The sequence below is a fragment of the Microbacterium gorillae genome (assembly GCF_000826185.2).
In the GTDB taxonomy this organism is placed as follows: domain Bacteria; phylum Actinomycetota; class Actinomycetes; order Actinomycetales; family Microbacteriaceae; genus Microbacterium; species Microbacterium gorillae.
In genome coordinates, this window is the sequence record NZ_LN648875.1 from 56,196 (window position 1) to 111,892 (window position 55,697).

The window sequence follows — 55,697 nt, forward strand, 5'->3', positions numbered from 1 at the left end:
CCCGGGTCACCCCGACGATCGCCGGAGCAGGTGCCGTCACCGCGATGGTGCTGGAGAGGGCGAGGGCGACGTCCCCGGTGTTGCTGACCTGGAACGCGACGCGCTTCGGTGTGGCCGGAGCCGGCGCGACCGCGGCGAGCGTGGCACCGGACGCGGTCCCGTTGATCGTCAACGCCGCCGTGCCCGCGGTGATCGCCGATTGTCCACCGATATCGGCGGTGGCGGTGAGCATGGCGTACGTGCCACCGGCGGCGCCGAGGCCGAGGACGGTGGTTCCGAGTACGCCGAGGATCGCGATGACCAGGCCACGGCGCTGCCGCCGGTGCCGGTCACGCCGTCCGCCCGCACGCAGGGCGCGTCGGGTGGGCGTCGCGTCGCGATCGCTCATGTCGTTCATATCTCCGGGTCACCCCAGCTCGGCCGGGACCCACACGGCCCGGCCGAGCCGTGAGGTCAGGCGCCGTTGGCCGTCTGGCGGACGGTGACGCTGAACTGGCTCAGGTTCACCTGACCGGTCTTGGCGGCGTTCTCCGCACCGGCGACGGTGTCGCTGTAGGGGAAGACCAGGGTGTAGGTGACGGACACCGGGATGGTCCGGACAGCGTCGCTGCCCGACGCCGGGATGGCGACCGGGGCACCCGTGATGTCGACCGGGGTGGCCGTGCCGACCGTGATCGTGCCCGTCTTGTTCGCATCGAGGTATGCCGCCAGGGCGACGTCCGCTACGTCACTTGCGGTGGCTGCGGCGATCGAGCCGGGCGTGACGCCGGCCTCCATCGACAGGTTCCGACCCTCGGCGACGATGTCGAAGGTGGTGGTGAAGGTCAGCTTGTCACCCGGGACGATGCGCAGGGTGGCCGGGTCGACCGTCACCGGCGCGGCGCTGCCGCGCGTGAGGGTCCATGCGCTGCTCGCACCCGGCTTCACCTCGAGGTTTCCGGCGGTGATGGTGGTGTTGGCGCCGAGCGGTGCGGTGGTGTTCCAGTACGCGAGCGTGCCGCCGGTGCCGAGGAGGAGGGCCACGCCGGCCGCAGCGGCGATCGTGGCTTTGGTGAGCTTTTTCATCGGGGAGTTCCTGTGTGGTGTTGTGGGATGGCGTCCGCACCCACGCACGACGAATCTTCCCCCGACGTGGACGCGATTCCGGACCGCCCATTTCGGGCCGGTGACGCGTAGCGGAGAACACAGTAGCACCGCCCTGCCTGGCCCAAACCTGTGTATGGAAAATTGGCCACTGTCCAGGGATAATCCGACACCCGTCGGCTGTCGCACCAAGCAGCAGCTCGGGGTGCTGCGCAGGCACTTCATCGCCTCCGTCCGGCATCACCTCGACCACGCAGGGGGCGCGGTCGAGGTCGGGATCCGGGTCCGCCGCACGCCGCCCCCTCGCCCTCCGCACGAGGGACAACCACAGGCGTCTCCCGGCCGCCCTCGCCGGCGAGGATCAGAACCCGCGAAGCCAGGTGGCGATCCGCTCGATCGCGTGTGCACCCGCCGCAGACGCCGGCTCGTTGAGGATGCCGTGGTACTCCCCCACCGACATCTCGCTCTCCACCCGCGCCCCGGAAGCAGCGACGGCCGCGGCGTACGCCTCACCGGAGGGCCGGAGCGAGTCGTGTTCACACGTGAGGACGAGCAGCGGCGGGTGGCCGGCGAGATCGCCGTTCGGCGGGAACGCACAGGGATCCTGCAACGCCGCCGTCGTGCCGGCGTAATTCCACGCCATCTCGCCGAGGTCCTGCGAACTGAACAGCAGGCCGCGGGGGTCGACCTCGGCAGCAGCACGTTGCATGGGGTCCCACGCGACGGCATGGCTGTGCAGGAGCGGATAGGCCAGGACGACGGACGCCGGCAATCGGTCGCCGCCGCTGTCGCGCAGGCGCATGGCCGCCGCCGCCGCGAGGTTGCCACCCGCCGATGCGCCGCCGATGTGCACAGCGGAGGGAGCGCCGTCGGCGATCGTCCGCACCACCCATCGCCATCCCGCGACGACATCATCGAGAGGGACGGGATAGTGCACGCCCCGCACGGCTTTGCGGTAGTCCAGGGCGATGACGGTGACTCCCCGATCGGCCAGCTCGAGCGCAACCCAGTGCGACTCGGGCATGTCGAGGTCGCCGGAGATGAACGCTCCCCCGTGGACCCAGACGAACACGGCACCGACGGGATCGCGAGGGTGGTAGACACGTCCGGCGACGGCACCGCGCGGCCCCGGGATCGTGACGTCTTCGACGGCGACACTCGCCAGCAGAGGATGCATCTCGATGACGCGCGCCGGACTCACCCCGGGAATGCCGCCCGAACACTCGACGAGAAGCTTGAGGTCGGGGAAGGTCGTCGCCGCCGCCGTCGATCCCGATCCGGCGAGGATCTTCTCCAGCCGCACGGGCGAGAACCGTTTCAGCACGTTGACACCGAGACCCATGAGCGCGTACTGCCACCGCCCACGCCGGAGGTCCGACTCCCCGCCCACCGCGGTGCTCTCAGCCACGGCGTCCTCCTTCCCCGGGCGGTCCATCCGTTCCGCAAGAATCATCGTCTTGCCGACGATATCTGGTATATGATTCCGAATCAATCGTTCTGACGACGATACTCACGGAGCCGATGAAAGCTCGATCACCCTTCGAAGGAGAAGCAGTGAGCACGGAGAAGCGGCCCCTCGGGCAGCGCCCCTGGTGGGTGGCGAGCGTCGCAGGCATGGCGTCCTACATCGACGCGGCAGCGATCACCTCCTTCAGCGTGGCGATCATCAGCCTGCAGTCCTCGCTCGGACTGACCGATCTCCAAGTCGGCGGCGCAGCGGGCGGACTCGCAGCCTCGATCGCGGTGGGCGCGCTGATCGGTGGGCGGCTCGGCGATCGATTCGGCCGCCGGCCCGTGTTCACCGTCACGATGGTTGCGATCATCGTCGGGATGCTGGCGCTGGCCTTCGCTCCGACCTACCCCCTCATCCTCGGCGCCGTGATCCTCGTGGGGCTCGCGACCGGCGCCGACCTGCCGGTGTCCCTGGCCACGATCTCGGAGGCCGCAGATGACCACAACCGCGGCCGGCTCATCGGATTCACGAACCTGCTGTGGCTGGCGGGCATCGTCGTCAACGGCATCCTCGCCGCCGTCTTCGGCGACCTGGGCCGGCCCGGCGCGCAGGTCCTCTTCCTTCACGTCGCGGCGGTCGCCGTCGTCGTCCTGCTCGCGCGCCTCTCGATTCCGGAATCGGGTCGGTGGCTGGCCGCCCGAGCGGAGCGCGCCCAGGGCGTGCACACGGTGCGCGCCGACCGGGCCGGGTTCCGCGACCTGCTGCGGGCCCCCTTCCTCGTGCCGTTCGTCGCTCTGATCGTGTTCTCCGCGCTCACGAACCTGCAGGGCAACACCAACGGCCAGTACCTCACCTACATCATGGTGACGATGGGTGGCCTGTCCGTCACGACCGCCACCCTGATCGCGCTGCCCTCGATTCCGCTGACGATCCTGGGCTTCGTGTGGTTCATGAAGATCGCCGACGGCCCCCACCGCATGAGGTACTTCGCCGTCGGCGCGGTCGCGCTGCTCGCCAGCGCGCTCACCCTGGCCGTGTTCGGCGTCTCCGTGCCGTCGATCATCGCATCGACCGTGTTCAACGCCGTCGGCGCCTCGTTCGCCTTCGAGGGCATCCAGCGCGTGTGGTCGCAGGAGCAGTTCCCCACCCTGCTGCGCACCACTGCGCAGGGCGGCATCATCTCGATCGCGCGCATCGCCGCCGCCATCCTCGCCGTCTTCACCCCCACCCTGTTGCACACCATCGGCGTGCAGGGCGTGTACGCCGGACTCGCCGTGCTGTCGACGATCGGCCTGGTGTGGGCGTGGGTCGTCTTCCGCAGACGAGACGCGCAAGACGAATTCGACCTCGAAGACGCCACCGACACCGCTGCAGGCAGCGCAGACCTGGAGACCGCACGATGAGCATCCCCACCTCGACCACCCCACGCTCCGCAGCGGACGACGCACGGGCCGCCGCGCCCATCGCACTGCGGACAGACGGTCGGTACGAACCGGTCGGCCTCGATGGCGACCGACCCGTGCTGTCGTGGACGGCGTCTCACTCCGCCGCGTCCGCCGAGGTCCAGGTCGGCCGCCGCGATGGCTTCGCCCCCGCCGACCTCGTCTGGGCCCCGGGCCGACGCGCAGGCGATGCGGCGTTCGGCGCAACGTACGCGGGCCCCGCTCTCCTGTCCCGCACGACCTACGCGTGGCGGGTGCGCACCTGGGACGACGACGACCGGGTGTCGGAGTGGAGCGACGTCGCGACGTTCGAGACCGGCATCCTGCACGAGCACGAGTGGACCGCGTCCTGGATCGGCGCGCCGGCGCCGGCGGGCAAGCGCAAGAAGGATGCTCGGGCGCTCTACTTCCGCGGCCGGGCCGCTCTCTCGGCGCCGGTCGTGCGTGCCCGCGCGTACGTGACGGCGCTCGGCTGGTACCGCCTGTTCGTGAACGGGACCGATGTCACCGGTCACGCCCTGGTCCCGCGGTGGACCCCATTCTCCGAGTACGTCGAGTACCAGGTGTACGACGTCACCGAACAGTTCCGCGAAGGCCTCAACGCCATCGGCATCGCCGTCGCCGACGGTCGGTACCGAGGCACCCTCGGCGTGCTGCATCGGCGTGCGAACTACGGCGACCGGCTCGGCGTCCTCGCCCAGTTCGAGGTTGACCTCGCGGACGGCACGCACGTCACGATCGGCTCGGACGGCTCATGGCGAGTCGGCGACGGACGCATCCGAACCGCCGATCCGAAGACCGGCGAGCGCGTTGACCTGCGCATCTCGGAGACCGATTGGCTGCATGTCGACGGACTCACAATGAATGAGACGCTCGTAACGGCCATCGACGACGTCCCGCCACGGCTCATCGCCGAGCAGACCGACCGGGCACAGATCGTGCAGTCCCTCCCCGGCATCGTGTCGCGCACGCCGTCCGGTGTGCAGCTGATCGACTTCGGCCAGAACTTCGCCGGCGTCGCGCGCGTGCGCTTGTCCGGTCCCGCAGGCCGCACGGTGAAGCTTGAGTACAGCGAGGTGCTCACCCCCGCGGGCGAGCTCGACACGAAATACCTGCTCGATCTCGGGGCCGGGGGCGAATGGTTCCAACGCGACGAGGCCATCCTCGCCGGCGTTCCGGTCGACTACACCCCCTGGTTCACGATCCACGGGTTCCGCTACGTCGCCGTCCACGGCGTCGATCGCGATCTGACGCCCGACGACGTCGAGGGTCTCGTGCTGTCGAGTCGCATGGACACGATCGCCGAGTTCCATGCGTCCGACCCGCGCCTGGAACAGCTCTGGCACAACGCGTTCTGGTCGATGCGCTCGAACTTCGTCGACACTCCCAGCGATTGCCCGACGCGAGAACGCTCGGGCTGGACCGGCGACATCCAGATCTTCAGCCCCACCGCGCTGCAACTCGCCGACTCCGCCCCCTTCCTGCGCCGCTACCTGCGCAACGTCGCCACCGAACAGGCACCGAACGGACGCATCCCGGCGATCATCCCGGCCGAGGAGTCACCCGGCCACTCCACGAACATCCTGCTGGCCCGGCTCGCGAGCACATCGGTCGGCTGGGGTGATGTGGCGGTCATGCTGCCCTGGAACCTGTACTGGTACCGCGGCGACACCGACACCCTCACCCGCCAGTACGACAGCGCGAAGGCCTGGGGCGACCAGATGCGCCGCCGCGCCGCCGGAAAGCGCCGCCCTGCGCGCCGGCTGCGGCGGGGGGCCCGAGGGCTCCGGAACCCCCCGGCGGGCCGGGCTCGCGGACACGTGGGGGGGGGGGGGTGTGGGGGCGGCGCGCCGCCGGGGCCCCTGTAGGGGCCCCGCGGCGACCCCCGCCGCCCCCCCCGCCAGTACGACAGCGCGAAGGCCTGGGTCGACCAGATGCGCCGCCGCGCCGCCGGAAAGCGCCGCCTTGCGCGCCGGCTGCGGCGGGGCACCGGAGATCTCGAGCAGTACATCCTCGACACCGGATACCACTGGGGCGAGTGGCTGCGGCCGGGCACCGCCATGCTTCCCGACATCGCCCGCAACCTCACGCTTCATCCGAACAACGCGATCTCGACGGCGTACTTCGCCAACTCCGCCCGATTGCTCTCGCAGATCGCCGCCGTGCTCGGCGACGAGCAGGATGCCACGACGTACGGCGACCTCGCGGTGAACGTGCGCCGCGCCTGGCGCGCGGCCTTCGTCCGAGACGGCGGTGCCCGCATCGGCGAGGACAAGCAGGACGACTACGTGCGCGCCCTCGCCTTCGGCCTCCTCGAGGACGAGGCCGCTCGCCGTCGGGCGCTCGGACGCCTGGTGGAACTCATCGACGCGGCGGACGGCCACCTGGGCACCGGGTTTCTCAGCACGCCGATGCTGCTGTCAACCCTCGTCGACGAAGGCCGCCCCGATGTCGCCCTGCGCGTGCTGATGCAGACGAGCAGTCCCTCGTGGCTCGGCCAGGTCGAGCGGGGCGCCACCACCACCTGGGAGACGTGGGAGGGGTACGACGAGAAGGGAAACGCGAGCGAGTCGCACAACCACTACGCGTTCGGCGCGGTCGTCCAATTCCTGCAGGAGCGGATCGCGGGTCTCGCACCGCTCGAGGCCGGCTACCGTCGCATCCGCGTCGCACCCGTGATCGGGGGCGGGCTCACCTCGGCATCCGTCCGCATCGAGACACCGTTCGGTCCGGCCGCGTCGGCGTGGACGCTCAGCGGTGAGAGCGTCCGGCTCACGGTCACGGTCCCGGCGGGCACCGAGGCGGATGTCGACCTCGAAGGCGAGACGCACACCTTCGGTCCCGGCGTTCACGAGGTGACCGCACCGCTGCGCGCTCGGTGACCCCGCGTGGCGCCCGGACGGACGGGCGCCACGGGCGGTCGCTCACGATCGTCGTCGCCCGGACGATTACGATTCGGGGTGGAGGACATTCATGCCACGCAACAAGGACATCGCCACGCGACCGCCGCTCAGCAGCGAGGATCGTGCCTCGCTCGTCGCCCCCGACGGATTCGAGGCGAGCGTCGAGTCCCTCGTGGTCTGGGCGAACTCGGCCTCGCTGCGGCAGAAGCTGATGGCGGCGATCGAGTTCCCGCTCCCCGATGACCTGCTCGCCTTCCTGCTGCTGAACCAGCTCGTCTACCGCGGTGCGGGGCGCGCCACCGACATGGCCGAGGCGATCCAGACCAGCACGTCCAACGTCACCAAGGTCGTGCGCCGGCTCGAGGATGCGGGTCTCGTGACGCGAGGCCCCAACCCTGAGGACGACCGGGCCATCGTCATCGCGCTTACCGAACAGGGTCGCCTCGCCGGGCACAAGATCATCACGCAGATGGATGCCCTTTATGGGGCGTCTTTCGCCGACTGGGACGCCGCCGATCGTGCGGACTTCCAGCGCCTGGCGATCAAGTTCGCCCGCAGCCTGGACACCGCCTCCGAGCGAGCCGTCTCCTCGGTCTCGGGCGTCCCCCTCGCCGGCTCCTAGGTCATCCGCGGAGCCGACGATTCGTCGCTGGGGCGGCGACGTCCCTCACTCGCTGTGACTCCGCAGGAACGCGATCGTCTTCCGGAAGGCCGTCTCGCCTTCGGGGGTGGCCAGGTCCACCTCGTAGCCGTGCGGGACCGGACTCGGGTGATCCATCCACAGCAGCGTCACGTGGTCGTGGTGGGCAGCGGTGAGCAGGTGATCGAAGCGGATCGCCTGCTCGGAGAAGGACGCGATGTTGCCATCCGTCAGGAACACCGGCGGGTAGGCGTCCGTGACGTTCGCCAGGATGGAGGCGAGAGCGGCGGTCTCGCTCGTCTCATAGTCGATTCCCCACTCGGCGCGGCCCCCGATGTTCCACAGCCAATCGATCGTGGGCGACCCGGACTCATCAAAGCGCTGCGGCTCGAGCAGCGATGACCCCAGAACGACACCGCGCAGAGAAGCGGCCGGCATCACGGCCGGCACACCGATGCGTGCGGCGTACGCCTGGTCGGTCTGCACGAGCGCGAACTGGCCGGCGATCTGGCCACCCGCGGAGCTGCCCCCGACGAAGAGCCGGGTCGGATCGATGCCGTACTCGGCGGCGTGGTCGATGACGTACCCCACGGCCTGGCCCATCTGCACCAGTTGCGTCGGATAGGGGTACTCCGCTGCGAAGGCGTAGTTGATCGAGACGACGTTGAAGCCGGCCTGCACGAAAGCGGTGTAGTACGCGAACGGGGCCTCACCGGAGGCGTAGATGTCGCCGGTGATCTTGTCGCCGGCGATGTACCCACCGCCATGGACGAAGACATAGGTCGGTCGCGGCTCCGTCGCGTCCCCCGCCGAGTAGACGTCGAGGAAGCTGTTCGGATACTGGTTCGCATACTGGACGTCGCCGAAGTACCGGGTACCGTCCGAGAGAGTCTTCTGCGACGGTGTTTGCAGGGGCTGGGAGCTGTTGACCGCGCCGGTGGCGGAGGCCAACAGCGAAGCGGGTGCCACAACCGCGTAGCTGCCGAGGATCACGACACCGACAGTGAGGGCGAGGACCGGGAGGCCGGCGCCGACCAGGCGTACCCACGCCAGGCGACGCCGCGGCAGGGTGCGCCGGAACATGCGGATGATCGCCGCGACGAGGGCGACGAGGCCGACGGCAGCACTCGCGATGCCGAGAAAGGCGAGCGTCGGGTACCAGTAGTGAACCTGGATGAAGATCGCCGCAATGAGCAGGACTCCGGCACCGGCCCAGCACGCTCGCGCGGCAAGCCCGCGACGACGTGCGGTGACGAGCACGAAGATCGCGAGCCCGGCGGCGATCGGCGTGAGCCAGGGCCACGAGTTGAACAGCAGCAGTGTCAGCAGTCCGGCGATCACGGCGAGCGCGGCGGCGGCGACGCGAGCCCAACCGGGCAAAAGGCCGTCTGTCCTCGGGGTGGGGGGTGTGGTCGTGGCGTTCATCGGAGGAGTCCGTTCGTCGAGGCTTGGAGGGCCGGGTGGGCCCGTTGAATCGTGTGCGCGCCTGCCTCGAGGTGGCAGATCGGGTCGTCGCCGAGGCGTACGTCCGCCGTCACCCCGTCCGGGACGACCGCCGTCACCTCGACGACTCCGTCGCGAAGCGTCCAGGATGCGGATGCTTCACCGAAGGGGGTCATCACGGTGCTGGCGGCCGAGGTGAGTCCTCCCCCGATGACCGGCGCGATCAGGATGCGCGCGTAGCCGGGCGCCGTGGGGCGCAGACCGGCGACGTACTCGTGCAGGAACCGGGCGACCGACCCGAAGGCGTAGTGGTTGTGCGAGCTGTGCGCCTGGCCGTTCCCGTCGTAGCCGTCCCAGGTCTCCCAGATGGTGGTCGCACCCTTCTCGATCTGCCCGAGCCAGGACGGGCTCGTCGTCTGCATCAGGACGCGGTACGCGACGTCGGCGCGGCCGTGCTCGGCGAGCACACCCAGCAGCAACGGCGTGCTGAGGAACCCCGTGCCCAGGTGGCCGTCGGCGAGGTTGATGAGGTCCACCAGCCGGTCGACCGCCGGGCGCGTCTCGGCGGCGTCGAGCAGACCGAAGGCGAGCGCCCGGACGTAGTCATCCTGCTTGTCGGTCCCGATGCGCGCACCGCCGTTGCGGACGAACGCGGCACGCCAGGCGTCGCGGACCTCACGGGCGAGACGCGCGTATCGCCGAGCATCGGAGTCCCGCCCGAGCAGTGCGGCCATCTCGCCGAGCAGTCGAGCCGAGTGCGCGAAATAGGCCGTCGCGATCTGGCTGTGCGGGTGGAATCCGGGCACGTTCAGCGCGCCGAGGAAGTTCGCGCCGCCCGTCTTCACCGCATCCTCACCGGGGCGCAGCCACTCGCCCCAGTCGTAGCCGGATTCGATGACGTATCGCTGCGCATGTCCGAGACGGCGGAAGCGACGTCCGTTGCGGCGAGCGGCGCGTCCGCGCAGGAACTCCACCCAGGCCCGGGCCGCGTCGTAGGACTGCGCGATCACGTCGACGTCGCCGGTGTACCAGTGCAGATCGGTGGGCAGGATCGTCGCGACATCACCCCAGCCGGTGGATTCGGCGAGCGAGGGGCCGACGTCGATCCCGGCCAGCAGCGAGGGCTCACGCGGAATCGCGTTCGGGATGCGGCCGTCGGGGTACTGCTCCGCACGCAGGTTGCGCAGGTACCGACGCAGGTAGCTGTCGGCGTCCACCAGGATCGCCGCGGTCGCACCGAAGACCTGGATGTCGCCCGTCCACCCGGTTCGTTCGCGCGTGGGGCAGTCCATCGCCGTGTCCTGGAAGTTGGAGCGCAGCGACCACACGGCGTTCTCGTGCAGGCGGTTCAGGCGATCGTCCGAACTGGTGAACGTGGCGCGCTGCGCGAGGTCGGTGGACAGCACGAGGCCTTCCACGTCCTCGTCGCGCAACTCCTGTGCTGGTCCGCGGACGACCAGATAGCGGAAGCCGCGAACGGTCTGATGCGGCGTGTAGTCGACCGGCTCCCCCGCCAGCACGATCTCGTCGCGCTGGAACCAACCGTCGAGGGTCTTGCTGGCGCCCAGCTCCTGGTAATTCGTGTCCAGTTCCCCGGCGGGGGTGAGGACCTCGCTGTAGCCCACGATCACGCGCTCGCCGGCGGGCCCGGAGAGGCGGAGCCGCGCGACGCCGGCGAAGTTCTGTCCGAAGTCGACGAGCTGGTCTCCGGCAGGAGTGCGTGAGACCCGGCCCGGCAGTGTGCCGACCGCCGTGACGCGGGCGGTCTCTTCGGGGATCAGTTCGTGCTGCGGGTCGGGGTGCCGGACAGCTCGGGTGCCCCCGCCGAACGCGGGCAGCTCCGGCAGACGCAGATCGACCCGCTCCCCGAACTTGGGGTCGGCGGACAGCACCCGCGCCTCGCCGCGGCTGACCGTCCACGTTGCGTCGGTGACCAGGCTCGTGTGGGTGCCGTCGGGGTGCTCGATGTTCAGGTCGGCGTACGCGGCCAGGCGCGTTCCGTACATCCGCGGGATCGAGTAGCCGCCGTTGGACCCGCGATACCGCCCCTCCGACACCACGAGGTCGACGGTGTTCTCGCCGGGCACCAGCGCGGCGGTGATGTCGTACTCCTGGAACTCGACGTAGTGCGCGAACGGCGTCCAGCGGGGCACCTGGTCCAGTCCGGTGATGTCGACACCGTTCACGAACAGGCGGTACCAACCCAGCGCCGACGTGCGGACGATCGCCGCGACGGAGGCCTGGTCGAGGGTCAGTCGCCCGCGGAAGTACAGGGTGTGCGGCGTCGTGTCATCGGCCGACCAAGCGTCGGTGATCCACTGGGCCCCCGGAGCGGTGACGGTCATCGACGCCTCCCGGTGAAGTGGTCCATTGAGGAATACACGTGGAAGACCTTGTCGGCGACGACGTCCCATCCGCGAGTGGGCAGGACACCGCGCAGCGCCATCGCGAACTTGACCGTCCAGGGTCGGAGGACGAACGGTGCCCCCCGGCGCATCCCGTTCCAGGCCGCCGCCGTCGCCTGGCGCGGAGTCATGATCGGCGTCATCAGCGGGCCGCGCGCACCCTCGAACATGCCGGTGGAGACATAGCTCGGGCAGAAGGTCGTCACGGCGATATGCCGATGCCCGTTGCGGCGCAGTTCGAGGCGCAGAGAGTCGCTCCACCCGATCATCGCCCACTTCGACGCGGCGTACACGCTCATGTTCGGGTTGGCGAGCGTTCCCGCCGCGGAGGCGATGTTGAGGATGCGCTTCTCGCGTGCCCGATCGGCGATCATCTCGGGCAGGAACTCGCGGGTGAGCCACATCGCGGCGAGCGTGTTGATGCGCATGGTCGCCTCGATGTCGCGCTCCGGGTCGTGCTCCCAGAACGGCGCACCGCGCACGATGCCGGCGTTGTTGATCAGGACATCGGGGACGCCGAGATCGGCGCGCACCAGATCCGCGGCCCGGCGGATGTCTTCCAACTGCGAGACATCGACCCGGTAAGCACGGACGTCCACACCGGATGCCGCGAGCTCAGCGGCCAGGGCTGTGGCGGCGACCTCATCGATGTCCCACAGAGCGACCGATGTCGCGCCCGCGGCGACGGCACGACGCGCGTACAGCTCGCCCATCCCGCGGGCGGCACCCGAGATCAGGACGGACGCGCCGCGAACGACATCGGCAGAGAGAGGCTGGGGCATGGACGGTACTCCTTCGGATCGACACCAGCATAGCTATATCGTCTCTGCGACGATATAGCTATGCTGCGCGACCGACGTTCCCGCGCGAGAACGCCAGGATGAGTCGGGTCACCGACCGGAGGATTCAGCCGCGACGACCACCCACCCAAGCGGCCGTCCGACTGATTCCTTCCGCTCATCGAATCCGTCGCGGAGACTGATGGCATGAACCTCCCCCTCGACGGCATCCTCGTTGCCGATTTCAGCCGGGTCCTCGCGGGGCCGTACGCGACCGCGACCCTGGCGGATCTGGGTGCACGGGTGGTCAAGGTGGAGCGTCCCGGAACGGGAGATGACACCCGCGCCTGGGGCCCGCCGTGGACCGAGAACAGCGCGGCGTATTTCGAGAGCGCGAACCGGGGCAAGGAGTCCGTCGTCCTGGACCTCTCGGATCCGGACGACCTCGCATTGGCGCGGGAGTTGGCGCGACGGGCGGACGTCGTCGTGGAGAATTTCCGCCCGGGAGCTCTGGACCGATACGGTCTCGGCTATGACGACGTCCGTCGGGAGAACCCGCGGTCCGTGTACTGCTCGATCAGCGGTTTCGGCAACGCGGGCGGCGCTCACCTGCCGGGGTACGACTTCCTCGTCCAGGCGGTCGGGGGGCTCATGTCCATCACCGGCGCACCCGACGCCGACGGCGGCGCTCCGATGAAGGTCGGCGTCGCGCTCGTGGACGTTCTGACCTCGAAGGACGCGACCGTGGGCATCTTGGCGGCGCTGCATGCGCGGGAGACGACCGGCCGGGGCCAGCGGGTGGAGGTGAACCTGCTGTCGAGCCTGCTGAGTTCCCTGGTCAATCAGGCGTCGTCTTATCTGGCGACGGGGACGGCGCCGGGCCGACTGGGCAACGCCCACCCCTCGATCGCCCCCTACGAGTCACTACCGTGTGCGGACGGTCCGATCGCGCTGGCCTGCGGCAACGACGGACAGTTCCGCAAGCTCAGCACCGTCATCGGCGACGAGTCCCTCGCTGACGATGAGCGCTTCATCACGAATGCGGCGCGCGTGCAGAACCGCCCCGCTCTCGTCGCCGCACTGAGTGCGCTGCTGGCCACCGACACCACCGACGCGTGGGTGGAGAGGCTGCTCGCGGTCGGGGTTCCGGCCGGCAAGGTCGGCACGATCGCCGACGGATTCGCCCTCGCGACAGAGCTGGGGCTGGAGCCACTGGTCGACGTCGGGCCGGGCGTTCCGGCCCAGGTGCGGCATCCCGTCACGTTCTCCGACACCCCCATCACCGACTACACCGCTCCCCCTCGCCTGGGCGAGCACTCCCAGGCCGTGCGTGCCTGGCTGCGACAGGAGGAAACCTCATGAGCCACGTCGACCCGACCAAACTGCCCGTTCTCGACCCCACGGACCCCGCGGGCCTGGACGACCTGCTCAGCGCGGACGAGAAGGCGATTCGCGGGGCCGTGCGCCAGACGTTGGACGCGATCGCCGAACCGTACATCGCGGAGTGGTTCGAGCAGGGCTGCATCCCCAACATCAAGGAACTGACGCGGGAACTGGGATCCCTGGGCGTGCTGGGCATGCACCTGGACGGCTACGGATGTGCCGGCATGACCGCGACCGAGTACGGGTTGGCCTGCCTGGAGATCGAGGCCACCGACTCCGGGCTGCGCTCGCTGGTCTCGGTCCAGGGGTCGCTGGCGATGTTCGCGATCTGGCGGTGGGGCTCCGAGGAGCAGAAGCAGGAATGGCTGCCGCGGATGGCCGCCGGGGAGGCGATCGGCTGCTTCGGGCTGACCGAACCCGACGTCGGCTCGGACCCGGCGAACCTGCAGACCCGCGCCCGCCGCGACGGGTCCGACTGGATCCTCGACGGCCGAAAGATGTGGATCTCGAACGCCCCCTACGCCGACGTCGCCGTCGTCTGGGCGCACACGGAGGACGGCATCCGCGGGTTCGTCGTCCCCACCGACACCCCCGGGTTCTCCGCGCCGGAGATCAAGCACAAGCTCTCCCTCCGCGCCTCGGCCACCGGCGAGCTGATCCTCGATGGCGTGCGGCTGCCCGAGTCCGCGATGCTCCCCGAAGCCCGCGGACTGAAGGGTCCGCTGTCGTGCCTGAACGAAGCGCGATTCGGGATCGTGTGGGGATCGTTGGGAGCGGCCCGCTCCAGCCTGGAAGCGGCCCGCCGGTACTCGATCGACCGGGTCCAGTTCGGGAGGCCGATCGGCGGCTTCCAGCTGACCCAGCAGAAGCTCGCCGACATGTCGTTGGAGTACATCAAGGGATACCTCCTGGCCCTGCACCTGGGCCGCCGCAAGGATCAGAACACGCTGCGCCCCGAGCAGGTGTCCATCGGCAAGCTCAACAACGTGCGCGAAGCCATCGAGATCTGCCGCACCGCTCGGGGGATCCTCGGGGGAAACGGCATCAGCCTCGAATACCCGGTCATCCGCCACATGGTCAACCTCGAGTCCGTCCTCACCTACGAGGGCACCGTCGAGATGCACACGCTCGTCCTCGGCCAGGTCCTCACCGGCCAGTCCGCCTTCCGTTGAACCCCGTGCACCGGAGGATGCGGTCGGCCGCCGTCTCAGCGCCCCTTCCACTGGGGTGACCGCTTCTCAGCGAAGGCCTTCGCCCCCTCCCGTGCGTCGTCAGAGGTGAAGATGGGCATGATGACCGAGTCGTGGGCGGCCCAGATGTCGTCGGCCCAGTCAGACCCGAATTCGTCCGCTGTTCGCACGAACCGTTTCGACGCCTGCACGGCCAGGGGGGCGTTCGCGGCGATGCTCTCAGCGAGAGCGAGCGCGGCCGAAAGCACCTCGCCATCATCGACCACCCGGTTGATCAGGCCGAGGTCGAGTGCCCTGTCCGCCGAGAGGGGCTCGCCCGTGAGCAGCGCCTCGAGTGCCAGCTTGCGAGGCACCTGCCGCGGGAGACGAATGACTCCGCCCGCTGCCGCGACCAGGCCGCGCGTCACCTCGGGGAAGCCGAGCTTGACCGAGCGCCCCGCGACCGCCAGGTCGCTGGCGAGGACGAGCTCCGAACCGCCGCCGAGGGCGAACCCGTTCACGGCCGCGATCACCGGCTTGTCGACCACGTGCCGGACGAATCCCGCAAACCCCCACTCGGGGTGTTCCGGATCCTCGGCCGACTCGCCGCGCGCGAAGGCCTTCAGGTCCATTCCCGCACAGAAGGCCCGGGTACCGCTGCCGGTGAGCACGATGGCCCGAACCTCCGGGTCGGACGCGGCCAGTTCGAGCGCCGCGCCGAGCGCACTCGACAGCGCCTCGTTCACGGAGTTCATCGCCTCCGGGCGATTCAGAGTGAGAAGCGCGACGTTGCCACGCAACTCGTAGAGGACTTCGTGGCTCATTTCACACCCGCTCGATGATCGTCGCGTTGGCCATGCCGGCACCCTCGCACATGGTCTGCAGGCCGTAGCGGCCACCCGTGGCTTCGAGGTGGTTTACGAGGGTAGCGAGCAGCCGGGTGCCGGAGGATCCGAGCGCGTGCCCGAGGGCGATCGCCCCACCCCGCGGGTTGAGCTTCTCCAGCGGCGCTCCGGTCTCTCTCGCCCACGCCAGGGGAACGGGTGCGAACGCCTCGTTCACCTCGAACGCGTCGATGTCGTCGATCGTCAGATTCGCGCGCTCGAGCACCTTGTTCGTGGCCGGGATCGGGCCGGTGAGCATGAGAATCGGGTCGTCGCCGACGACCGAGAAGGAGACGAAGCGCGCCCGTGGCCGGAGCCCAAGCTCACGCGCACGCTCCGCGGACATGATGAGCGCCGCGGAGGCACCATCGGTCAGGGGCGAGGAGTTGCCGGGCGTGATCGTCCAGCGGATCTGCGGGAAGCGCTCGGCGTAGTGATCGGTCCGGAACGAGGGCGACAGTCCGCCGAGTCCATCGACCGTCGTGGCTGCGCGGACGGTCTCGTCTACGAGGTGAGTGCGGGAGTCCCCGGCTGCATCGTTGACCTCCACGGGCACGATCTCATCGTCGAAGAGACCGTTCGAAGCGGCTTCGGCCGAGAGGGCGTGCGAGCGGGCGGCGTACTCGTCGAGCTCGGCCCGGCTGAACCCCCACTGGGCGGCGATCAGCTCTGCCGCGATCCCCTGATTCACGAGGCCCTCGGGGTATCGCGCGTGGACCTTCGTTCCCACGAAGTCCTTGCCGAGGGTGCTGATCCCCATCGGGACGCGGCTCATCGATTCCACACCGCACGCGATAACGATGTCCTGGAAGCCGGACATGATGGCCTGCGCCGCGAACGTGGCGGCCTGCTGGCTCGATCCGCACTGCCGGTCGATCGTGGTGGCGGGGACGTGCTCCGGGAATCCCGCAGCCAGGACGGCGCTGCGAGTGAGGTTGGTCGACTGCTCCGCGGCCTGCTGCACGCACCCCCCGATGACGTCGTCTATCGCGGAGGGATCGATTCCGGTCCGGGCGACGAGAGCCTGGAGGACCGTGGCCAAGAGATCGACGGGATGCGTGCCGGACAGGGCTCCTCCCGGCTTTCCGCGCCCCGAGGCGGTTCTGACGACGTCGACGATGACGACTTCACGCATGGCTGCTCCTTCGTGCGGTGAGGACACCAACTTAGCGAGCGTTAGATAAATTGTCTAGTCTGGGAACGACTCCGAAAGGACTGCTCATGGAACGACAACTCGACGACCCACGGGTGCTCAGCGAGGTCCACGGCCGAGTCGGCCACATCCGGCTCAATCGGCCGGAGGCGCTGAACGCCTTGGAATTCGGCATGATCACGGCCATCACGGACACCCTGGATCGATGGCGCGAGGACGACGAGGTCTGCGCGATTCTGCTCTCGGGCGCCGGCGATCGGGCACTGTGCGCCGGCGGCGACATTCGCGCCTCACAGGACCCCGATTCCCCGTTCACGTCGGAGCAGTTTCTTCGCACCGAGTACGCGCTGAACCTGGCGATCGCGACCTACCCCAAGCCCTACGTCGCCATCATGCATGGGCTCGTGCTGGGTGGCGGCATGGGGCTCAGCGCGCATGGCAGTCACCGCATCGTCACGCATGGCTCCCGACTGGGCATGCCCGAGGTGGGCATCGGCTTCATCCCGGACGTCGGCCTCACCCACGTGCTCTCTCGGCTGGCCGGAGAGACCGGCACGCATCTCGCGCTCACGGGCAGCCTCGTCGGACCCGGAGACGCCATCCTGCTCGGGCTCGCCGACGACTTCGTTCCCCGCGAGTGTCTTCCCTCGTTGATCGCTGACCTCGAGACAGGCGGCCCGGAGGCGAGCATCGCCCGGTACACAGCACCCGCGCCGACGGCCGCCCTGGCCGGCGCGCAGGCGTGGATCGATGAATGCTATGTCGGGGACGACGTCGAGGCGATCATCCGGCGACTGTCGGCGCACCCCGCTCCCGCGGCGCGGGAGGCGGCGGCGACCATCCTGACTCACTCCCCCACGGCGCTCACCCTGGCGCTGCGCGCCCTCAGGGAGGCGAGGGACGACAGCAGTCTGGAGCAGTCCCTCGATCGCGAGTTTCGCGTCGCGGTGCGAGCGTTCGCCAGTGCGGAACTCGCCGAAGGCGTCCGAGCGCAGCTCTTGGACCGTGACAGAAGCCCGCGGTGGAACCCCTCGTCGCTACGACTGGTCGGTCCGGACATCGTCGCGCCGTACTTCGCGCCGGTGCAGCCGCCACTGCAGCTGCAGCGGCGCCGCACGGTGTGACGTCGACACCGAGGCTACGCCGCGTCGCCGAGGAAGGCGGCGATTCTCCGGCCAGCGTCTTCGCCGCCCGCAAAGCGGGCGATGGACTCAGCCTCGGCGTCCAGACGGCGCGCCAGTGAGTCCTGCTCCTCGGCGGACAGAAGCAGGGCCTTCACTCCCGCGACCGCAGGTCCGCTACCCGCGCGGAGCACCCCCAACAGCGCGTCGAGCTCGGCCTCGAGCTGGTCTGAGCCGACCCGCCGGGTGACGATGCCGTCCCGCTCGGCCCGGTCGCCGTCGAGCACGGGATTCGTCAGTGCGATCTCGTACGCCCGGCGCCGCCCCACAATACGGGGCAGGAACCAGGACGCACCACAGTCCGGCGTCAGGCCGACCGCGCCGTAAGCGAGGACGAAACGGCTGCGGTCGCCCGCGAGGACGACATCGGCGCCGAGGACGAAAGCGAGCCCGGCTCCGGCCGCCGCGCCGTCCACGACCGCCACCACCGGGACCGGGGCGGACGCGAGCGCGCGGACCGCCCGGTGTGCGTGACCGGCGAGGGCCTGAAGGTGCGCACCGCGATCCGGGGCGGACACCATCTCGCGCAGATCGCCGCCTACGCAGAAGGCGCGACCGGCGCCCCGCAGGACGACGGCGACCGTTGCGTCCCACGAGACCGCTTCCAGCGCTTCCGCCAGGAGACGAGCGGTGTGCAGATCCAGCGCGTTGCCGCTGTCTGGCCGGTTGAAAGTGACACTGACGACTCCGTCAGCCTGTGAGACGAGCACGGTCTCTGCCATGGTGGCCTGCCTTTCTCCGTCGTGGAGTTCGGTGAGTGGTTCTCCGGGGTGCCACCGAGCGTGGCTCCCCGGAGTGTGGTGTCAGCCCCGGCGTCGACGGCTCAACGAGCGCTGACCGCGAGAGCGGAGGCGTCGACCCCCGAGGTGGGCGTGGAGGCGCGGGACATGAGAGCGTTCATGCGCGCGAACACCGCCTCCGCCTCCGCAACGATGCGCGAGACCAGCACATCGCAGGTCGGGATGTCGCGGATCAGGCCCTGCGAGGTACCGACGGTCCAGATTCCGGCCTCGAGGTCACCCTGCTCGTAAACGAGGCGGCCCCGTGCACCGGCGACGAGCTCGCGGACGTCGGGGAACTGACCGCCGTTGCGGAGGATCTCGACGACCTCGCGACTCACTGAGTTGGAAGCGACCCGGGATGTGTTGCGCAGCGGACGGAAGATCAACTCCGTATCCAGCTCGGTGGCGGCCAGGATGTGGTCCTTGACCGACTGATGGATGGGGGCCTCGACTGTGGACATGAACCGCGTGCCCATGTTGATTCCGTCAGCGCCCAGTGTCAGCGCCGCCGCCAGGCCGCGGCCGTCTGCGAACCCACCCGACGCGATCATCGGAATGTCGATGCGGTCGGCGGCCGCTGGGATGAGGACGAGCCCGGCGATGTCGTCCTCACCCGGGTGGCCGGCGCACTCGAAGCCGTCGATGGAGATGGCGTCGACGCCGAGGTCCTGCGCCTTCACCGCATGCCGGACACTCGTGCACTTATGAATGACCTTGACGCCGGCGTCGTGGAAGAACGGCAGATGCGGTGCCGGGTTGGAGCCGGCCGTTTCGACGATCTTGACCCCGCTGTCAATGATGACCTGACGGTACTCGTCGTACGGTGGCGGTGAGATCGAGGGAAGGATCGTGAGGTTGACCCCGAAGGGTTTGTCGGTCAGGTCCTGCGCCCGGGCGATCTCCTCGCGGAGGAGTTGCGGCGATCCCGGGGTGAGGCCGGTGATGATGCCGAGTGCGCCGGCGTTCGAGACGGCCGCGGCGAGCTCCGCCCGCCCGACCCACATCATCCCGCCCTGGACGATGGGGGCCTCAATGCCGAAGGCCTCGGTGAACTTCGTGGTGATCATGGTCGTTACCTCTCTACAGGTCAGCGCGCAGCCATCCGGATGGCACCGTCGAGCCGGATCGTCTCGCCGTTGAGCATCGGGTTGGCGATGATCTGCGTGACGAGGAGCCCGAACTCCGAGGGCGCACCGAGGCGCGAAGGGTGCGGGACCTGCTTGCCGAGCGAGTCGCGCGCCGCCTCGGGCAGCGTCGCCAGCAGGGGGGTTTCGAAGATACCGGGAGCGATCGTGACGATGCGGATCTGCGTAGCCGCGAGTTCGCGCGCGATCGGCAGCGTCATGCCGACGATCGCCGCCTTGGACGCAGAGTAGGCGGCTTGGCCGATCTGACCGTCGAACGCCGCGACCGACGCGGTGTTGATGATGACTCCGCGCTCGTCGGCGTCGGCACGGTCCAGCTGCTGCATGCGAGCCGCGGCCAGCCGGACGACATTGAAGGTTCCGACCAGGTTCACGTCGATGACCCGCTGGAAGACGTCGAGCGGGTGGACGCCGGAACGACCGACCACCTTCGTCGCCGGGCCCAGTCCGGCGCAGTTCACCACCACCCGCAGTTCGCCGAGTTCTGCAGCCACATCGAGAGCTGCTTCGACCTGCTCTTCGGAGCGCACGTCCGCGGCCGCGAATCGCACGCGACCGGGATTGTCCGCCTCGAACTGCGGGCCGCTCGACTGCGGCAGGTCAACGACGACGACCTTCGCACCTCCGGCGAGCAACGCTTCCGCGGTGGCCCGGCCCAGACCCGAGGCTCCTCCGGTGACGACCGCTACTGCACCTGTGACATCCATGGAGAGTCCTTTCTCTCGACGCGGTTTGATCATACTTAGCGAGCGCTAGATAACCACACATCGATCGCACTGTCCAGCCCGAGAAGAAACGACGGGTGGTCGGCGTCAGGCGGCGGGAACGACGGGTGGGTCGATGTCAGGCGGCAGGAACGACGGGTGGGTCGATGTCAGGCGGCCGGGACCGGGTAGCCCACCATCCGGAGGACGAGTCGCGCGTAGCGGTGAGCGACGTCGGCAGGACTGCTGCCGCCGCCGTGCTGATACCAGCGCGGCACCGCCTGCGTGAGCCCCAGGATGGCGCGGCGGGTTTCGGAGATGTCGTCGATCACGAAAACGCCCGCCTCGGCACCGTCGGCCAGGATCTGCTGCACGCAGCCCTCCAGCCGATCGCGTTGCGCGACGTAGAGCGCGTGGTTCTCGGGTCCGAGATAGCGCGACTCGGCCGCGTCGATCGCGGCCGTGCGGGCGCTTGTCACCGACAGGACGATGAACTCCACAACGCGGGCGAGCCGTTCGGCCGGGTCCTCACCCTCGGACGCCTCTCGCTCGACGCCGCGGACGACGGGCTCGAGCGAGGACATCAGGACCGCGCGTAGCAGGCCCTCTTTGTTGTCGTAGTGATAGTAGAGGGAGGGAACGGTCAGACCCGCCCGGCGCGCGATCTCCCGCACGGATGCACCGTGGAAGCCATGTTCGTTGAAGACTTCCAGTGCTGCGGAGAGGATGGGCCCCAGGACGGGCGTCTCGACCTCGCGCTGACCAGCCACGTCGTCTCCTTCGGTCGTCCGAGCTTGTTCCAGCCTATCGCGCGCCGGGTCGCTCACTCCGGATGAGGACGAGGACGAGGACGAGGCGTGTGGGACGCCTCGTCCTCGCAGAGTGGTCAGCTGACCGGGACGGGCTCACGTTCCAGCAGCGTCACGGTCCCGGCGCCGCCATCCACCTCGACCAGGTCTCCGGTCCGGATCCGCTTGGTGGCCTGATTCACCGAGACCACGCAGGGGATGCCAAGTTCCCGACTCACGATCGCCGCGTGGGAGAACGGCGCACCCACGTCCACCACGACCGCTGCGGCGCCGACGAACAGCGGCGTCCAGGACGGGTCAGTGATCGGCGCGATGAGCACCTCATCAGGTTCGAGTTCGTCGACGTCGTCGGGGTTGAGCACGACTCGCGCCCGCCCGCGCGCCGAACCGGAACTCCCCGGGACCCCCGCGATGGTGGCGCCGACCGTGATCCCATCGGCGACCTGCGACGAGCGCTTGTCCCACTCCGCAATCGGCGGCAGGTCTCCGGCCACCACGAACGGAGGAACGATCTCGAAGAGGCCGAGGTACACGCGCTTCCGGTCGGCGACCACCGGTCCGAACGGTGCCGGGTCGGCAAGGAAGTCGTCGAGCTCGTTCTCGAAGAGCATGAAGATGTCGTGCGCGTCGGCAATGTCGCCTCGAGCGACGGCGCGGCGCCCGAGTTCGAGGCCCGCGAGGCGGATTTCATGAATGACCTTCGCCGCCGTCGTGCGCCCCCGCTCTCGCCCGCGCAGCCACAACGCTGCGGCGTTGAGGATCATCTCGAACTGGCCGGTGGCTTCCGCATCACCCGCGAGCGCCTCACGGACGGCCGCCACGGTTGCCTCACGTTCGGCAGCACGCCGGGATCCGGCCGCCGCAGGGTCGGCCTCGGCACCGGATCGACGCATCCGCTCGATCGCGGCGAGGGCGATTTCAGGTTTCACACCCCATGTGTCCGCGTGGATCTCCCACTCGGACGGTCCGCGGAAGTCCCACTTCTCCAGGAACGCGTCCAGCTGCATGGCGAAGTCGATGACGGACGCCTCGGCGCTACCGTGGAGCCGCTCGTACAGCCCTTCCGTGCCCTCGTCGAAGTGCGCTGCGACAGCCGGGTGCTGAGCGGCGCGGCTCAGGCGGTACATGTCCAGCGAGGGGCCGGTCGAGTCCACATCGCCGATGCCGCTCACGAGCGTCAGAGCGATCTCGGGTTTGCCGATCGCCGCGGTGAACTGCGCCACCGCGCCGAGTCCGACGCCGGATTTCAAACTGGCCTCGATGTGGTGCTGAAACAGCCGCACGAGGAGGTCCTCGAACGACACGATGCGCGCGCGCAGCTCTCCATCCGACAGCCCGGACAGGTCGGGGCGGTTCGCGCGGATCTCGTCCACCTCGGCCTTGTCGGCGTCGTAGGCGGCGAGGTCGGTCGCCCCCAGCACATCCCGCTGCAGCCACGCGCCGGCCTTTTCGGTGAAGGCAGGGTCGTCGTCGAAGTCCCGTCGCTCACTCTCGTAGCTCGGGATGCCGGGCATGTCGCCGAAGTACTGCAGGTCGACGGCTTCGGCGCCCATCCCCGGCACACGCACGCCGAAGAGCCGCATGAGCGACATGTTGATGTACAGGTAGCTCCCGAACGCCGGGAGGACGTTCTTGTCCACCGCAGTGTCGTAGAGGTCCTGGTCCCACACGCCGCAGGCGACGAACGCCGCCCGCCAGCCCGGCTCCAGGCAGCGCTGGAAGCCGGCTGTCGCGTTGAGGGGGCTGATGGGGTCAGGAAAGATCTCTCCCACGTTCGCGCGAGAGTACAGCGGGAATACCGCGGATGGCTCGTCGATGATCGGCCACTGAGACACGTATGTCCTCCTTCGTTGCGAGTCGAAGGCGGCGTCGAGCGGGCGATATGCCCGAGCGAAAGCGACGCTGCATTCGCAATTGCCATGATACTGAACCGCCGAGTTGCCGATGTCAAGCCCGATCTTCCGCTCCTGTCCGCGTGCAGGTAATCAGATGATCGCTGCCACCTAGACAAAACTGTGAATAATGAGTCACACTTGGCGAGTGGTTGCAACGGAGCACAAACCCAGCAGAGGTGAGACATGCGCATTCTTCTGACCAACGACGACGGCGTCGGCGAACGCGGGATGGTCGCGCTGGCCCAGGTCCTGATCGACGCGGGGCATGACCTCGTGGTGGTCGGGCCCACCAGCGAGCGCAGCGGCAGCGGTACGGCCGTCGGGCCGATCGAGCACGGGGCGATCATCCCCATGGAGAAGCGCGCCCTCGACACCTCGCCCCCGCTGGAGGGCTACGCGCTCGACGCTCCGCCCGCCATGGCGGTGATCGCCGCGCTCTCGGGGCTGTTCGGGCCGCGCCCGGATCTGGTGATCAGCGGGATCAACGCCGGCCACAACGTCGGCCGGTCCATCCTCTTCTCGGGCACGGTCGGAGCTGCGGTGAGCGCCGCGATGCTCGGCATCCCGAGCATCGCGATCAGCTCCGGCTTCGCGCCGGACCACAGGTTCGACACCGCGGCGCACGTGGCCGCGGCGGTCGTGGAGTGGTTCGACGCGAACGGGATGCCGCGGATCTGCGTCAATGTCAACGTGCCGGACGTCGACCTCGACGACATCGAAGGATGCCGCGTCACCCATCTCGCGCCGCACGGCATGTTCGCCATTGACCTCAGCCTCGAGACGGACGCGCTGACGCTGCGCCGGAAGCCCGCCAGGCGGCGGCTGGGCGGTGGAACCGATATCGACGCGATCACGGGCAACAGCATCGCCATCAGCGCGCTCCGGCCGCTGGACAGCATCGATGATGAGGCCTGCTCGGGGCTCGCCGAGCATCTGTCCGGCGCATACCTCGGCGCTTCGTCGACCAGAACGCACTAGAACCACAGAAAGGGCCACACCATGACACTGCGCACCGCAGACGAGTACCGAGAGGGCCTCCGAGACGGACGCCGGGTGATCTACCGCGGCCAGCCCGTGGCGGATGTGACGGAGTTCGACGAGTTCGATGCCGCCATCGCCCACTCGGCACACGGCTACTCGATCGCCGACACCGACCCGGGACTCGCCGTCGCGTTCGACGACGAGGGCACCCCGTACTCGGCCTTCTACCGCACGCCGCGATCCCCGCAGGATCTCATCGAGCGCGGAAAGCTCATCGAGACGGTCTGCCGCTACGGCGTCGGCACCATCGTCCTCAAGGAGGTCGGCAGCGACGCACTCTTCGGCCTGCTGCGCGCCACCGTGGGCGAAGGTCGCGAGAACGCACAGCGGTACTGGCAGCACGTCATCGACAACGATGTCGCCCTCGCGGTGGCGCAGTCCGATGTGAAGGGCGACCGCGCGAAGGGACCCTCCGCCCAGGCTGACCCCGACCTGTACCTCCACGTCGTCGCGGAGGACGAGGACTCGATCACCGTCTGCGGCGCGAAGGTGCACACGTCGTTCTCGGCCAACGCCGACGAGCTGATCGTGATCCCCACCCGTGCGCTGGGTCCCGGCGACGAGGCCTATGCCGTCGCCTTCGCGATCCCCGTCGACACACCGGGCGTCAGCCTGTACGTGTCGCCCTACCTCGACGCTCCGCGGAACAGCTTCGAACACCCGATCTCATCACAGCACAAGATGCTCGAGAGCCTGACGGTCTTCGACAACGTGCGGGTGCCGAAGTCGCGCGTGTTCCTCAACGGCGAGGTCGAGCGTGCCGGGCAGATCGCTCTGGCCTTCGTCGATTACCACCGGTTCACGGCGATCAACTACAAGCTCCCGCTGCTGGACGCGCTGGTCGGTGCCGCGTCGCTGGTCGCGGAGGCGAACGGGATCTCACGCGCCGCGCATGTTCGCGCGAAGATGACCGACCTGATCAGCTATACCGAGACCGTTCGCGGCTTCGCTCAGCTCGCCGCGGTCCGCGCGTTCGAGGGCGAGGGCGGAGTCTGGCTCCCGGACCCGCTGTCGACCAACCTCGCCAAGTATCACTTCGCGCACGGCTTCCCGGAAGCCGTGCGCACGGTGATCGACCTGGCCGGAGGACTCGTCGCGACCGGACCCGGAGGCGACGACTGGGCTGACCCGGAGGTGCGCGCGGTGCTCGAGAAGTACTTCGCGGCCGCCGTACCCGCGGAGGAGCGCCTGCGGATCATCCACCTCATCGGAGACCTCTTCACGGGCTCGTGGGGCGGGTATCAGACCGTTCTGGCCACCCATGCCGAAGGCTCGCTCGAAGCCGAGAAGCTGCAGATCTCACGATCGTTCGACGCCGAGCCTGCGCGCGCGTACGTGCGTGACCTCCTGGCCCGGGCCACGGAGCCGGCACCCCTGTCCGCGTGATGCCTCGATTCCCCTCCCCGCGCGCACTCGGCTGAGGACGCCGCAGACCGCTCCCCGGAAGCCCGCCCCACTGGCGGCTTCCGGGGAGCGATTCTCTTTCCCGAGCCGGATAAATCGGGTGGCACGAGCATGGACCCATCCCAGCGCCCCAGACCGCCCGCCCCGCCGACGCGAAAGGTCTGGCCCCGCACGCGGCGGGGCCAGACCAGATCACTCGGACGGGGCTCCGGCTCAGCCCTCGTCGTGCTCGTTCCGCTCGCGGCCGGCGAGCAGGATGAGATCCTCGTGCAGCTCCATCCAGATGTCGTGGTAGCTCTCGCTCATGGGGCGCAGGAACGCACCTGATTCACCACTCTGCACGCGCCGGAGCGCGGCATCGAGCCTGTCGGCGTACCGCGCCAGGCGCGGCTCGACCGTCGAGGACGAGCGCAACAGCGCCGTGGCGCGGGCGTTGACGGTGGCCGCCTCCTCAACCACCGAGCCGTCATAGCCCTGGTCGTCGTGCGCGTTGGGCGAGCCGTCGGGCCGGGTCTGCCAGGAGGCGAACACCCGTTTCATCTCTCCATTGATCGGCAGGAATGCGGCCAGTGCGTCTTCCACGCCCCGGCGACGCTCGGCATCGTCGAGCCGTTCCGCGAGCAGCGTCGCATGGAGCTCCCTGCCCTCGGGGGTCAGCGAGGTGAAGGCGATCCTGCCCTCGCGGTGCCGGGCGAGGCCGGCGCCCGTCAGCACAGCTCGGCGGTCGGCGGCCTGAGCGTCCGATATCCCGAGCATGTGGGCATACGCCTCATCGCTCGCGCGGCCTTTCACGCGGAGAGCGTGCAGATCATCGAACCGGATCGATGCGGGGTACGTCGTCGCCATGGTGTTCCTCTCGAGTCGGGGGTGTCCGTCAGTCACTGTGACAGCAGAGTGTCATGGAGTGCCCTCTTGTTGAGTTTGCCCGTGGGCAAACGCGGCAGTGAGTCCACGATCAGGACGCGCTTGGGGGCCTTGAACGTCGCCAGCCGCTCGCGCGCGTGCGCGATGAGCTCCGCCTGCACGTCACCGTCGGCTGGCTGGTTGAGTTCGACCACCGCCAGCACCCTCTCACCGAATTCGCGATCGGGTTCGCCGAGCACCGCGACGTCTCGCACCAGGGGATGCGATTGGATCACGGCCTCGATCTCGTCGGGGTAGATGTTCACTCCGCCCGAGACGATGGTGTAGCCCTTGCGGCCCTTCAGGTAGAGGAAGCCGTCCTCGTCGAGCGTGCCGAGGTCGCTCATGCTCTTCCATCCGTCGCGGACGCCCGATGGCTGCTCGCCCTGGTTGACGTACTGCTGCACACCGAGCGCCTCGAACCACACCGTGCCGACCGCCCTCGCCGGGAGCTCCGTGCCGTCCTCGTCGGTGATGTGGATCTGCGTCGCACCGAGCGGGCGCCCGACCGAGCCGACGCGCTCCCGAGATTCGAGCGGCGATATGTACGTGTGACCGTAGCCTTCGGAGGCACCGTAGTACTCGTGCAGGATCGGCCCCCACCACTGGTCGATCTGCTGCTTGATCTCGGGAGCACACGGGCCGCCGGAGGTGACCGCCGCCACATGCGTCGGCGAGAGTTCAACGTCGTGGGTGCGATGGAATTCGACCAGCCGGATGAGCATCGTCGGAACCCACTGGGAGAGCGTCACCTCGTGCTCGACGATGGCGGCCATCGCGGCGGCGGGATCGAACTTCTCGAGGCAGACGACGGTGCCACCGGCTGCCAGCGTCGCGAGCTGGAAGGTGAATGGTGCGGCGTGGTAGTTCGGCGCCGGCGACAGCAGCACCGCCGACGGACCGACTCCGAGCTTCTCCATGAGACCGCTGTGACGGCTGGGGGCTTGGGAAGGATGGACACCGAGGAGTTGCTGACGGAACGCCTTCGGCGTGCCGGTCGTGCCGCCGCTGTAGAGCACGCGGGCGCCGAAAACCTCATCGTCGATGGGCGAGGCGCTCGATCTCGCCAGCTCCTCCGAGAACGTCAGGAAGCCCTCCGCCCCATCGCCGACGCAGAGCCGCAGACAGGGTCGGCCACCAAGAGCCTCGGCGACCGTCGCGGCGAGGGTCGGACTGGTGACCACGGCGGCCGGCCGAGCTTCGGCGATGAGGGCACTGAGCTCGTGCGCGCGAAGGTGAGAGTTGACCGGAGTCACGTACAGCCCGGATCGCATTCCGGCCGCCACGGCGATCGGCCACTCAATGCGGTTCTCCAGTGCCAGGATGAGGGTGTCACCGGTTCTCACCCCGGCGGCGCGGAGGCGCTGCGCAAGGCGATTGGACGCCTCGTCCAGCTGGGCATAGGTCAGCGAGGCTCCGGACCCGGCCATCACATACGCCAGTCGGTCAGGGGCGGTGCGGGCGGTTGTTGCGGGATACATCGGACTCCGTCGTCGTCAGAACTGAGGGGAACGACGCGGGCCTTTTTGTGAAACTCGCGTCACTCTTTCATAACCAAGATAGCTCGGTTCGGATCAGACGACAACCTACAGACGAGAGCGAATACGCCGAAACAAGGCTTCCCGGTGGGCACCGCGGCACCGCGACTTCCGCTCCCGGCATGAATGTGGTTTAGTGACAGAGCAATCACAAAAGCAAGGAGGCATTGTGATGAGTGATGCACCCGTCGACCTGATGGACCTCGCCGCGTTCGAACGCGGTACCGACGGTGAGCTGTTCGCCACCCTGCGGGATCGGGATCCGCTCCACTGGAACGACGAGCCCGACGGCCCGGGTTTCTGGTCAGCGACCCGCTATGAGGACGTCAAAGCTGTGGCCAGCGATCCGGAGTTGTTCACCGTGGTGGACGGCACGCAGATCCAGAGCCGGCGAGCCGAAGGTGAAGGGGCGCGCAGCATCCACCATGTCGACCCGCCCGAGCACGGCCCGCTTCGGAAGATCGCCGCGGCCCACATCCGCCCGACCCGGATCCGCGACCTCGAGCCCGACATCGTGTCGGTCATCGATCAGCTTCTCGACGAGACGCAGGATCGCGGCTCGGTCGATTTCGTGGATAGCATCGCCGCCAAGCTCCCTCTGGTGATGATCGGCCGCCTGCTCGGGGCGCCGCTCGAGGATTGCCCGCACCTGCTTCGCTGGACGAACCAGATGGCGTCGGAGGACCCCGACTACTCGGAAGGACCCGAGACCGCGGTGAAGGCCCGCGACGAGGTTTTCGACTACTTCCGCGCGCTCGAGGACCAGCGACGAGCACACCCCACGGGGGACCTCGTCAGCGTCCTCGCGGCCGCCGAGATCGACGGCGTGCCCTTGTCTCGCGGATACCTGGATGCCTACTACCTCATCGTGATGGTCGCCGGCAACGAGACCACGCGGAATCTGCTGACCGGCGGCGTGGCCGCGCTCGCCGAGAACCCGCAATGGTGGGACTACATGCGTGAGAACCCCGACCAGATCCGGGTCGTCGTCGAAGAGATGGTGAGGTGGGTGACACCCGTGATCTCCATGCGACGCACCGCGACCCGCGAGACCGAGATGCACGGCAGGCTGATCAAGCCGGGCGACAAGGTCGTCATGTGGTTTGCCTCCGCGAACCGCGACGAGCGCGCCTTCGAGCGGCCCGACCAGTTCATCGGCGATCGATTCCCCAACGAGCACCTCGGATTCGGCTGGGGCGCGCACGGGTGCCTTGGCGCGAACCTGGCGCGCCTGGAGGCGCGACTCTTCTTCGAGCGCATCATTCAGCGTGGACTGACGATCGACGTCGACGCGGCGCCGTCACGCCTGCGCAGCAACTTCTTCCGCGGTGTGAAGCGCCTCCCCACGACGATCCGGAGCGTTGATGCCTGAGTTGACCATCACCGACGACGCCGTCTCGTTGATCGACGGCGAACCGGTCGTCGCTCGCGGACAGCGAATCCCGGTCCGCAGCGCCTACACCCAGCAGACCCTCGGACATGTCGTCGAGGCCGACGACACGGTCGTCGATCGTGCGGTGAACGCCGCACGAACGGCCTTCGTGGACTGGAGCGCGCGGTCGATCGAGGAGCGCGCAGAGCTCGTGCGCCGCGCGGCGGACGTCATCGAGGAACAGGGCGCGACCATCGCCGAGCTCGTCACGGCCGAGATGGGCATGCCCATCTCGCTCTCGCGCGCGACGCAGTGGAAGCTTCCGGCCAGCGTGCTGCGCACCGCGGCGGAACGCGTGACCGACGTGCCGTGGAATGAGCCCATCACCGGCGCCACGCTCCACCGGCGTCCGAGCGGTGTCGTGGCAGCGATCAGTCCCTGGAACATGCCGACCTACCAGACGGTCGCCAAGGTGGCCGCGGCCCTCGTGGCCGGATGCACCGTGGTCATCAAGCCATCGGTGCAGACGCCGTTCGACGCCGCGGAGTTCGTGCGGCTGCTGCACGCCGCCGGCATCCCCGAGGGCGTCGTGCAGCTCGTCCAGGGCTCGGGGTCCGTCACCGGTGCCGCACTGTCCCGGCACCCCGGCGTCAACCACGTCTCCTTCACCGGCAGCGTCGACGCCGGCAAGAGCGTCGCGGGACTTGCCGCGACCACGCTCGCACGCTGCACGCTGGAGCTCGGAGGCAAGTCGCCGGCCGTCGTCCTCCCGAGCGCGGATCTCGAGCGCGTGATTCCGGCGATCCTCGCGAGCGGTTTCGTGAACGCCGGGCAGGCGTGCAACGCCACGACGCGCCTCGTGGTGCCGGCCAACAAGGTCGGCGAGATCGAGGAGCTCGTGCGAGCGAGCATCGGCTCATTCGTGATCGGGGACCCGTTCGACGAGGCGACGCTCATCGGCCCCCTCGCGAGCGTCGCGCACGGCGAAGGAGTGACCGGTTTCATCGAGCGTGCGTTGACCGACGGCGGCCGTCTCGTCACCGGCGGGCCCGAGCGTCTCGACGGCTACGGAGCCGGCTACTTCCTCGCCCCGACGGTCATCGCAGATCTCCATCGCTCGGCCGAGGCCGTCCAGGAGGAGATCTTCGGGCCCGCGCTCGTCATCCAGCCGTACGACGGAATCGACGACGCGGTCGCCGTCGCGAACGACACCCGGTTCGGGCTGTCGGCCGAGGTGTGGGGTCCGCAAGACCTCGCTCTCACGGTGGCGCAGTGCGTGCGCGCAGGACAGGTCAAGGTCAACGGCGTGCGGACGCGAGAGCGGCCCGGCGTGCCCTTCGGCGGTGTGGGCGAGTCCGGCTACGGCCGCGAGCTCGGGGCGCTGGGGATCGAGGAGTTCACGGACCTGTCGGCGGTGATGTCGTGAGCAGAACGGTTCTCGTCACAGGTGCCGCATCGGGCATCGGCGCTGCCCTCGTCGATCAGTTGGTCGCCCGGGGCGACGAGGTCATCGGCTGGGACGTCCGGACCGGCTCGCATCCTGCGGCGTCCTACGTGCCGGTCGACCTGGCCGACCCGCAGGCGATCGCACTCGCCGCCGCCCGACTGCCGGAGGAGCTCCATGGCGTTGCCAACGTGGCCGGTGTGCCCGGCACGGCCGCACCGGAGCAGGTGCTGCGTGTCAACGTACTCGGACCGCGGCGCGTCGTGGACGCGGTCCGGGAGCGGCTGGTGCCGGATGCGGCGGTCGTCAACGTCGCGTCCCTTGCGGCGGCGCGAAACAAGGTCGACGCGCACGGCCTGGCGGCGCTGCGCGCCGTTCGCACGAACGATCAGCTCGGCACCTGGCTCGCGGATCGGGAGATCGACGGCGCGGCCGCGTACGACACGTCCAAACGGATCCTGCTGGACTACTCCACCTCGCTCGCCGCGGAACTGCTGCCGATGGGGGTCCGCGTGGTGGCCGTCAGCCCGGGGCCCATTGAGACCCCGATCCTGGCGGACTTCGAAGCGACCATGGGCAAGGACGCCATCGGCAGATCGAGCGTCGCCGTCGGCCGCCATGGCCGGCCGGACGAAGTGGCCGCCGTCGTCGCCTTCGCCCTCTCCCGAGCCGCGTCCTGGCTGAACGGCATCGAGATCCGCGTCGATGGCGGCCTCACCGCATTACGGGCCGCTGCTGAACTCACCTCCCTCGAAGGGAACCCCTCATGACCACGCACGTGCAGTACCTCGACGGCACCGTCAAGTTCACCCGCGCCGAAGTCGGCGGCAAGGCGTACAGCATCAACGAGATGCGGCGCCTGGGAATGCCCGTCCCGCCGGCGTTCGTTCTCCCGACGGCCGAGTGCGCGGTCTACCGGGAGGCGGGAGACCGCATTTCCGAGGACGCGTGGGATCAGATCACGGGGGCGATCGCAGGGCTCGAGGCGGCCACCGGACGGACGTTCGGCGCTGGCCCCTCGCCGCTGCTCCTGTCGGTGCGGTCCGGAGCAGCCGAGAGCATGCCGGGCATGATGGACACGGTCCTGAACCTCGGTCTGAACGAAGAGCTGGTCGACGCACTCGCCAGCGGATCGGGCGACGAGGAGTGGGCGCAGGACACCTGGCACCGCTTCGTCGAAAGCTACGCCATCATCGTGGCGGGCGACGCGACGGCCCGTCCTCCACAGGATCCGTGGGAGCAGCTTCGCGCCGCGATCGGAGCGGTGTTCCTCTCGTGGGAGAGCCCGCGCGCGGTCGCCTACCGCAGTCGACACGGACTGGACGGCCTGAGCGGAACCGCCGTCACCGTGCAGGCGATGGTCTTCGGAAACCGGGACTCGGAATCCGGTACCGGCGTGCTGTTCAGCAGGAACCCCTCCACGGGCGAGGCCCAGATGACCGGCGACTGGCTCGCCCGCGCGCAAGGCGAGGAAGTGGTGTCCGGGAGCCGGACGCCGGAGACTCTGGACTCCTTCGCCACGAGCCACCCCGAGCTTCATCGGGAGCTCGAGCGGATCGCCGCACTGGTGGAGCACGAGCTGCACGACATGGCCGACATCGAGTTCACCGTCGAGAGCGGTCGCCTGTACGTGTTGCAGAGCCGGGTGGGCAAGCGCTCCCCCACCGCTGCCGTTCACATCGCCGTGGATCTCGTGCGCGAAGGTGTGATCGACCAGGACGAGGCCGTCCGTCGGCTGTCGGATGAGCACGTCGCCCGGCTCGCCGAGACGAACTCGGCGGATACCTCAGCACCAGTACTCGCCCGCGGTGCGGGAATCGGCACGGGGGTCGCGTCAGGCGTCGCGGTCACCGACGTGGACGAAGCGGAAGATCGAGCCATGGCGGGCGAAGACGTCGTGCTGGTACGCGGCATGACGGCTCCCGACGACGTTCCCGCGATGTTCGAGTCGGTCGCCGTCGTCACCGAGACCGGGGGGCCGACCTCTCACGCTGCGCTCGTGTGCCGCGAGATCGGCCTGCCCTGTGTCGTGGGCTGCGGAGCGGGCACCATCGCGGCACTCGTCGGGAAGCAGATCACCGTCGACGGCACGTCGGGGCTGATCTACGAAGGCGCAGCCGATATCGGGACTGTGTCCGCGGATGCTCACCTCGCCGAATTCCTCGCCTACGTCGACTGGCCGCTGCCCGAAGGGCACACGCTCGCGCCGCTGGCTCATCTGGTGACGACAAGGGAGGTGGGACGGTGACGATACCGCCCGAAGAGGGAACGCGCGCCTACGCGGAGCGAGTGCTCGTGGAGAGCGGGCTGCTGGAGCAGGGGGGACCGCTCCACAAGCGACCCAACCGGCGAGGAGAAGCGACCCGCGACCGCATCATCCAGGCTGCAGTCGAATGCTTCACCGAGTACGGCTACACGAAGACCCGCGTGTCCGACATCACTCATCGTGCCGGTACAGCGCAAGGCAACTTCTATCGGCATTTCACCTCGTTGGACGACGTGTTCCTCGCCGCGCTCGCACCGGCCCTCGAGGACCTGGCCTCGCCGTCCAGTCGACAGGACCGCCGCCACGGCGAGCTGGAGAGCCTGATCGACGCGAGCACCGCCTACCTCACGGCGTACTCGCGGCATCGTCACATGCTCCGTCTGCTCCGTGAGGCGGCGGCCGTGGGAAGCAACGACGGATTCCGGACGCTGTGGCTGCGCGTGCGTCAGGACTACGTGGATCGGACCCTGCGGTGGCTGGAGCGGTTGGAGCAGCGCGGCGTGCTTTCACCGGGTGAAGACAAGCCGATGCTGGCGGAGGTGCTGGGCTGCATGACCGAGCAGGTCGCGTACGTGCACGTCGGCATGGTCCCGACGGCGCCGCGTCGCGAAGAGCTCGAGCGCCTGGGCGTCGCACTGGGAACGGCATGGTTCCGCACCGTGCCACGGCGCCGTACCGCCGATCAGGAGGAGGAGATCGGTTCATGAACGCGACCGCGAGCAGCACCATCAGGCGGACCCGCCAGCTCGGCGCGGAGCTCCGCGTCGCGAAGGTCGTGCGAGAGACGGACGACACCGTTTCGCTGTGCTTCGATGTGCCCCGGGAACTGGCCGACGAGTTCGCCTATAAGGCGGGGCAGTTCATCACCATCCGGGTTCCCGCCGGCGACACGGGTTACGCCCGTTCCTATTCGCTCTCGAGCGCGCCCGGGATCGATGACCTTCTGACGATCACGATCAAGCGCGCGGCGGGGGGCCGCGCCTCCGGTTGGCTTGTCGAGAATGCGCAGATCGGAATGACCTTCCGGGTGCTGCCCCCTTCGGGCGTGTTCACCGTGAGCGACGACGCGCGCGACCTTCTGCTCATCGCAGCGGGGAGCGGCGTCACGCCTGTCTTCTCAATCCTCAAGTCTGCGCTGCAGTCCGGAAGTGGGCGCGTGACAGTCGTGACCAGCCACCGCACCCCCGCGGACGCCATCTTCCTGACGGAGCTCTCCGAGCTCCAGGCCGCGCATCCGGGACGGCTGACGGTGATCAGCCGGTACACCGCGACCGACGGACGTCTGACCGCCGAGCAACTCGCGCTGCTCACCGAGGGCATCAACTGGCAGGACGCTTTCATCTGCGGACCTGAGAAGTTCATGTCCGCCGCCCGGATCGCGCTGCGTGCAGATCCGAGCAGACGGGTCCATCTCGAGGAGTTCACGAGCCTCGAGGGCGACCCCTTCGAATTGGAAGAGGTTGTGACCGATTCGGCGACCGCCATGCCAGCGCAAGTCCACCTGGACGGACAGACTCATGACATCGACTGGCCGCCGGAGTCCACGCTGGTCGATGTGCTCCTCAGCCGCGGTGTTCGCGTGCCCTATTCCTGCCGTGAGGGAGACTGCGGCTCGTGTATCTCCAAGCTCACCCAAGGTCGCGTGGAGATGGCCTGCACAGACGCCCTTGAGGAAGAGGACATCGAGGACGGATACATCCTGGCGTGCCAGGCGCGCCCCCTCGGAGGACCACTCCGCGTCGACTTCTGACCGGTCAGGCTGCGGAGATTCACGTACCGCTCAGAGGCCACGCAGAGTCAGGGGGGCCATCTGGGCGCCGGCATCGTAGCTGTTGAACAGCTCCGCCCCGTCCTCCGTGAGCGAGACGGCATAGACGTCAGGCTCGTCGCCAGAGGCCGCGAGGTGGGCGATCGTCGTTCGCGGCATCTCATGGTCCCCTGCCCAGGGATACTCGATTGAAAGCAGTCCCTCTCCGCCCTCGACGACGACGAGCGGTCGGTCCAAGACGACCATGAGCAGGCCGCCGTGGCCGCTCAGGGTGACCGTTCCCATCGCGGACACGCGAATTCCGGAGTCTCCGCTGTGGGTACTTCCCGGCCACAGGAACGTCTCGTTCTGTCGGACTGCGCCGCCCGCAGCTTCGATGGCCCCATCGGGAAGCGCCTCGACGTAGCGACGAAAGCTCGACTTCACGGGCCAGTCGATCCACAGGCTGGTCACTGCTGAAGCCTCTCGTTCATCGTTCATCGTCTACCAGTCCCACGTTCCGACAAGCCGCCGTCAGCCGCCTCATCGGTGCCGTCCTCCCGAGCGGGGAGCCGAACCCGGACCTTTCATCGCCCCTTTCGGGGCTCGTCAAGGAGCTTTCAGAAGTCCCAGTCCTCGTCTTCGGTGGCGACGGCCTTGCCGATGACGTAGGACGAACCCGAGCCGGAGAAGAAGTCGTGGTTCTCGTCGGCGTTCGGCGACAGGGCCGACAGGATCGCCGGGTTCACGTTCGTGACCGTGGACGGGAACATCGCCTCGTAGCCGAGGTTCATCAGCGCCTTGTTGGCGTTGTAGTGCAGGAACTTCTTCACGTCCTCGGTCAGGCCCACCGGGTCGTACAGGTCCTGCGTGTACTGCACCTCGTTGTCGTAGAGCTCGAACAGCAGGTTGAACGTGTAGTCCTTCAGCTCCGCGCGGCGCTCCTCGGTCTCCTTCTCGAGACCCTTCTGGAACTTGTAACCGATGTAGTAGCCGTGCACGGCCTCGTCACGGATGATGAGGCGGATGAGGTCGGCGGTGTTGGTCAGCTTGGCGCGGCTGGACCAATGCATCGGCAGGTAGAAGCCGGAGTAGAACAGGAACGACTCGAGCAGGGTCGAGGCGATCTTGCGCTTGAGCGGATCGTCACCACGGTAGTAATCCATGATGATCTGGGCCTTCTTCTGAAGGTTCTCGTTCTCCGACGACCACCGGAACGCCTCGTCGATCTCCTTCGTCGACGCGAGGGTGGAGAAGATGGACGAGTAGCTCTTCGCGTGCACCGACTCCATGAACGCGATGTTCGTGTAGACGGCCTCCTCGTGCGGGGTGATCGCGTCCGGGATCAGCGACACCGCGCCCACCGTGCCCTGCACGGTGTCCAGCAGCGTCAGACCGGTGAACACGCGCATGGTGAGCGTCTGCTCCTCCGGCGTCAGCGTGTTCCAGGACTGCACGTCGTTGGACAGGGGCACCTTCTCGGGCAGCCAGAAGTTGTTGACGAGGCGGTTCCACACCTCGACGTCCTTCTCGTCTTCGATGCGGTTCCAGTTGATCGCCTGCACACTGGCGGCGAGCTTCAGCTTCTCAGGGGTCATGTCGTTCTTCTTCGTTCGTTCGAGATCGGCCGGCGTCCGCGTCACAGCATGCAGCTGACGCAGCCCTCGACCTCGGTGCCCTCGAGCGCCATCTGACGGAGGCGGATGTAGTAGATCGTCTTGATCCCCTTCTTCCACGCGTAGATCTGCGCCTTGTTGATGTCACGGGTCGTGGCGGTGTCCTTGAAGAACAGCGTCAGCGACAGACCCTGGTCGACGTGCTTGGTCGCCGCGGCGTACACGTCGATGACCTTCTCGTAGCCGATCTCGTACGCGTCCTGGTAGTACTCCAGGTTCTCGTTCGTCATGAACGGCGCCGGGTAGTAGACGCGGCCGATCTTGCCTTCCTTGCGGATCTCGATCTTCGACGCGATCGGGTGGATCGAGCTCGTCGAGTTGTTGATGTACGAGATCGAGCCGGTCGGCGGCACGGCCTGCAGGTTCTGGTTGTAGATGCCGTGCTCGACGACGGACGCCTTCAGCGCGGCCCAGTCCTCGCGGGTCGGCAGCGTGTGGCCTTCGAACAGACGCTCGACGGTCTCGTTCGAGGGGACGAAGTCGTTCTCCAGGTACTGGTTGAAGAACTCCCCCGACGCATACGTCGAGTTCTCGAAGCCGTCGAAGGCGACACCGCGCTCGATCGCGATCTTGTTCGACGCGGTCAGGGCGTGGAACAGCACCGCCTGGAAGTAGATGTCGGTGAACTCGATCGACTCCGGCGAACCGTAGTAGACGTGCTCGCGGGCGAGGTAGCCGTGCAGGTTCATCTGACCGAGGCCGATCGCGTGCGAACGGTCGTTGCCGTCCTCCACCGAGCGGACGGAGGTGATGTGGCTCTGGTTCGACACCGCGGTCAGGGCGCGGATCGCACTCTCGACGGTCCCGCCCAGGTTCTTGCCGTCCATCGACAGCGCGATGTTCATCGACCCGAGGTTGCAGGAGATGTCCTTGCCGATGACGTCGTAGGACAGGTCCGTGTTGTACGTCGTCGGGGTGTTGACCTGCAGGATCTCCGAGCACAGGTTGCTCATGTTGATCCGGCCGGCGACCGGGTTGGCCTTGTTCACCGTGTCCTCGAACATGATGTACGGGTAGCCGGACTCGAACTGGATCTCGGCGAGCGTCTGGAAGAACTCGCGCGCGTTGATCTTCGTCTTCTTGATGCGCGAGTCATCGACCATCTCGTGGTACTTCTCGGTCACGGAGATGTCGCCGAACGGCACGCCGTAGACGCGCTCCACGTCGTACGGCGAGAAGAGGTACATGTCCTCACCCTTCTTCGCCAGCTCGAACGTGATGTCCGGAACCACGACGCCCAGCGAGAGGGTCTTGATGCGGATCTTCTCATCCGCGTTCTCGCGCTTGGTGTCGAGGAACTTCATGATGTCCGGGTGGTGCGCGTTGAGGTATACCGCGCCGGCACCCTGACGAGCACCCAGCTGGTTGGCGTAGCTGAAGCTGTCTTCGAGGAGCTTCATCACCGGGATGATGCCGCTGGACTGGTTCTCGATCTGCTTGATCGGCGCGCCGGACTCGCGGATGTTCGACAGCAGCAACGCCACGCCGCCACCGCGCTTGGACAGCTGCAGGGCGGAGTTGATGCCACGGGCGATCGACTCCATGTTGTCCTCGATGCGCAGCAGGAAGCACGACACGAGCTCGCCGCGCTGCGCCTTGCCGGCGTTGAGGAAGGTCGGCGTGGCCGGCTGGAAACGACCGGAGACGATCTCGTCCACGATCTGTTCGGCGACCTTCTGGTCGCCGTCAGCGAGAGCGAGCGCGCTCATCACGACGCGGTCCTCGAACCGCTCCAGGTAGCGCTTGCCGTCGAACGTCTTCAGCGTGTAGCTGGTGTAGTACTTGAACGCCCCGAGGAACGTGTCGAAGCGGAACTTGGCCGCGTATGCGCGGTCGTTCAGCGCCTGGACGAACTCGAACGGGTACTTCTCGAGCACCGCGCCCTCGTAGTAGTCGTTCTCGACCAGGTACTCCAGCTTCTCCTTCAGCGAGTGGAAGAAGACGGTGTTCTGGTTCACGTGCTGCAGGAAGTACTCCCGCGCGGCGCGACGGTCGGCGTCGAACTGGATCTTCCCGTCCGCGTCGTACAGGTTCAGCATCGCGTTCAGCGAGTGGTAATCCATCCCGTCGTACGCGGGGTTGTGCTTGAAAGTGGCGACCTCGGTCACTGCTGCTTCCACCATCGTTCCAATCCGTCGCTCACGCGATCGATGTCATCCGGCGTGCCGAAGAGTTCCACCCGGTACAAGTGCGGCACGTTGCACTTGCGGGCGATGACGTCACCGGCGAGACAGAACGCCTCGCCGAAGTTCGTGTTCCCCGCGGCGATCACGCCGCGGATCAGGGACCGGTTGTGCTCGTCATTGAGGAACCGGATGACCTGCTTGGGTACCGCACCGTGCCCGTCCCCGCCGCCGTAGGTGGGGGTGACGAGCACGTACGGCTCGTCCACGACGAGCGCCTGCTCTCTTGGGAAGAGCGGGATGCGCTCCGCCCGCAGGCCCAGCTTCGCCACGAAGCGCTCCGTGTTACCGGAGACGCTGGAGAAGTAGACCAGGAGCGGAGCGTCCGTCGCAGTGCGTCGGACCTCTGCGAACGCCAGGGCCGACATGAGGGGCTCTCAGGCGAGACGCGAGGCGAGCTCGTCGATCTTGTCGGGACGGAAGCCCGACCAGTGGTCGCCATCGGTGATGACGACGGGAGCCTGCATGTAGCCGAGGGCCTTCACCTGCTCGAGAGCGGTGGGGTCCTGCGTGAGGTCGAGAACCTCGTATTCGATGCCCTTGGAGTCGAGCGCGCGATACGTCGCGTTGCACTGGACGCAGGAGGGCTTGGTGTAGACCGTGACCGACATGTTGATCGTCTTTCCCCTCTGATGATCTTGTGATTCCGGCAGCACCGCCGCCGGAGCTCCAATACTACATATGGGTGTCGACATTGGGAGTGACCACAAGAGGTAGTAGTTACATTCGTGTAGTTATCCACCTGTCTCCACAGGGTTAAACACAGCTTGTCCACCGTTTCTTCCACAGGTTCGGCGGTCGACGCGCTGGGGTTAACCCGCGTTTTCTCAGGCGTGTCGGAAGCCCCGGCCGGATTCGTCCACAGCTCGGACGCTACGCTGGGCCTCCGACACCGGAATCGTTGTGGACAGGACCCGTCGGCGTGTCGCGGCGTGTCGCGGCGAACCCGCACCGCCGTCCGGTCCGCGGGTTCCGAACACAGCGTGAAATCTGTCCGAACGCCACCCCCGCGAACCCGCTGCGATCCGCACCAGGACACGCTTCGGGGGCCGACCGCGCCGGGTGTTTTCACACGCTCGCAGGCCTAAGATGGAACCTCGTGGCCGGATACAAGGAACTGCTGCGAACGTCGGGCGTCGCGCGCATCATCATCGCTCAGCTGGTGGCTCGTTTCCCCAATGGGATGACGAGCCTCGCGATTCTCATGCACGTTGAGCAGATGACCGGTTCCTACGGACAGGCGGGCCTCGTACTGGCGGCCACCTCGATCGGTCAGGCCATCTCCGGACCGGTCACGAGCCGATGGATGGGTCGGTGGGGCATCCGTCCCGTCCTGACCCTCACCACGCTCATCTGCGCGGCCGCCATCGCGGGCATCGCCCTGGGGCCCAGCGTGCTCGGTCTCTACATGGCGCTCGGCGCGATCGCGGGCCTGTCCTCCCCGCCGGTTCAGTCGGCCGTACGCACCATCTACCCGAAGATGGTCAACTCGACCAAGCTCACGCCGCTGTTCTCCCTGGACGCCTCGCTCCAGGAGATCATCTGGATCGTCGCGCCGGTGCTCATCACCCTGGTCGCCACGAGCATCTCGACGGTCGTCGGCCTGCTGCTGATCGTCGCGATCCTGCTCGGCGGCGGAGCCTTCTTCATCCTGCTGCCCGAGGTCGGCCGGGTGCGCATCCCGCGCAGCCGCCGCGCGTTCGGCAAGGTGCTGGCCCGGCCGGCGGTGCTGCTGGCGACGGTCGTCGGGTTCCTGCTGGTCGGCGCCTGCGCCGCCGTCGAGACCGGCGTCATCGCCACCTTCGGCCACGGCGGCCTCGAGGCCGGACTCGTGCTCGCGGTCTTCTCGGTGGGATCGCTCGCCGGCGGCCTGGTGTCCGGATCCATCCCGATCGGTCCGTGGGCGATGGCGCGTCGCCTCATCATCGTGACGGTCGGACTCGCCGTCACGCCGTTCCTCGTCAACGCCCTGTGGGGCGGACAGGCGATCGCGATCGGCACCGCCCTCACGATCGCCGGCATCGGCGTCGCCCCGGCCCTCGCGGTGCTCTTCGCGATGACCACCGCGAGCGTGAAGTTCTCCGACACCGCCGAGGCGTTCGGCTGGGTCGGCACCGGCCAGCTCATCGGATCGGCCGCAGGCTCCGCCGTCGCCGGTTTCCTCATCGACGGCATCGGGCCGCAAGGCGCGTACATCGCGGCGGCCTCGTTCGCCGCCGTCGGCGCGATCGTGTCGATCGTGTTCGTCCGGGGATTCCCGGACCTGCGCTACCGCGACCCCTCCCCTCTGCCGGACACCGGCGTCATCCAGACGGTCCTCTGAGGCTCAGTCGAGTTCGCGCACGCGCGAGGTGAGCTCGCCGCCCGCATCTCCGGTGTTCACGGTGCCGGCCAGCTCGATCAGGATCGCCTCGACCGCCTCCGCCGCGACCGGTCGATGCTCGACGCCCCGCGGCACGACGTAGACGTCCTGCGGACCGAGGTGGACCTCGCCGTCGCGCAGCTGGATGACCAGGTGTCCTCGGATGATGAGGAACAGCTCGTCAGAGTCCGCATGGGAGTGCCAGACGAACTCGCCGTGCAGCTTGACCACCTTCACGTCGTGGTCGTTCACGGTCGCGAGCCGATGCGGTTGCCAGGCCTCGGTGATCGTCTGCAACGCCGTGCTGAGATTGCGAACATCCGTCATGCGGCGAGCATAGGCCGCACGCGCGCCACCGGGAGAGGTGTCATCCCGCGAGCGCATGCAGCGCGAGCGGGTACCAGTGCTTCCGCGCGAGCGGCGAGCGCGCGTCATCGACCGCCACCCACTCTCCGCCGATGATCGGGGCGTCCGCCGCACGCCAGACCCCGAAGTGCGCGTACGGTGTGGGCCACGGATAGTCCGGGGTCCCGACCGCGACTTCATTGCGCACGACCCCGAGGAAGCGGACCATGCCTCGCGGGCCGAGGACCTCGTCTGCGAGAGCGCGGATCGTCCGCTCGCCGCGGGCGTCCTCCCCGGGGACGGCGCGGGTCGGGAGATCGAGGCTTGCGGTGTCTTCCCGCGGCACGCAGAACGCCGAACGGTCCCGGAGGATCAGCAACCGCACCAGGCACATCGGGTCGGGCGGAGACGGGAGCACCAGGACGTCCGCCCGCCCGCCGTTCGGCAGCCAGGGTGCCGGCGCGACGGTCGCGATCGACTGCGCACCCCCGGTCACCATGCGGCGAGCCTACGGGAGCAGACGGGTCCGGCACACCGCGACGGCGGCGGACCCGCCCGTCCGAGCCGCGACGCGGAACAATGGAGGCATGACGACCGCGACGTTCGATCCCGCGCAGTACCTCCCCGACGACCTCCTCGAGCGCATCCGCGAACGCGCGGCGCAGGTCGATGCCGACAACGTGTTCCCGCAGCAGGACCTCGACGAACTGCGTGACGCCGGCTACCTCGGCATCCTCGTCCCGACCGATCGCGGGGGTGCGGGGCTGTCCCTCGCTCAGGCCGCGGTTCTGCAGCAGAGGCTCGCCGGTGCTGCTCCGGCCACGGCGCTGTCGATCAACATGCACCTGGTGTGGACCGGGGTGGCGAAGGTCCTGCGCGACCGCGGCATCGACGACCTCGCGTTCGTGCAGACCGGAGCCGCGGCCGGCGAGGTATTCGCGTTCGGCATCAGCGAGGCCGGCAACGACCTCGTCCTCTTCGGCAGCGACACCGACGCGGTCCCCCAGCCGGATGGTGGCTACGCGTTCACCGGGACGAAGATCTTCACCTCGCTCGGCCCGGTGTGGACGCAGCTCGGCCTGCACGGCCTGGACACCTCCTCCCCCGATGGCCCGCAGATGGTCTACGCGTTCGTCCCTCGCACGGACGCCGTCGTCACGCGCGACGACTGGGACACCGTCGGCATGCGCGGATCGCAGAGCCGGACCACGGAACTGCACGGGGCCGTCGCGTCCGCCGATCGTGTGGTCCGCCGCGTCGCCCCCGGCCCCAACCCGGACCCGATCGTGTTCGGCATCTTCAGCGTGTTCGAGATCCTGCTCGCCTCGGTCTACACCGGCATCGCTCGTCGGGCCCTGGAGCTCGCCGTCGCCACGGCCGAGAAGCGCCGCTCGAAGAAGTCCGGCAAGACCTACGCGCAGGACCCGGACATCCGGTGGCGCATCGGCGCCATGTCGCTCGCCTACGACGCTCTGCCACCCCAGATCGCGACGATCGCCGCCGATGTCGATGACCTCGTCGACCACGGTGGGCAGTGGTTCACGAAGTTGTCCGGCGTCAAACACCGCGCCGTCGTGATGGCGAAGGACGTCGTCGATCAGGCGATCCTCGTCGCCGGTGGATCCAGCTATTTCAACCGCAACGAGCTGTCCCGGCTGTACCGGGACGTGCTCGCCGGCCTCTTCCACCCGTCCGATCCGGAGTCGGCGCACGCCACCGCCGCGAGCGCCTGGCTCGGTCCGATCGAGGAGTGACGACCCCGCGGCGCACAGGTCCGGCAGAATGAAGACATGAGCGACGACCCGCGAACGGCCGCGGCTCGCTACCTGCAGCAGCGTGCGGACGCGGCCGGTGAGAACCAGCACGAGCCCGAACCGGACGCAGCGGGTGGGGTACCGGAACCGCCCCAGCCCACGCTGGCCAGCGCGAGCACGGCGACGGATCGTGCCGCCGTGGTGGAGACCGCGATTCAGCAGGCCATCCGAGCGGGGGCGTTCGATGACCTCCCCGGCGCCGGCAAACCGATTCCGGCGCTCGGCACGAGTCACGACCCGGACTGGTGGATCCGGCGCAAGATCCAGACCGAGGACCTCCGCGGCCTCGGCCCGGTGGCACTCACGCTTCGGGTTGAGGACCGGGAGTTCGCGGACCGCCTCGACGCCCTTTCGCGTGAGTCGGAGGTCCGGGACGCCATCGAAGACTTCAACGCCCGGGTGAAGCGCGCGCGCATGCAGCTCGAGGGCGGGCCGCCCGTCGTCACCGCCTTGCGCGACGTGGAAGCGGAGGTGGCGGGCTGGCGGGAACGTCGAACGGCCGTCACGGAGGCTCCGAGTGCGGAGCCACCCGTGGCGCGACGCCGCTGGTTCCGCCGCGGCTGAAGGCCGGGGTCACGCGCGGGCGTCGTACCCCGCCGCGCCCCACCCGAGCACGAGCCTAGGATGAGCGGCATGTCCGGTCCGCGCCTACCTGCACCGGACGTCGCGGTGCCCACCGAGGCGCCGTGGCTGTGGTACGCGAGCGTGACGGCACCTCGGCTGGCCGGAATGGCCCGCCCACCGGCCGGGTTTCCATTCGATCTCTTCGGAGATGCCGGCTTCACCGACATCGTCTGCCTGCTGGACGAAGTCGGCGACGACCCTGCCCCGTTGCGCATGCATCATCACCCGCTCACCGACCTCGTCGGCGGTCGGCTCCCCGCCAACCCGGCGGCCGAAGCCGCGAGCATCGCGGAGGCCGCCTCGCTCGTCCGGACGCTCCGCCGTGCGGGCCGGTCCGTCGTCGTGCACTGCGGACTCGGCAACGGCCGCACCGGAACCGTCATCGGTGCCGTCCTCGTCGCCGAGGGCACGGATGCGCCCGCGGTGATCAGGTGGCTCGATGCGGTCCAGAGACGGCGCGGGATCGCGAGCGGGTGGCCGGAATCACCGTGGCAGTCCGAACTGCTGGTCTCCCTCGCACCGAGGGGTGACGAGTCGGCGGAGTGAACGCTACTTGCCGGCGGCGTCGAACGCCTTCAGCATCTCCTCGATGGCCTGGTCACGCTGCTCGCCGCCCTCGCCGATCATGTGGCTGATGTGGGTGCGGAGATGGTTCTCCAGCAGGAGTTTGTTCAGCGACTCCAAGGACCGCTGGATCGCGCGGGACTGCGTGATGATGTCCATGCAGTAGTCCTCGTTGTCGATCATCTTCGCGAGACCGCGCATCTGGCCCTCGAGGATGGCGGTGCGGTGCAGCGCGCGCTTCTTGATGTCTCCGATCACCGCCTCAGATTACTCCCGCAGACCTCCCCCGACCCGCGATTCGTGGCGAGAGTCCGCGCCTGGGCCACGGGTGGAAGGATGAGTGCCATGCCGCACACACCCACCGAGCTGCTCTCCCCGGCCGACCAGGAGCGTCGGCGGGCATTGCGCCTGATGAAGTCGGTGGCCCTCGGGGCGCTGATCGCCATGGCGATCGTGTTCGCGGTGGCCTTCGTGCTGCAGCGTGAGTACGCCGGGTGGGGCTACGTACGGGCCGCGGCCGAGGGCGGCATGGTCGGCGCGCTCGCCGACTGGTTCGCCGTGACGGCGCTGTTCCGCCATCCGCTCGGCATTCCCATTCCGCACACCGCGATCATCCCGAGCCGCAAGGACGAGATCGGACGGACGCTCGGCGAGTTCGTGGAGACGAACTTCCTGTCCGGTCCGGTCGTCCGGGACAAGTTGGAATCAACCGCGATCGCGTCGCGCCTCGGCGGCTGGTTGCGCGAACCGGTCCATGCGGCGCGCGTCGGATCCGAGGCGTCCGCCGCCGCGGTGGGGGTGCTGCGCGCGCTCAGCGACGACGACGTCCAGGACCTCATCTCGGACCTCGCCCGCGAGCACCTGATCGACACCGATTGGGCCTCCCCGGCCGGTGCGTGGCTGGAGCGGGTGGTGGACGCCGACGCGCAGCGTCCGGCCGTCGACCTCGCCGCCGACACGGTCGCGGCGTGGCTGCGGTCGAACCAGGCCGCGTTTGAGGGCCTCGTCTCCCGTCGCCTGCCGGGCTGGGTGCCCCGCGTCGCTCATCGACTCGTCGATGACACGGTCTACAAGGAGGCGGTGAAGTTCGTCGACGCCGTGCAGCGGGACCCGAACCATCCCGCCCGCCACGCGATCGACGGCTACCTTGCCAAGCTCGCGCAGAACCTCCAGCACGATCAGGCCACGCGCGAGAAGCTCGAGGGCGCGAAGTCCGCGGTGTTCGATTCCCCGAAGGTGCGACAGCTCGCCTCCAGCGCGTGGCACACCGTGAAAGAGGGTCTGATCACCGCGTTGGAGAATCCGGAGAGCACCCTGCGGACGCGCATCGATGCGGCACTGACCGAGATCGGCACACGCCTGAACACCGAGCCGGCGCTCCAGCGGCGCGTGGACACCTGGGTCACCGACACCGCCGTGTTCGTCGTGGACCGCTACCGGCACGACATCGCCAGCATCATCACCGACACCGTCGAGCGCTGGGACGCCAGCGAGACCACGGAGAAGATCGAGCTCATGGTCGGGCGCGACCTGCAGTACATCCGCCTGAACGGCACGATCGTCGGCGCGCTGGCCGGTGTCGCGATCTACACCGTCGCGCAGCTCATCTTCCCGGGGGCCTGATGTCCGTCACGATCACCGCTGAGCTGCCCGCTCCGGACGAACTGGTCGCGCTGTACGGCGCCGTCGGGTGGACGGCCTACACCGCGGACCCCGACCGCCTGGCCGCGTCCGTCGCCGGCTCCACTCTGGTGCTGGCAGCGCGCGACGAAGCCGGCGCACTCGTCGGTCTCGCGCGGACGCTGTCCGACGGACACACCATCGTGTACCTGCAGGACATCCTCGTGGACCCCGCGCACCAGCGCGACGGCATCGGCGGCGCGCTGCTGGACGAGGTGCTCGCCCGCGCCGACGGCATCCGCCAGATCGTGCTGCAGACCGACACCGACCCCGGCCAGCGGGCCTTCTACGAGTCCCGCGGCTTCATCGAGAGCCACGACAACGGCCTGCGCTCCTTCGCGCTGCTGCGCTAGGAACCTGCCGGAGCGAGGGGTTCGACGCAGTTGCCGGCGCCGTCGAAGCAGTGCACGCGTTCGTAGCCGGAGAACGTGAGCCTCTCGGCCTGGTCCAGTGTGACGTTTTCATTGCGGCGTCCGGAATCCCAGACACTTGCGGTCTGCGTCCGCGGACACGCGATCCGCCCCGCAGTAGCGTGGCGGCATGGCACTCTCGCACGATCCGCTCTGGCCCCGCGCCGGCTCGTGGCCGGCACCGTCCGGCCCCGCCGACCTGACGATCCTCGGGGTGCCCGCACACCTCACCTCGCTGTCGCCGACCAACGCGCACGAGACCCCGGCGGCGGTCCGCGACGCGCTGCAGCGCTACTCCCCCGCGCTCGTGGAGCAGGGCGAGCCGATCGACCTCGGCGCGCTGCGCTTCGCCGACGCCGGCGACATCGTCGACCCGGACTCACCCGAGGGTGAGGACCGCACCCGCGCGCGCGTCGCCGAGCTGGCCGCGCAGTCCCGTCTCGTCGTCGCTCTCGGCGGCGACAACAGCGTCACGTACGCCACCGCGCAGGGGTCCGGCACGGAGGCCCTCATCACCTTCGACGCGCACTACGACCTGCGGGACGGTGTCTCCAACGGCTCCCCCGTCCGACGCCTGCTCGCGGACGGACTCGACGGGCGCCACGTCGTGCAGATCGGCATCGCCGACTTCGCGAACTCCGTCGCCTACGCCGAGCGCGCCCGCGAGCACGGCATCACCGTGATCGGCATGGACGAGGTCCGTCGCCGCGGCATCGACGACGTCGTGGCGCAGGCGCTCGAGGTGGTCGGCGACCGGCGCACGCACCTCGACATCGACGTGGACGTCACCGATCGCGCGGCTGCTCCGGGGTGCCCGGCGAGCCTGCCCGGCGGCCTGCACCCGTGGGAGCTGCGCGCTCTGGCCCGCGGCATCGCCCGGCATCACTCCGTGGTGTCCGCCGACATCGTGGAGATCGACGCGACAGTCGACGCCCCGGACCAGCGCACCGTACGCCTGGCCGCCCTCTGCGTCCTGGACCTCGCCGCCGGCCTCGCCCTCCGCGCCTGACTCTCCGCCATCTACCGGCCCCCGGTTGTGCCAGCTCGCCAGTTGTGCCGGCCCCGAGGTTGTGCCGGCCCCCGAGTTTCGCAGGAAGTCAAGTGGTTGCGCAGGATCGTCGGCACCGGATTTGCGCGGAATCCGTCATCGCTGATCCTGCCGAACCGACTCGATCCTGCCGAACCGGCTCGATCCTGCCGAACCGGCTCGATCCTGCCGAACCGCGGGGTGAGATGACCCGCCGACAAGCGGGGCCCGCCGAGCGAGAACTGGGGCTCAGTGCTGATTGCCGTGGACGACGGCCCAGCGTGAGGTCGCGGGGTCGACGAGCACCGGCACGGACGGCAACGAACCGTTCTCCAGTCGGCGCATCGTCGCCGTGTCGCTGCACACGTGTTCGACCCGGAGGTGGGTGCCATCCGGAAGCGGCACCTCGAGCTCGAGCGCGGCGTTCGTGGTCATGCCGTCCGACCGATCGCGGTGCCGGAGCACGACTGCGCGCACCGGAACTGCCACGCTCCGGAACTCCGTCGTCGCGCGGGCATCGGCGTCGGCGTTCCAGGCGGATGCAGCCAGCAGGAACAGGACGGCTGCGGCGGGGACGATGAGCAGCATCCAGAGCCACGCCCACGGACCGTTCACCACTCCGATCAAGACGCCCAGACCGAGCAGCGCGACGCTCCCCACCGCGCACTGCGGCGCGACGAACAGACGTTGCTTCCTCGCCTCCGCGGGGGTGATCAGCTCGATCTCGCGGGCCCCCTCGTCCATGCCCTGATCGTAGGGGTTGCCCGCCCGGAAGTGGTCGAAATCGGCGAGCGACCCCGTCCCCCTGCCACCGCGCCCGTACGATGACGCCATGGTGACCCTCGCGATCGTCCGGCACGCCAAGAGCGACTGGGACGACCCCTCCGTGTCCGATCACGATCGGCCGCTGAACGCCCGCGGACGCCGCGACGCCCCGCGCATGGCGGCACTGCTCGCCTCCCGGCCGTGGCGCCCCGAGGCCATCGTGACGAGCACCGCGGTTCGCGCCCGCACCACCGCGGCCGAGTTCGCCGCGGCGATGAACGTCCCGCTCGAGGAGGATCCGGAGCTGTACGGCGCCGGGGCGCAGACGCTCCTGGACACCGCGATCGCGCGCGGTCACGACGTCATGATCGTGGCGCACAACCCGGGCATGAGCGTGCTCGGCCGTCACCTGTCCACGAAGGTCCCGCTGATGCCGACGTGCGGGGTCGCGACGTTCACCTGGGACGAGGACGACTGGGCCGTCGCGTTGAAGCACGCCCCGCTCCGGGTGACGTACGACATCCCGGAGCACCTGTCCTGACGGCGCGGTGCCCTCGGCGGCGGCGGTGTCGTCCCTAGCCTGGAAGAATGCCCGCTCCGAACTCGCGCCGTGCCCGCGCGGCCAAGCGCCGCACCCGCCGGGTCGCCGCGTCCGGCAGCGATCTGACCGAGGCCGAGTGGTTCCGGATCCTGGACGCGTGGCAGCGTTGCGCGTACTGCGGCGCCGACGGCGTCGCGCTGCAGAAGGACTGCGTGCTGCCGATCTCCCGCGGCGGCCGATACACGCTGGAGAACGTCGTGCCGGCCTGTCGGTCCTGCAATGCCAGCAAGTGCAACGACGAGGTCACCGGCTGGATGCGTCGCAAGCGGCTGGACGAGGCGACGTTCCTGCTGTTCTGGGCCCAGACCTGCGCCATCTTCCGCCGCGCCGATGCCTGACCCGGTCACTGCCACGTCCGACACTGCCGCCGAGTGATCCCTGCCGCGAATGGGAGCGAGCGCGAGATCGCTCACACCTGCGGCAGGTCCGATGACGCGGAACTGGCGCAGGTGGGAGCGAGTCAGCCGCCGAAGACTCGGGAGACGAGCGGAACGCCGGGGCGGTAGGCCAGGTGATTCCGGCTCGGGGCGCGCAGCACGGCGAGGTCGGCACGGGCTCCGACGCGGACGATCCCCACGTCGTCCCGGCGCAGCGCGCGAGCGCCGCCGGCGGTCGCGGCCCAGACGGCCTCGGACACGCTCATGCCCATCTCTCGCACGGCGAAGGCGACCATGAGAGGCATCGAGGTGGTGTAGCTCGTGCCGGGGTTGCAGTCGCTCGCGAGGGCGACTGTCACGCCCGCGTCAAGCAGACGGCGACCGGACGGGTACGGGTGCTTCGTGGAGAACTCCACACCCGGCAGCAGGGTCGCGACGGTGTCCGAACCCGCCAGCGCCGCGATGTCGTCGTCACTGAGGTAGGTGCAGTGGTCGACGCTGGCCGCGCCGAGCTCCACCGCGAGCGCCGCACCGGGACCCTCGCCGAGCTGGTTGCCGTGCACGCGCGGGAGCAGGCCCGCGGCGATTCCTGCCTCCAGGACCGTCCGCGACTCGTCGGCGTCGAACGCGCCCCGCTCGCAGAACACGTCGATCCACTTCACGTACGGACGCACCGCCGCGAGCATCGGACCGATGACCAGGGCGACATAGCCGGCACGGTCATCGGCGTATTCCGCCGGCACGACGTGGGCACCGAGGAAGGTGACCTCCTCGGTCGTCTCGGCCGCGATGCGCGCGAGGCGCGTCTCGGTTTCGACGTCCAGGCCATAACCGGTCTTGACCTCCTGGGTGGTGGTGCCCTGCTCGCGACTCTCCGCGCGCAGGGACACCAGCCGGGCCCGCAGTTCATCGTCCGTCGCCGCCCGGGTCGCGGCCACCGTGGTGCGGATGCCGCCGGCGGCATACGGGGTTCCCGTCATGCGCGCGGCGAACTCCGCCGACCGGTCACCGGCGAACACGGTGTGCGAGTGCGAGTCCACGAACCCGGGAATGACGGCGGCCCCGTCGACGTCGATGCGCTCATCGGCATCGGGGGCGGACACGCCTTCCCCGATCCAGGCGATGAGGCCGTCCTCGATCACCACGGCCGCGTCGTGACGCGTGCCGCAGACGTCCTCACCGTCTGCGACGTTCGTGGTGAGCTCGCCGATTCCGGTCAGCAGGGTCGCCGTCATCAGATCACGCCTCGTCCAGCATCGGGACCTTGAGGCCGCGCTCGCGAGCGATGTCCTTCGCGTGATCGTAACCGGCGTCGACGTGACGCATCACACCGGTGCCGGGGTCGTTGGTCAGCACGCGCTCGATCTTCTCCGCCGCGAGATCGGAGCCGTCCGCGACGGTCACCTGACCGGCGTGGATGGAGCGGCCGATGCCGACGCCACCACCGTGGTGCAGCGAGACCCAGGAGGCACCGGACGCCGTGTTCAGCAGCGCGTTCAGCAGCGGCCAGTCGGCGATCGCGTCGGAGCCGTCCTTCATCGCCTCGGTCTCGCGGTACGGGCTCGCGACCGAACCGGAGTCGAGGTGGTCACGGCCGATGACGATCGGCGCGGACAGCTCGCCCGAGGCGACCATCTCGTTGAACTTCAGGCCCGCCAGGTGGCGCTCCTTGTAGCCGAGCCAGCAGATGCGCGCCGGCAGACCCTCGAAGTGGATCTCCTCGCCGGCCTTCGCCAGCCAGCGCTGCAGACCGGCGTCGTTCGGGAACAGCTCCGCGATCGCGCGGTCGGTCTTGCGGATGTCCTCCGGGTCGCCGGACAGCGCGGCCCACCGGAACGGGCCACGGCCCTCTTCGAACTGCGGACGGATGTACGCCGGGACGAAGCCGGGGAACTCGAACGCGCGGTCGTAACCGCCGAGCTTCGCTTCGGCGCGGATCGAGTTGCCGTAGTCGAAGACGATCGCGCCGCCGTCCCGGAACTCCACCATCGCCTGCACCTGCAACGCCATCGACTCGCGTGCGCGGCGGGTGAACTCTTCCGGGTCCGCCTCGGCCGCAGCCTTCCACTCCTCGACGCTGATGCCGATCGGCAGGTACGCGAGCGGGTCGTGGGCGCTGGTCTGGTCGGTGACGATGTCGATCGGCACGCCCCGACGCAGCAGCTCCGGGAAGATCTCCGCGGCGTTGCCGACGATGCCGACGGACAGCGCCTCGCCGGCGTTGCGCGCGGCGACGGCACGCTCGATGCCGTGATCGAGGTCGGTGGTGTACTCGTTCAGGTAGCCGTGCTCGACACGGCGGGCCAGGCGGCTCTCGTCGACGTCGACGATGATGACCGCGCCACCGTTGAAGGTCACGGCGAGCGGCTGCGCGCCGCCCATGCCACCGGCGCCGCCGGTCAGCGAGAGGGTCCCGGAGAGGTCCTCACGGCCGAGCTTGCGGGCCACGGCGGCGAAGGTCTCGTACGTGCCCTGCACGATGCCCTGCGATCCGATGTAGATCCAGGAACCGGCGGTCATCTGGCCGTACATCGTCAGGCCGAGCGCCTCGAGGCGGCGGAACTCGGGCCACGTGGCCCAGTCACCGACGAGGTTCGAGTTGGCGATGAGCACGCGCGGTGCCCACTCGTGCGTGCGGAACACACCGACCGGCTTGCCGGACTGCACCAGCAGCGTCTCGTCCGGCTCCAGCTCATCGAGCGTGCGGACGATCGCGTCGTACGCGGCCCAGCTGCGCGCGGCACGACCGGTGCCACCGTAGACGACGAGGTCTTCCGGGTGCTCGGCGACCTCGGGGTCGAGGTTGTTCATCAGCATCCGCTTGGCGGCTTCGGCACCCCAGGACTTGGCGGTGCGCTCGTTGCCGCGCGGGGCGCGGACGGTGCGGGGTTCGTGCGTCGTCATGACGGACTCCTTCGTCGTGGAAATCTGGATCAGGCGTGGGCGAGACGGTCCCGGACGAGGCACGCGAACGCGCCGTCCTGAACCTGGGCGGTGACGTGCTCGATGTCGGGCGAGACGTAGTGGTCGGGGCCGGGGCCGGCGACGTTCTCGCGGACGAGGTCGCGCGCGGCACCCGTGACGGGGCTCGCCTGCAGCGGGGCGCGCAGGTCGAGCGCGCGGGCGCCGGTGATGATCTCGATGGCGAGAACGCGGGCGAGGCCGTCGATCGCGCGACGGAGCTTGCGGGCGGCGGCCCAACCCATCGACACGTGGTCCTCCTGCATCGCCGAGGACGGGATCGAGTCGACCGACGCGGGCGTGGCAAGGCGCTTCAGCTCGGACACGATGCCGGCGGCGGCGTACTGCGCGATCATCAGGCCCGAGTCGACGCCGACCTCGTGCGCGAGGAAGGGCGGCAGGTCGCGGTTGCGGGCGACGTCCAGCGCGCGGTCGGTGCGGCGCTCGGACACCGAGGCGAGGTCCGCGACGGCGATCGCGAGGAAGTCCAGCACGTACGCCACCGGGGCGCCGTGGAAGTTGCCGTTGGACTCCAGGCGCCCGTCTCCGGTGAGGATCGGGTTGTCCACGACGGAGGCGAGTTCGCGGTCGGCGATGAGCTGTGCGTGCGCCATCGTGTCGCGGCCGGCACCGTGCACCTGCGGCGAGCAGCGCAGCGAGTACGCGTCCTGCACGCGGCCGTCCTCCGGACCGGCGTGGCTGTGCACGATGGGCGACTCGCCGAGGATCGTGCGCAGGCGCAGGGCCGATTCGGCCTGGCCGACCTGCGGACGCATCGACATCAGTTCCTCGTCGAACACCTTGTCCGTGCCGAGCTGCGACTCGACCGACATCGCGGCGGCGAGGTCGGCGGTCTCGAACAGGGCGTCCAGGTCGTGCAGGGCCAGCGAGAGCATGCCGAGCATGCCGTCGGTGCCGTTGATGAGGGCCAGGCCCTCCTTCTCCTTGAGCTCCAGCGGCGCGATACCGGCGGCGGCGAGCGCTGCGGCGGCATCCTGCTTCTCCCCGTTCACGCGGACCTCGCCCTCCCCCATCGCGGCGAGGGCGATGTGGGCGAGCGGGGCGAGGTCGCCGGAGCAGCCGAGCGAGCCGTACTCGCGGACGATCGGGGTGATGCCGTTGTTCAGCATGGCGACGTAGGTCTCCACGACGACCGGACGGACACCGGTGTGGCCGGAGGCGAGCGTACGCAGGCGCAGCAACTGGAGGGCGCGGATGACCTCCTCCTCCACCTCCGGACCGGTGCCGGCGGCGTGCGAGCGGATGAGGCTGGCCTGCAGCTGCGCCCGACGGTCCGTCGTGATGAAGGTCGTCGCGAGCGCGCCGAAGCCGGTCGAGACGCCGTAGTGCGGGTTCGGGTCGTCGGCGAGCGCGTCGATGCGGGCGCGGGCGGCCTCGATGGCGGCCAGGGCATCCGGGGCGACGCTCACGGGCGCGTGGTGACGCGCGACCGCGACGACCTCGTGGACGGTGAGGGGCGCGAGGCTCAGGGAAACGGTGGTGGGGTCGCTCATGCCTCGATTTCACACCGTGCGGTTGCGCACCGCACCACGTCGCGGGGATGATGTGTCTGGGATCCCAGATAAGGAACACGATGGATGAGAACGCCCGCACCCCGGTCGCGGCCGAACCGCAGGTGCCGGCCGCGGACCAGACACTGCGGATCCTGACCTACCTCGGCCGACAGCGGGGCCCCGTCGCCGCGACCACGATCGCGACCCAGCTGGGCCTGCCCCGATCGACCGTCTACCACCTGCTCGCGACGATGCGCGCTCACGGCTTCGTCGTGCACCTGCCGGAGCAGCGTCGCTGGGGTCTCGGCACCGCCGCCTTCGAGTTGTCCGGCGGCTTCAACCGCCAGCAGCCGCTCGCCCGCCTCGGACGCCCGCTGATTGCCACCCTCTCCGACCGCACCGGCGAGAGCGCGCACCTCGCCGTGCTCAGCGGCCGGGACGTCATCTACCTCGCGGAGGAGCGTGCGCCGCGTCGCCCGGCGCTCGTCACCGACGTCGGCGTGCGGTTGCCCGCGCACCTCACCGCCACCGGTCGGGCGATGCTGGCCGCCCTCCCCCGCGAGCAGGTCACGGCGCTGTACCCGGACGCCTCCGTGTTCGCCAGCCGCACCGACCGCGGACCGACCTCGCCGCGCCAGCTCCGGGAGTCGCTGCGCGAGGTCCGTGCCCGCGGCTTCGCGCAGGAGGACGGCGAGGTCTCGGCCGGGCTGAGTTCTGTCGCGGTCGCGGTGCTGGACCACACCGGTTGGCCCGCCGCCGCCATCGCGATCACCTGGCCGGAGAACATCGCCCGCGACCCGGAGGAGACCGCCGCGGCCGTCCGCGCCACCGCGGACACGCTCGCCGCCCGAATCGCCTGAGCCGCGTCGGCACCGTCGTATTTGGACCAGCCGAAGCGCGACTGTTTGGCTCTTCTCACGGCGCCAAATCGCGAGAAGCCTGGGTCCATGACATGGGAATTCTGGGTGACCTCGATCGTGGTGACGGCGACTCCGGGCACGGGCGCACTGTTCACCGTTGCGGCCGCTCTGACGCGCGGGGCGCGGGCGGGGCTGGTCGCCGCCGCCGGATCCACCCTCGGCATCCTGCCCCATCTGACGCTCGCTCTCTCCGGGGCGGCGGCGCTCATGACTGCGAGCCCGGTGGCGTTCTCCGTCGTGAAATGGCTCGGCGTCGCGTACCTGATCTACCTGGGCTGGGGAACCTGGCGGCAGAGCAGCGTGCTCGCCTCGCCGTCGGACGCTCAGGCTCCACCCACGGCGCTGAGGACGATCGGCAGTGCCGTCCTGGTGAACCTTCTGAACCCGAAGTTGACGGTGTTCTTCTTCGTGTTCCTGCCCCTGTTCGTCGACGCGGATCGACCGGGCGCCGTCGTGGAGATGGCGGCGCTCGGCGCGGTGTTCATGGGGATCACGCTGGCGATCTTCGCCGTCTACGCCCTGGCCGCCGCCCGGTTGCGGAGCTCCGTGATCGGGAAGCCCCGCGTGATGCGCCGACTCAATCGCGGATTCGCCGTGTCGTTCGTCGCGCTCGCCGGCATGCTGGCGTTCGCCCACCCGTAGGCCGGGCGGCCATCACGGCACGAGCGTCCCGAGGGTGGCGATGGCCTGCTCCAAGCGCGGAATCGGGTGCGAACCGTAGGCGATCACGAGTCCCGGCGGTCCCGGTTCGAAGCGATGCCGGGACAGCGGCTGCACGCCGATCCCGAGGTCGCGGGCGCGGGCCGAGATCTCCGCGTCGTCCACCCCGTCCGGGAGACTCACGACCAGGTGCAGCCCGGCCGCGATGCCCGCGATGCCGCAGCCCGGCAGATGTTCGGCGAGAGC

The 55,697-nt window shown here is 68.9% G+C and carries 54 protein-coding genes and 1 pseudogene (2 of these 55 cut by a window edge); 27 read left to right on the forward strand and 28 right to left on the reverse strand.

From position 1 onward, the window contains the following. The 3 genes from BN1193_RS09755 to BN1193_RS09765 all read right to left on the reverse strand — a co-directional run. Positions 1-388 carry the 5' portion of a hypothetical protein gene (locus BN1193_RS09755; protein WP_141396672.1) on the reverse strand. The gene continues 224 nt to the left of window position 1, outside the view, so only the first 388 of its 612 coding nucleotides appear in the window; the start codon lies at positions 386-388; the stop codon falls past the left edge of the window. A gap of 65 nt (positions 389-453) precedes the next feature. Continuing rightward, positions 454-1,065, reverse strand: coding sequence for an alternate-type signal peptide domain-containing protein (locus BN1193_RS09760; RefSeq protein WP_040166057.1), 612 nt, complete (start codon positions 1,063-1,065; stop codon positions 454-456). Between the two features lie 379 nt (positions 1,066-1,444). After that, the gene (locus tag BN1193_RS09765; protein WP_195907842.1) at positions 1,445-2,491 is read right to left on the reverse strand and encodes an alpha/beta hydrolase; all 1,047 of its coding nucleotides are present in this window, start codon (positions 2,489-2,491) and stop codon (positions 1,445-1,447) included. Between the two features lie 146 nt (positions 2,492-2,637). On the opposite strand from BN1193_RS09765, the gene BN1193_RS09770 reads away from it, so the two are divergent. The 5 genes and pseudogenes from BN1193_RS09770 to BN1193_RS09785 all read left to right on the forward strand — a co-directional run bounded on the left by BN1193_RS09770 (position 2,638) and on the right by BN1193_RS09785 (position 7,503). Continuing rightward, entirely contained in the window at positions 2,638-3,939 is a 1,302-nt protein-coding gene (locus BN1193_RS09770) for an MFS transporter (RefSeq protein ID WP_040166059.1), read from the forward strand. After that, a complete protein-coding gene (locus BN1193_RS09775; RefSeq protein ID WP_040166061.1) occupies positions 3,936-5,846 on the forward strand; it encodes a family 78 glycoside hydrolase catalytic domain in 1,911 nt (636 codons plus the stop codon). Before BN1193_RS09770 ends, BN1193_RS09775 begins: the two co-directional genes overlap by 4 nt. Before the next feature lie 21 nt (positions 5,847-5,867). Continuing rightward, positions 5,868-6,587, forward strand: a pseudogene (locus tag BN1193_RS09780) (alpha-L-rhamnosidase-related protein); the annotation flags it as partial. A 12-nt stretch (positions 6,588-6,599) separates the two neighbouring features. After that, the gene (locus tag BN1193_RS18425; RefSeq protein ID WP_268259561.1) at positions 6,600-6,860 is read left to right on the forward strand and encodes an alpha-L-rhamnosidase C-terminal domain-containing protein; all 261 of its coding nucleotides are present in this window, start codon (positions 6,600-6,602) and stop codon (positions 6,858-6,860) included. Between the two features lie 91 nt (positions 6,861-6,951). Then, positions 6,952-7,503, forward strand: a complete 552-nt coding sequence (locus BN1193_RS09785) for a MarR family transcriptional regulator (RefSeq protein WP_052460627.1) — start codon at positions 6,952-6,954, stop codon at positions 7,501-7,503. Positions 7,504-7,548: 45 nt separating this feature from the next. On the opposite strand, the gene BN1193_RS09790 is transcribed toward BN1193_RS09785, so the two are convergent. Genes BN1193_RS09790 through BN1193_RS09800 form a run of 3 tightly spaced genes read right to left on the reverse strand, consistent with a single transcriptional unit; the run spans position 7,549 to position 12,151 of the window. Next, positions 7,549-8,946 carry an alpha/beta hydrolase gene (locus tag BN1193_RS09790; RefSeq protein WP_141396673.1) on the reverse strand — a complete coding sequence of 466 codons (1,398 nt, stop codon included), beginning with the start codon at positions 8,944-8,946 and terminating at the stop codon, positions 7,549-7,551. Then, positions 8,943-11,309 carry an alpha-L-rhamnosidase gene (locus BN1193_RS09795; protein ID WP_052460628.1) on the reverse strand — a complete coding sequence of 789 codons (2,367 nt, stop codon included), beginning with the start codon at positions 11,307-11,309 and terminating at the stop codon, positions 8,943-8,945. Before BN1193_RS09795 ends, BN1193_RS09790 begins: the two co-directional genes overlap by 4 nt. Next, positions 11,306-12,151, reverse strand: coding sequence for an SDR family NAD(P)-dependent oxidoreductase (locus BN1193_RS09800; RefSeq protein WP_040166065.1), 846 nt, complete (start codon positions 12,149-12,151; stop codon positions 11,306-11,308). Before BN1193_RS09800 ends, BN1193_RS09795 begins: the two co-directional genes overlap by 4 nt. Positions 12,152-12,355: 204 nt before the next feature. Between BN1193_RS09800 and BN1193_RS09805 the strand changes: the two genes are divergently transcribed. Both BN1193_RS09805 and BN1193_RS09810 read left to right on the forward strand, forming a co-directional pair. Next, a complete protein-coding gene (locus tag BN1193_RS09805; RefSeq protein WP_040166067.1) occupies positions 12,356-13,510 on the forward strand; it encodes a CaiB/BaiF CoA transferase family protein in 1,155 nt (384 codons plus the stop codon). Then, positions 13,507-14,703, forward strand: coding sequence for an acyl-CoA dehydrogenase family protein (locus BN1193_RS09810; RefSeq protein ID WP_040166069.1), 1,197 nt, complete (start codon positions 13,507-13,509; stop codon positions 14,701-14,703). The genes BN1193_RS09805 and BN1193_RS09810 overlap by 4 nt, the downstream gene beginning before the upstream one ends. A 35-nt stretch (positions 14,704-14,738) precedes the next feature. On the opposite strand, the gene BN1193_RS09815 is transcribed toward BN1193_RS09810, so the two are convergent. Next, positions 14,739-15,524 (reverse strand): crotonase/enoyl-CoA hydratase family protein, encoded by a 786-nt coding sequence (locus tag BN1193_RS09815; protein ID WP_040166071.1) that lies wholly within the window; start codon positions 15,522-15,524, stop codon positions 14,739-14,741. A gap of 1 nt (position 15,525) precedes the next feature. Beyond that, positions 15,526-16,719 (reverse strand): thiolase family protein, encoded by a 1,194-nt coding sequence (locus BN1193_RS09820; protein ID WP_040166073.1) that lies wholly within the window; start codon positions 16,717-16,719, stop codon positions 15,526-15,528. A gap of 86 nt (positions 16,720-16,805) precedes the next feature. Here BN1193_RS09820 and BN1193_RS09825 point away from each other — a divergent pair, with 86 nt between their 5' ends. Further along, positions 16,806-17,861: a 3-hydroxyisobutyryl-CoA hydrolase gene (locus BN1193_RS09825; RefSeq protein WP_052460629.1), complete on the forward strand. Its 1,056-nt coding sequence runs from the start codon at positions 16,806-16,808 to the stop codon at positions 17,859-17,861. Positions 17,862-17,875: 14 nt separating this feature from the next. Here BN1193_RS09825 and BN1193_RS09830 read toward each other — a convergent pair whose 3' ends face one another. The 5 genes from BN1193_RS09830 to BN1193_RS09850 form a co-directional block, all read right to left on the reverse strand. Further along, positions 17,876-18,640: an enoyl-CoA hydratase-related protein gene (locus BN1193_RS09830; protein WP_040166075.1), complete on the reverse strand. Its 765-nt coding sequence runs from the start codon at positions 18,638-18,640 to the stop codon at positions 17,876-17,878. A gap of 101 nt (positions 18,641-18,741) precedes the next feature. Beyond that, the gene (locus BN1193_RS09835; protein ID WP_052460630.1) at positions 18,742-19,767 is read right to left on the reverse strand and encodes an NAD(P)H-dependent flavin oxidoreductase; all 1,026 of its coding nucleotides are present in this window, start codon (positions 19,765-19,767) and stop codon (positions 18,742-18,744) included. A 20-nt stretch (positions 19,768-19,787) separates the two neighbouring features. Then, positions 19,788-20,552, reverse strand: coding sequence for a 3-hydroxyacyl-CoA dehydrogenase (locus BN1193_RS09840; RefSeq protein ID WP_040166077.1), 765 nt, complete (start codon positions 20,550-20,552; stop codon positions 19,788-19,790). 167 nt (positions 20,553-20,719) lie between these two features. After that, the gene (locus tag BN1193_RS09845; protein ID WP_230206478.1) at positions 20,720-21,376 is read right to left on the reverse strand and encodes a TetR family transcriptional regulator; all 657 of its coding nucleotides are present in this window, start codon (positions 21,374-21,376) and stop codon (positions 20,720-20,722) included. 59 nt (positions 21,377-21,435) lie between these two features. Continuing rightward, positions 21,436-23,193 carry a PEP-utilizing enzyme gene (locus tag BN1193_RS09850; RefSeq protein ID WP_040166078.1) on the reverse strand — a complete coding sequence of 586 codons (1,758 nt, stop codon included), beginning with the start codon at positions 23,191-23,193 and terminating at the stop codon, positions 21,436-21,438. Between the two features lie 243 nt (positions 23,194-23,436). Between BN1193_RS09850 and surE the strand changes: the two genes are divergently transcribed. Together surE and BN1193_RS09860 are read left to right on the forward strand one after the other, a co-directional pair. Beyond that, entirely contained in the window at positions 23,437-24,231 is a 795-nt protein-coding gene (gene surE / locus BN1193_RS09855) for a 5'/3'-nucleotidase SurE (protein WP_040166080.1), read from the forward strand. Positions 24,232-24,252: 21 nt separating this feature from the next. Then, positions 24,253-25,680 carry a 4-hydroxyphenylacetate 3-hydroxylase N-terminal domain-containing protein gene (locus BN1193_RS09860; RefSeq protein WP_040166082.1) on the forward strand — a complete coding sequence of 476 codons (1,428 nt, stop codon included), beginning with the start codon at positions 24,253-24,255 and terminating at the stop codon, positions 25,678-25,680. A 231-nt stretch (positions 25,681-25,911) separates the two neighbouring features. On the opposite strand, the gene BN1193_RS09865 is transcribed toward BN1193_RS09860, so the two are convergent. Next, positions 25,912-26,490 carry a MarR family transcriptional regulator gene (locus BN1193_RS09865; RefSeq protein WP_141396674.1) on the reverse strand — a complete coding sequence of 193 codons (579 nt, stop codon included), beginning with the start codon at positions 26,488-26,490 and terminating at the stop codon, positions 25,912-25,914. An 86-nt stretch (positions 26,491-26,576) separates the two neighbouring features. Further along, a complete protein-coding gene (locus BN1193_RS09870) occupies positions 26,577-28,082 on the reverse strand; it encodes an AMP-binding protein (RefSeq protein ID WP_040166087.1) in 1,506 nt (501 codons plus the stop codon). Positions 28,083-28,311: 229 nt separating this feature from the next. Here BN1193_RS09870 and BN1193_RS09875 point away from each other — a divergent pair, with 229 nt between their 5' ends. From BN1193_RS09875 to BN1193_RS09900, 6 genes are read left to right on the forward strand one after another with little or no spacing between them, the layout of a single operon-like run. Next, positions 28,312-29,511, forward strand: coding sequence for a cytochrome P450 (locus BN1193_RS09875; RefSeq protein WP_230206479.1), 1,200 nt, complete (start codon positions 28,312-28,314; stop codon positions 29,509-29,511). After that, on the forward strand, positions 29,504-30,937 hold the full coding sequence (locus tag BN1193_RS09880; protein ID WP_040166088.1) for an aldehyde dehydrogenase family protein: 1,434 nt from the start codon (positions 29,504-29,506) through the stop codon (positions 30,935-30,937). Before BN1193_RS09875 ends, BN1193_RS09880 begins: the two co-directional genes overlap by 8 nt. Next, complete coding sequence (locus tag BN1193_RS09885) at positions 30,934-31,725, forward strand: SDR family oxidoreductase (protein ID WP_040166090.1); 792 nt, start codon at positions 30,934-30,936, stop codon at positions 31,723-31,725. Before BN1193_RS09880 ends, BN1193_RS09885 begins: the two co-directional genes overlap by 4 nt. Further along, the gene (locus tag BN1193_RS09890) at positions 31,722-33,203 is read left to right on the forward strand and encodes a pyruvate, phosphate dikinase (RefSeq protein ID WP_040166092.1); all 1,482 of its coding nucleotides are present in this window, start codon (positions 31,722-31,724) and stop codon (positions 33,201-33,203) included. The genes BN1193_RS09885 and BN1193_RS09890 overlap by 4 nt, the downstream gene beginning before the upstream one ends. Beyond that, entirely contained in the window at positions 33,200-33,928 is a 729-nt protein-coding gene (locus BN1193_RS09895; RefSeq protein WP_052460631.1) for a TetR/AcrR family transcriptional regulator, read from the forward strand. Before BN1193_RS09890 ends, BN1193_RS09895 begins: the two co-directional genes overlap by 4 nt. Next, the gene (locus BN1193_RS09900; protein ID WP_040166094.1) at positions 33,925-34,971 is read left to right on the forward strand and encodes a ferredoxin--NADP reductase; all 1,047 of its coding nucleotides are present in this window, start codon (positions 33,925-33,927) and stop codon (positions 34,969-34,971) included. Before BN1193_RS09895 ends, BN1193_RS09900 begins: the two co-directional genes overlap by 4 nt. 30 nt (positions 34,972-35,001) lie before the next feature. Here BN1193_RS09900 and BN1193_RS09905 read toward each other — a convergent pair whose 3' ends face one another. The 5 genes from BN1193_RS09905 to nrdH form a co-directional block, all read right to left on the reverse strand. After that, positions 35,002-35,442: an HtaA domain-containing protein gene (locus tag BN1193_RS09905; RefSeq protein WP_040166096.1), complete on the reverse strand. Its 441-nt coding sequence runs from the start codon at positions 35,440-35,442 to the stop codon at positions 35,002-35,004. A 146-nt stretch (positions 35,443-35,588) separates the two neighbouring features. Continuing rightward, on the reverse strand, positions 35,589-36,566 hold the full coding sequence (nrdF, locus tag BN1193_RS09910) for a class 1b ribonucleoside-diphosphate reductase subunit beta (RefSeq protein WP_040166792.1): 978 nt from the start codon (positions 36,564-36,566) through the stop codon (positions 35,589-35,591). A 41-nt stretch (positions 36,567-36,607) separates the two neighbouring features. Further along, positions 36,608-38,767, reverse strand: coding sequence for a class 1b ribonucleoside-diphosphate reductase subunit alpha (gene nrdE / locus BN1193_RS09915; RefSeq protein WP_040166098.1), 2,160 nt, complete (start codon positions 38,765-38,767; stop codon positions 36,608-36,610). Continuing rightward, positions 38,749-39,195: a class Ib ribonucleoside-diphosphate reductase assembly flavoprotein NrdI gene (nrdI, locus tag BN1193_RS09920; RefSeq protein WP_052460632.1), complete on the reverse strand. Its 447-nt coding sequence runs from the start codon at positions 39,193-39,195 to the stop codon at positions 38,749-38,751. The genes nrdE and nrdI overlap by 19 nt, the downstream gene beginning before the upstream one ends. 9 nt (positions 39,196-39,204) lie before the next feature. Then, positions 39,205-39,438: a glutaredoxin-like protein NrdH gene (nrdH, locus tag BN1193_RS09925; protein WP_040166100.1), complete on the reverse strand. Its 234-nt coding sequence runs from the start codon at positions 39,436-39,438 to the stop codon at positions 39,205-39,207. 488 nt (positions 39,439-39,926) lie between these two features. Between nrdH and BN1193_RS09930 the strand changes: the two genes are divergently transcribed. Next, entirely contained in the window at positions 39,927-41,150 is a 1,224-nt protein-coding gene (locus tag BN1193_RS09930) for an MFS transporter (protein ID WP_040166101.1), read from the forward strand. A gap of 3 nt (positions 41,151-41,153) precedes the next feature. Here the strand turns inward: BN1193_RS09930 and BN1193_RS09935 are convergent, their stop codons facing one another. Next, entirely contained in the window at positions 41,154-41,516 is a 363-nt protein-coding gene (locus BN1193_RS09935; RefSeq protein WP_040166798.1) for a cupin domain-containing protein, read from the reverse strand. A 40-nt stretch (positions 41,517-41,556) separates the two neighbouring features. Next, complete coding sequence (locus tag BN1193_RS09940) at positions 41,557-42,033, reverse strand: hypothetical protein (RefSeq protein WP_040166102.1); 477 nt, start codon at positions 42,031-42,033, stop codon at positions 41,557-41,559. 88 nt (positions 42,034-42,121) lie between these two features. Between BN1193_RS09940 and BN1193_RS09945 the strand changes: the two genes are divergently transcribed. The 3 genes from BN1193_RS09945 (at position 42,122) to BN1193_RS09955 (ending at position 44,518) form a co-directional block, all read left to right on the forward strand. Next, positions 42,122-43,288, forward strand: coding sequence for an acyl-CoA dehydrogenase family protein (locus BN1193_RS09945; RefSeq protein ID WP_040166104.1), 1,167 nt, complete (start codon positions 42,122-42,124; stop codon positions 43,286-43,288). A gap of 36 nt (positions 43,289-43,324) precedes the next feature. Further along, positions 43,325-43,912 carry a DnaJ family domain-containing protein gene (locus BN1193_RS09950; protein WP_040166106.1) on the forward strand — a complete coding sequence of 196 codons (588 nt, stop codon included), beginning with the start codon at positions 43,325-43,327 and terminating at the stop codon, positions 43,910-43,912. A 69-nt stretch (positions 43,913-43,981) separates the two neighbouring features. Then, a complete protein-coding gene (locus BN1193_RS09955) occupies positions 43,982-44,518 on the forward strand; it encodes a protein-tyrosine phosphatase family protein (protein ID WP_052460633.1) in 537 nt (178 codons plus the stop codon). A 3-nt stretch (positions 44,519-44,521) separates the two neighbouring features. On the opposite strand, the gene BN1193_RS09960 is transcribed toward BN1193_RS09955, so the two are convergent. Beyond that, a complete protein-coding gene (locus BN1193_RS09960) occupies positions 44,522-44,794 on the reverse strand; it encodes a metal-sensitive transcriptional regulator (RefSeq protein WP_040166107.1) in 273 nt (90 codons plus the stop codon). Between the two features lie 87 nt (positions 44,795-44,881). Between BN1193_RS09960 and BN1193_RS09965 the strand changes: the two genes are divergently transcribed. The 3 genes from BN1193_RS09965 (at position 44,882) to BN1193_RS09975 (ending at position 47,635) form a co-directional block, all read left to right on the forward strand. Continuing rightward, a complete protein-coding gene (locus tag BN1193_RS09965; RefSeq protein WP_040166109.1) occupies positions 44,882-46,159 on the forward strand; it encodes a DUF445 domain-containing protein in 1,278 nt (425 codons plus the stop codon). Beyond that, positions 46,159-46,569 carry a GNAT family N-acetyltransferase gene (locus BN1193_RS09970; RefSeq protein WP_040166111.1) on the forward strand — a complete coding sequence of 137 codons (411 nt, stop codon included), beginning with the start codon at positions 46,159-46,161 and terminating at the stop codon, positions 46,567-46,569. The genes BN1193_RS09965 and BN1193_RS09970 overlap by 1 nt, the downstream gene beginning before the upstream one ends. A gap of 187 nt (positions 46,570-46,756) precedes the next feature. Then, positions 46,757-47,635, forward strand: coding sequence for an agmatinase family protein (locus BN1193_RS09975; protein WP_040166113.1), 879 nt, complete (start codon positions 46,757-46,759; stop codon positions 47,633-47,635). Between the two features lie 267 nt (positions 47,636-47,902). On the opposite strand, the gene BN1193_RS09980 is transcribed toward BN1193_RS09975, so the two are convergent. After that, a complete protein-coding gene (locus tag BN1193_RS09980) occupies positions 47,903-48,487 on the reverse strand; it encodes a hypothetical protein (RefSeq protein WP_195907843.1) in 585 nt (194 codons plus the stop codon). Between BN1193_RS09980 and BN1193_RS09985 the strand changes: the two genes are divergently transcribed. Both BN1193_RS09985 and BN1193_RS09990 read left to right on the forward strand, forming a co-directional pair. Beyond that, positions 48,486-48,959, forward strand: a complete 474-nt coding sequence (locus tag BN1193_RS09985) for a SixA phosphatase family protein (protein WP_040166117.1) — start codon at positions 48,486-48,488, stop codon at positions 48,957-48,959. The genes BN1193_RS09980 and BN1193_RS09985 overlap by 2 nt on opposite strands. A gap of 47 nt (positions 48,960-49,006) precedes the next feature. Next, positions 49,007-49,357 (forward strand): HNH endonuclease, encoded by a 351-nt coding sequence (locus BN1193_RS09990; protein ID WP_040166118.1) that lies wholly within the window; start codon positions 49,007-49,009, stop codon positions 49,355-49,357. Between the two features lie 122 nt (positions 49,358-49,479). Here BN1193_RS09990 and hutI read toward each other — a convergent pair whose 3' ends face one another. Genes hutI through hutH form a run of 3 tightly spaced genes read right to left on the reverse strand, consistent with a single transcriptional unit; the run spans position 49,480 to position 53,871 of the window. Continuing rightward, positions 49,480-50,631 (reverse strand): imidazolonepropionase, encoded by a 1,152-nt coding sequence (hutI, locus tag BN1193_RS09995; protein WP_040166120.1) that lies wholly within the window; start codon positions 50,629-50,631, stop codon positions 49,480-49,482. A gap of 4 nt (positions 50,632-50,635) precedes the next feature. Then, positions 50,636-52,300: a urocanate hydratase gene (hutU, locus tag BN1193_RS10000; RefSeq protein WP_040166121.1), complete on the reverse strand. Its 1,665-nt coding sequence runs from the start codon at positions 52,298-52,300 to the stop codon at positions 50,636-50,638. 29 nt (positions 52,301-52,329) lie between these two features. After that, complete coding sequence (hutH, locus tag BN1193_RS10005) at positions 52,330-53,871, reverse strand: histidine ammonia-lyase (RefSeq protein WP_040166123.1); 1,542 nt, start codon at positions 53,869-53,871, stop codon at positions 52,330-52,332. 80 nt (positions 53,872-53,951) lie between these two features. Here hutH and BN1193_RS10010 point away from each other — a divergent pair, with 80 nt between their 5' ends. Beyond that, a complete protein-coding gene (locus BN1193_RS10010) occupies positions 53,952-54,731 on the forward strand; it encodes an IclR family transcriptional regulator (protein WP_052460634.1) in 780 nt (259 codons plus the stop codon). 87 nt (positions 54,732-54,818) lie between these two features. Then, complete coding sequence (locus BN1193_RS10015) at positions 54,819-55,433, forward strand: LysE family translocator (protein WP_040166125.1); 615 nt, start codon at positions 54,819-54,821, stop codon at positions 55,431-55,433. A gap of 12 nt (positions 55,434-55,445) precedes the next feature. On the opposite strand, the gene pdxR is transcribed toward BN1193_RS10015, so the two are convergent. Continuing rightward, positions 55,446-55,697 carry the 3' portion of a MocR-like pyridoxine biosynthesis transcription factor PdxR gene (pdxR, locus tag BN1193_RS10020; protein WP_094770425.1) on the reverse strand. Its footprint extends 1,128 nt past the window's final position, so only the last 252 of its 1,380 coding nucleotides appear in the window; its start codon lies off the right edge, out of view; the stop codon is at positions 55,446-55,448.

What these genes read in the sequence shown, in the direction of transcription:
- BN1193_RS09820 (WP_040166073.1), bottom strand. Translation starts at nt 16,719, where the DNA reads ATGCGTGAAGTCGTCATCGTCGACGTCGTCAGAACCGCCTCGGGGCGC.
- BN1193_RS09945 (WP_040166104.1), top strand. Translation starts at nt 42,122, where the DNA reads ATGACGACCGCGACGTTCGATCCCGCGCAGTACCTCCCCGACGACCTC.
- BN1193_RS09985 (WP_040166117.1), top strand. Translation starts at nt 48,486, where the DNA reads ATGGTGACCCTCGCGATCGTCCGGCACGCCAAGAGCGACTGGGACGAC.
- hutH (WP_040166123.1), bottom strand. Translation starts at nt 53,871, where the DNA reads ATGAGCGACCCCACCACCGTTTCCCTGAGCCTCGCGCCCCTCACCGTC.
- BN1193_RS09980 (WP_195907843.1), bottom strand. Translation starts at nt 48,487, where the DNA reads ATGGCGTCATCGTACGGGCGCGGTGGCAGGGGGACGGGGTCGCTCGCC.
- BN1193_RS09825 (WP_052460629.1), top strand. Translation starts at nt 16,806, where the DNA reads ATGGAACGACAACTCGACGACCCACGGGTGCTCAGCGAGGTCCACGGC.
- BN1193_RS09890 (WP_040166092.1), top strand. Translation starts at nt 31,722, where the DNA reads ATGACCACGCACGTGCAGTACCTCGACGGCACCGTCAAGTTCACCCGC.
- BN1193_RS09860 (WP_040166082.1), top strand. Translation starts at nt 24,253, where the DNA reads ATGACACTGCGCACCGCAGACGAGTACCGAGAGGGCCTCCGAGACGGA.
- BN1193_RS09805 (WP_040166067.1), top strand. Translation starts at nt 12,356, where the DNA reads ATGAACCTCCCCCTCGACGGCATCCTCGTTGCCGATTTCAGCCGGGTC.
- BN1193_RS09810 (WP_040166069.1), top strand. Translation starts at nt 13,507, where the DNA reads ATGAGCCACGTCGACCCGACCAAACTGCCCGTTCTCGACCCCACGGAC.
- BN1193_RS09835 (WP_052460630.1), bottom strand. Translation starts at nt 19,767, where the DNA reads ATGATCACCACGAAGTTCACCGAGGCCTTCGGCATTGAGGCCCCCATC.
- BN1193_RS10015 (WP_040166125.1), top strand. Translation starts at nt 54,819, where the DNA reads ATGACATGGGAATTCTGGGTGACCTCGATCGTGGTGACGGCGACTCCG.
- BN1193_RS09840 (WP_040166077.1), bottom strand. Translation starts at nt 20,552, where the DNA reads ATGGATGTCACAGGTGCAGTAGCGGTCGTCACCGGAGGAGCCTCGGGT.
- BN1193_RS09970 (WP_040166111.1), top strand. Translation starts at nt 46,159, where the DNA reads ATGTCCGTCACGATCACCGCTGAGCTGCCCGCTCCGGACGAACTGGTC.
- BN1193_RS10010 (WP_052460634.1), top strand. Translation starts at nt 53,952, where the DNA reads ATGGATGAGAACGCCCGCACCCCGGTCGCGGCCGAACCGCAGGTGCCG.
- BN1193_RS09875 (WP_230206479.1), top strand. Translation starts at nt 28,312, where the DNA reads ATGAGTGATGCACCCGTCGACCTGATGGACCTCGCCGCGTTCGAACGC.
- BN1193_RS09965 (WP_040166109.1), top strand. Translation starts at nt 44,882, where the DNA reads ATGCCGCACACACCCACCGAGCTGCTCTCCCCGGCCGACCAGGAGCGT.
- nrdI (WP_052460632.1), bottom strand. Translation starts at nt 39,195, where the DNA reads ATGTCGGCCCTGGCGTTCGCAGAGGTCCGACGCACTGCGACGGACGCT.
- BN1193_RS09795 (WP_052460628.1), bottom strand. Translation starts at nt 11,309, where the DNA reads ATGACCGTCACCGCTCCGGGGGCCCAGTGGATCACCGACGCTTGGTCG.
- BN1193_RS09935 (WP_040166798.1), bottom strand. Translation starts at nt 41,516, where the DNA reads ATGACGGATGTTCGCAATCTCAGCACGGCGTTGCAGACGATCACCGAG.
- BN1193_RS09815 (WP_040166071.1), bottom strand. Translation starts at nt 15,524, where the DNA reads ATGAGCCACGAAGTCCTCTACGAGTTGCGTGGCAACGTCGCGCTTCTC.
- BN1193_RS09990 (WP_040166118.1), top strand. Translation starts at nt 49,007, where the DNA reads ATGCCCGCTCCGAACTCGCGCCGTGCCCGCGCGGCCAAGCGCCGCACC.
- BN1193_RS09760 (WP_040166057.1), bottom strand. Translation starts at nt 1,065, where the DNA reads ATGAAAAAGCTCACCAAAGCCACGATCGCCGCTGCGGCCGGCGTGGCC.
- BN1193_RS09900 (WP_040166094.1), top strand. Translation starts at nt 33,925, where the DNA reads ATGAACGCGACCGCGAGCAGCACCATCAGGCGGACCCGCCAGCTCGGC.
- BN1193_RS09785 (WP_052460627.1), top strand. Translation starts at nt 6,952, where the DNA reads ATGCCACGCAACAAGGACATCGCCACGCGACCGCCGCTCAGCAGCGAG.
- BN1193_RS09870 (WP_040166087.1), bottom strand. Translation starts at nt 28,082, where the DNA reads ATGTATCCCGCAACAACCGCCCGCACCGCCCCTGACCGACTGGCGTAT.
- hutU (WP_040166121.1), bottom strand. Translation starts at nt 52,300, where the DNA reads ATGACGACGCACGAACCCCGCACCGTCCGCGCCCCGCGCGGCAACGAG.
- BN1193_RS09940 (WP_040166102.1), bottom strand. Translation starts at nt 42,033, where the DNA reads ATGGTGACCGGGGGTGCGCAGTCGATCGCGACCGTCGCGCCGGCACCC.
- nrdH (WP_040166100.1), bottom strand. Translation starts at nt 39,438, where the DNA reads ATGTCGGTCACGGTCTACACCAAGCCCTCCTGCGTCCAGTGCAACGCG.
- BN1193_RS09775 (WP_040166061.1), top strand. Translation starts at nt 3,936, where the DNA reads ATGAGCATCCCCACCTCGACCACCCCACGCTCCGCAGCGGACGACGCA.
- hutI (WP_040166120.1), bottom strand. Translation starts at nt 50,631, where the DNA reads ATGACGGCGACCCTGCTGACCGGAATCGGCGAGCTCACCACGAACGTC.
- BN1193_RS09950 (WP_040166106.1), top strand. Translation starts at nt 43,325, where the DNA reads ATGAGCGACGACCCGCGAACGGCCGCGGCTCGCTACCTGCAGCAGCGT.
- BN1193_RS09975 (WP_040166113.1), top strand. Translation starts at nt 46,757, where the DNA reads ATGGCACTCTCGCACGATCCGCTCTGGCCCCGCGCCGGCTCGTGGCCG.
- nrdE (WP_040166098.1), bottom strand. Translation starts at nt 38,767, where the DNA reads ATGGTGGAAGCAGCAGTGACCGAGGTCGCCACTTTCAAGCACAACCCC.
- surE (WP_040166080.1), top strand. Translation starts at nt 23,437, where the DNA reads ATGCGCATTCTTCTGACCAACGACGACGGCGTCGGCGAACGCGGGATG.
- BN1193_RS09830 (WP_040166075.1), bottom strand. Translation starts at nt 18,640, where the DNA reads ATGGCAGAGACCGTGCTCGTCTCACAGGCTGACGGAGTCGTCAGTGTC.
- BN1193_RS09955 (WP_052460633.1), top strand. Translation starts at nt 43,982, where the DNA reads ATGTCCGGTCCGCGCCTACCTGCACCGGACGTCGCGGTGCCCACCGAG.
- BN1193_RS09880 (WP_040166088.1), top strand. Translation starts at nt 29,504, where the DNA reads ATGCCTGAGTTGACCATCACCGACGACGCCGTCTCGTTGATCGACGGC.
- BN1193_RS09800 (WP_040166065.1), bottom strand. Translation starts at nt 12,151, where the DNA reads ATGCCCCAGCCTCTCTCTGCCGATGTCGTTCGCGGCGCGTCCGTCCTG.
- nrdF (WP_040166792.1), bottom strand. Translation starts at nt 36,566, where the DNA reads ATGACCCCTGAGAAGCTGAAGCTCGCCGCCAGTGTGCAGGCGATCAAC.
- BN1193_RS09790 (WP_141396673.1), bottom strand. Translation starts at nt 8,946, where the DNA reads ATGAACGCCACGACCACACCCCCCACCCCGAGGACAGACGGCCTTTTG.